General features: G+C 66.1%; 33 protein-coding genes. 9 read left to right on the top strand and 24 right to left on the bottom strand.

Annotation, left to right across the window (positions count from 1 at the left end):
* Positions 1–2 precede the first annotated feature (2 nt).
* Together MTR62_RS08840 and MTR62_RS08835 are read left to right on the top strand one after the other, a co-directional pair.
* Positions 3–2,375 carry a TonB-dependent receptor gene (locus MTR62_RS08840; RefSeq protein WP_407672652.1) on the top strand — a complete coding sequence of 791 codons (2,373 nt, stop codon included), beginning with the start codon at positions 3–5 and terminating at the stop codon, positions 2,373–2,375.
* Positions 2,376–2,425: 50 nt separating this feature from the next.
* Positions 2,426–3,637, top strand: coding sequence for a dipeptidase (locus MTR62_RS08835; RefSeq protein WP_244019212.1), 1,212 nt, complete (start codon positions 2,426–2,428; stop codon positions 3,635–3,637).
* A 36-nt stretch (positions 3,638–3,673) separates the two neighbouring features.
* On the opposite strand, the gene MTR62_RS21605 is transcribed toward MTR62_RS08835, so the two are convergent.
* The 14 genes from MTR62_RS21605 to MTR62_RS08770 form a co-directional block, all read right to left on the bottom strand.
* Positions 3,674–5,431 carry a site-specific integrase gene (locus MTR62_RS21605; RefSeq protein WP_407672651.1) on the bottom strand — a complete coding sequence of 586 codons (1,758 nt, stop codon included), beginning with the start codon at positions 5,429–5,431 and terminating at the stop codon, positions 3,674–3,676.
* Positions 5,425–5,787: a phage integrase N-terminal SAM-like domain-containing protein gene (locus MTR62_RS08830; protein WP_407672650.1), complete on the bottom strand. Its 363-nt coding sequence runs from the start codon at positions 5,785–5,787 to the stop codon at positions 5,425–5,427. Before MTR62_RS08830 ends, MTR62_RS21605 begins: the two co-directional genes overlap by 7 nt.
* A 316-nt stretch (positions 5,788–6,103) precedes the next feature.
* The gene (locus MTR62_RS08825; protein ID WP_244019210.1) at positions 6,104–6,283 is read right to left on the bottom strand and encodes a hypothetical protein; all 180 of its coding nucleotides are present in this window, start codon (positions 6,281–6,283) and stop codon (positions 6,104–6,106) included.
* Positions 6,284–6,482: 199 nt separating this feature from the next.
* On the bottom strand, positions 6,483–8,534 hold the full coding sequence (locus tag MTR62_RS08820; RefSeq protein ID WP_244019208.1) for an MGH1-like glycoside hydrolase domain-containing protein: 2,052 nt from the start codon (positions 8,532–8,534) through the stop codon (positions 6,483–6,485).
* Positions 8,535–8,712: 178 nt separating this feature from the next.
* On the bottom strand, positions 8,713–11,520 hold the full coding sequence (locus MTR62_RS08815) for a TonB-dependent receptor (protein WP_244019206.1): 2,808 nt from the start codon (positions 11,518–11,520) through the stop codon (positions 8,713–8,715).
* Between the two features lie 398 nt (positions 11,521–11,918).
* Entirely contained in the window at positions 11,919–14,561 is a 2,643-nt protein-coding gene (locus tag MTR62_RS08810; RefSeq protein WP_244019204.1) for a TonB-dependent receptor, read from the bottom strand.
* Positions 14,562–14,776: 215 nt separating this feature from the next.
* On the bottom strand, positions 14,777–16,213 hold the full coding sequence (locus tag MTR62_RS08805; protein WP_244019196.1) for a glycoside hydrolase family 43 protein: 1,437 nt from the start codon (positions 16,211–16,213) through the stop codon (positions 14,777–14,779).
* Positions 16,214–16,293: 80 nt separating this feature from the next.
* On the bottom strand, positions 16,294–17,325 hold the full coding sequence (locus MTR62_RS08800) for an arabinan endo-1,5-alpha-L-arabinosidase (protein WP_244019186.1): 1,032 nt from the start codon (positions 17,323–17,325) through the stop codon (positions 16,294–16,296).
* Between the two features lie 5 nt (positions 17,326–17,330).
* A complete protein-coding gene (locus MTR62_RS08795; RefSeq protein WP_244019177.1) occupies positions 17,331–17,963 on the bottom strand; it encodes a 2-dehydro-3-deoxy-6-phosphogalactonate aldolase in 633 nt (210 codons plus the stop codon).
* Entirely contained in the window at positions 17,960–18,844 is an 885-nt protein-coding gene (locus MTR62_RS08790) for a 2-dehydro-3-deoxygalactonokinase (protein WP_244019167.1), read from the bottom strand. The genes MTR62_RS08795 and MTR62_RS08790 overlap by 4 nt, the downstream gene beginning before the upstream one ends.
* Positions 18,841–20,418, bottom strand: coding sequence for an alpha-N-arabinofuranosidase (locus tag MTR62_RS08785; protein WP_244019165.1), 1,578 nt, complete (start codon positions 20,416–20,418; stop codon positions 18,841–18,843). Before MTR62_RS08785 ends, MTR62_RS08790 begins: the two co-directional genes overlap by 4 nt.
* 26 nt (positions 20,419–20,444) lie before the next feature.
* On the bottom strand, positions 20,445–21,371 hold the full coding sequence (locus MTR62_RS08780; RefSeq protein ID WP_244019163.1) for a Gfo/Idh/MocA family protein: 927 nt from the start codon (positions 21,369–21,371) through the stop codon (positions 20,445–20,447).
* 3 nt (positions 21,372–21,374) lie between these two features.
* The gene (gene araD1, locus MTR62_RS08775; protein WP_244019160.1) at positions 21,375–22,370 is read right to left on the bottom strand and encodes an AraD1 family protein; all 996 of its coding nucleotides are present in this window, start codon (positions 22,368–22,370) and stop codon (positions 21,375–21,377) included.
* 81 nt (positions 22,371–22,451) lie between these two features.
* Positions 22,452–23,981, bottom strand: a complete 1,530-nt coding sequence (locus MTR62_RS08770) for an aldehyde dehydrogenase (NADP(+)) (protein ID WP_244019158.1) — start codon at positions 23,979–23,981, stop codon at positions 22,452–22,454.
* A gap of 130 nt (positions 23,982–24,111) precedes the next feature.
* Here MTR62_RS08770 and MTR62_RS08765 point away from each other — a divergent pair, with 130 nt between their 5' ends.
* Positions 24,112–24,897 (top strand): FadR/GntR family transcriptional regulator, encoded by a 786-nt coding sequence (locus MTR62_RS08765; RefSeq protein WP_244019149.1) that lies wholly within the window; start codon positions 24,112–24,114, stop codon positions 24,895–24,897.
* Positions 24,898–25,093: 196 nt separating this feature from the next.
* Here MTR62_RS08765 and MTR62_RS08760 read toward each other — a convergent pair whose 3' ends face one another.
* On the bottom strand, positions 25,094–26,428 hold the full coding sequence (locus MTR62_RS08760; protein WP_244019147.1) for a sugar MFS transporter: 1,335 nt from the start codon (positions 26,426–26,428) through the stop codon (positions 25,094–25,096).
* A 163-nt stretch (positions 26,429–26,591) separates the two neighbouring features.
* Between MTR62_RS08760 and MTR62_RS08755 the strand changes: the two genes are divergently transcribed.
* The gene (locus MTR62_RS08755; protein ID WP_407672649.1) at positions 26,592–27,731 is read left to right on the top strand and encodes an aldose epimerase family protein; all 1,140 of its coding nucleotides are present in this window, start codon (positions 26,592–26,594) and stop codon (positions 27,729–27,731) included.
* A 29-nt stretch (positions 27,732–27,760) separates the two neighbouring features.
* The gene (locus MTR62_RS08750) at positions 27,761–29,557 is read left to right on the top strand and encodes an IlvD/Edd family dehydratase (RefSeq protein ID WP_244019143.1); all 1,797 of its coding nucleotides are present in this window, start codon (positions 27,761–27,763) and stop codon (positions 29,555–29,557) included.
* Positions 29,558–29,682: 125 nt separating this feature from the next.
* Here the strand turns inward: MTR62_RS08750 and MTR62_RS08745 are convergent, their stop codons facing one another.
* Both MTR62_RS08745 and MTR62_RS08740 read right to left on the bottom strand, forming a co-directional pair.
* A complete protein-coding gene (locus tag MTR62_RS08745) occupies positions 29,683–29,997 on the bottom strand; it encodes a hypothetical protein (protein WP_244019141.1) in 315 nt (104 codons plus the stop codon).
* Between the two features lie 82 nt (positions 29,998–30,079).
* Positions 30,080–31,114, bottom strand: coding sequence for a patatin-like phospholipase family protein (locus MTR62_RS08740; protein ID WP_244019138.1), 1,035 nt, complete (start codon positions 31,112–31,114; stop codon positions 30,080–30,082).
* Positions 31,115–31,401: 287 nt separating this feature from the next.
* On the opposite strand from MTR62_RS08740, the gene MTR62_RS08735 reads away from it, so the two are divergent.
* Positions 31,402–33,210: a sensor domain-containing diguanylate cyclase gene (locus MTR62_RS08735; protein WP_244019136.1), complete on the top strand. Its 1,809-nt coding sequence runs from the start codon at positions 31,402–31,404 to the stop codon at positions 33,208–33,210.
* Positions 33,211–33,277: 67 nt separating this feature from the next.
* Here MTR62_RS08735 and MTR62_RS08730 read toward each other — a convergent pair whose 3' ends face one another.
* Positions 33,278–34,321: a Leu/Phe/Val dehydrogenase gene (locus tag MTR62_RS08730; protein WP_244019126.1), complete on the bottom strand. Its 1,044-nt coding sequence runs from the start codon at positions 34,319–34,321 to the stop codon at positions 33,278–33,280.
* 126 nt (positions 34,322–34,447) lie between these two features.
* On the opposite strand from MTR62_RS08730, the gene MTR62_RS08725 reads away from it, so the two are divergent.
* Positions 34,448–34,909, top strand: coding sequence for an Lrp/AsnC family transcriptional regulator (locus tag MTR62_RS08725; protein WP_244019124.1), 462 nt, complete (start codon positions 34,448–34,450; stop codon positions 34,907–34,909).
* 277 nt (positions 34,910–35,186) lie between these two features.
* Here MTR62_RS08725 and MTR62_RS08720 read toward each other — a convergent pair whose 3' ends face one another.
* From MTR62_RS08720 to MTR62_RS08710, 3 genes are all read right to left on the bottom strand, one after another.
* Positions 35,187–36,404 (bottom strand): spinster family MFS transporter, encoded by a 1,218-nt coding sequence (locus MTR62_RS08720; protein ID WP_244019216.1) that lies wholly within the window; start codon positions 36,402–36,404, stop codon positions 35,187–35,189.
* A gap of 104 nt (positions 36,405–36,508) precedes the next feature.
* Positions 36,509–37,378 carry an alpha/beta fold hydrolase gene (locus MTR62_RS08715; RefSeq protein WP_244019122.1) on the bottom strand — a complete coding sequence of 290 codons (870 nt, stop codon included), beginning with the start codon at positions 37,376–37,378 and terminating at the stop codon, positions 36,509–36,511.
* Positions 37,379–37,533: 155 nt separating this feature from the next.
* Complete coding sequence (locus MTR62_RS08710) at positions 37,534–39,885, bottom strand: TonB-dependent receptor (protein WP_244019120.1); 2,352 nt, start codon at positions 39,883–39,885, stop codon at positions 37,534–37,536.
* Between the two features lie 165 nt (positions 39,886–40,050).
* Between MTR62_RS08710 and MTR62_RS08705 the strand changes: the two genes are divergently transcribed.
* Both MTR62_RS08705 and MTR62_RS08700 read left to right on the top strand, forming a co-directional pair.
* Entirely contained in the window at positions 40,051–40,701 is a 651-nt protein-coding gene (locus MTR62_RS08705) for a TetR/AcrR family transcriptional regulator (protein ID WP_244019214.1), read from the top strand.
* Between the two features lie 167 nt (positions 40,702–40,868).
* Positions 40,869–41,546: a L,D-transpeptidase family protein gene (locus tag MTR62_RS08700; protein WP_244019118.1), complete on the top strand. Its 678-nt coding sequence runs from the start codon at positions 40,869–40,871 to the stop codon at positions 41,544–41,546.
* Positions 41,547–41,572: 26 nt separating this feature from the next.
* Here the strand turns inward: MTR62_RS08700 and MTR62_RS08695 are convergent, their stop codons facing one another.
* From MTR62_RS08695 to MTR62_RS08685, 3 genes are all read right to left on the bottom strand, one after another.
* Positions 41,573–42,538 (bottom strand): hypothetical protein, encoded by a 966-nt coding sequence (locus MTR62_RS08695; RefSeq protein WP_244019107.1) that lies wholly within the window; start codon positions 42,536–42,538, stop codon positions 41,573–41,575.
* A gap of 140 nt (positions 42,539–42,678) precedes the next feature.
* Positions 42,679–43,725 carry a tRNA lysidine(34) synthetase TilS gene (gene tilS, locus MTR62_RS08690; RefSeq protein ID WP_407672653.1) on the bottom strand — a complete coding sequence of 349 codons (1,047 nt, stop codon included), beginning with the start codon at positions 43,723–43,725 and terminating at the stop codon, positions 42,679–42,681.
* A partial coding sequence (locus tag MTR62_RS08685) for a tetratricopeptide repeat protein (protein ID WP_244019100.1) occupies positions 43,706–44,171 on the bottom strand: 466 nt, incomplete at its 5' end. The genes MTR62_RS08685 and tilS, both read right to left, overlap by 20 nt.

The raw sequence follows: 44,171 nt of genomic DNA, 5'->3' as shown, positions 1-44,171 counted from the left end.
GCCTGCGCGGCGCCTGCGCGAGCGGCGCCCTGGTCGGCGCGCTGGCGCTGATGCCCGCCGCCGCCCAGGCCCAGAGCAGCGACGACAGCACCGAGACCTCGGCCAAGACCACCGTCGATACCAGCGCGATCATGGTCACCGGCCGCCGCGTCTCCGAGGCCGACGAGGCGATCGGCACCGGCAAGGTAACCAACACCGTCGCGGTCACGCGCGAGGCGCTGCTCTCGGCTCCTTCGGGCATTTCGGGGCTCAAGATGCTCGAGACGCTGCCCGGCTTCAACGTGCAGACCGACGGCGCGCTCGGGCTCTACGAATTCGGCAACTCGGTCCAGACCCGCGCCTTCGCGCTCGACCAGATCGGCTTCGTGGTCGACGGTATCCCGACCGGCCGCTCGGACGCCTTTGGCGGCAGCCCGGTGTTCCGCTATGTCGACAACGAGAACCTCGCGCGCGTCGAAGCCTCGCCGGGTGCGGGCGACGTCTCGATGCCCAGCTACTCCTCGCTCGGGCCGATGGTGCAGTATGTCTCGATCGAGCCGCAGGACGATCCGGGCCTGTTCGTCTCGCAGAGCTTTGGTGATTTCAGCATGAAGCGCACCTTCATCCGCGCCAGCACCGGCAAGGTCGGTCCGTTCAAGGCCTATGTCAGCCGCACCAAGCTCGACAGCGACTTGTGGCGCGGCGCGGGCACGGTCAACCGCGAGCACTGGGAAGGCCAGCTCCACGCCGACCTTGGCGGCGGCAGCTGGGCGCGCTTCAAGTTCGTCTCGAACAAGTTCCACGACTACGATTCGCCCACGGTCTCGCGCGCGACGCTCAACTGCTCGAGCGGGATCACCGACGATGACGGCAACTGCGGGCGCTATTACGGCTATACCGGCACGCTCTACGACTACGCCGAGACGACGTCGGGCGTGAAGTATTCGAACAGCGAATACACCAACTACTATGGCCTGGCGATCAACCACCGCAACGACAAGCTCTACGGCGGCACGCTGCACGGCGAAATCGCCAGCAACGTGTGGGCCGAAGCGACCGGCTACTACGAGGACAAGGCTGGCTACGGCGTCTCGCCCGACAGCTACGACAACAGCTATTCGATCTACTCGGCCGAAGCCGCCGCCGGGCTCGACGTGGTTGCGCCCAAGGGCGTGCAGTACGGCCTGTCCGGTGTGAGCGGCGATCGCTACGGCATCACCGCCAAGATCCACGCCGAACTGGGCGCGCACACGATCGAGGCGGGCATCTGGGCCGAAGAGGACAAGTACCACCGCACCCAGGCGCGCTACAACACCACCGACGGTTCGCCCGCCAGCGCGGCCGACCTGTCCGAGGTGGTCTATTACCGCCGCAACTACCACTCCAAGCGCGAGACCACCCAGCTGTTCATCAAGGACCGCATCGCGCTGTTCGACGACAAGCTCGACGTCGACATCGGCATCAAGTCGCTGTTCCTCGACTACAGCCAGCGCGGCTACCGCAACTACGCCGACTACTACCGCTCGGTGAACGGCAGCTACGTCGCTGGCTGGGGCCCGCAGTTCAACAGCGCGCACTACAAGGACGCCTTCCTGCCGAGCGTGGGCCTGCTCTACCACCTCGACACGCGCACCCAGATCTTCGCCTCCTACGCGGAGAACTACGCGCTGCCCAAGGGCATGGACGACATCTACGCCACCGCTTTTACCGACACGGCCGACACCGTCCCCGCGCCCGATCCCGAAAAGGCCCGCAACTTCGAACTGGGCATCCGTTCGAGCCAGGGACAGTTCTTCGCCTCGCTGGCGGGCTACTACACGATGTTCGACAACCGCATCCAGTCGATCACCTCGATCCTGCCCGGCTCGTCGGGCGCGACCGAGAGCTTTTATACCAACGTCGGTTCGGTCGAGGCCTACGGTGCGGAACTTTCGGGCTCGTACAAGCCCGCCTTCCTCAAGGGGCTGGCTTACTTCAACCTCAACGTGACCTACAACAACGCCACCTTCAAGGATGACCTGGTCACCGCCAGCACCACCTACGCGATTGCCGGCAACAACATTCCCGACAACGCCAAGTGGCTCATCTCGGGCGGCATGACAGTTGAACCGGCGAGCTGGCTGGTCGCCAACATCTCGGGCAAGTACACCGGCAAGCGTTACGCCGACTACACCAACGACTACCCGGTCAAGGCCTACACCGTGTTCAGCGGCTACGTCGACATCGGCGATGGCTGGACGATGGGCCCGCTCAAGACGATCAAGCTGCGCGCCAACCTCGACAATATCTTCGACAAGCAGGCGATCGGCTATATCTACTCTGCGGTGTCCTCGGACGGCTACTTCCGTCCGCTCTCGCCGCGCACGTTCCAGATGACCCTCTCCGCGGAGATCTGAGCCTCATGGCCCTTACACGTTTCCCCAAGTCCCTCCTGGCGGGAGCAGCTATGCTGCTCCCGCTTCTCGCCGCCAGCACCGCAGATCCCGCAAGCGCCGCCGAAAAGGCCACGCTGGCCGAGGCCACCGCGCTGCAAAAGTCGCTCGTCACGCTCGACACCCACCTCGATACCCCGGCCTCGCTCGACCTGCCCGGCTGGTCGATCATGGACGACCACGACGTCCACGCCGACTATACCCAGGTCGACGTGCCGCGCATGGTCAAGGGCGCGCTCGACGGCGGGTTCTGGGCGATCTACACGCCGCAGGGCCCGCTCGATGCGGAACATTTCGAGGAAGCGCGCGACTTTGCGGTCAAGCGCGGGCTCGCCATCCGCACGATGGTCGCCGCCCACCCCGAGACCTTCGGCCTCGCGCTCGAAAGCGGCGATGCGGCCAAAATCAAGGCGGCGGGCAAGCGTATCGTCTTCATGTCGATCGAAAACGCCTATCCACTGGCGCAGGACCCCACGCTCGCCTCGCTGTTCTACGCGATGGGCGTGCGCCTGATGGGCTTTGCGCACTTTCGCAACAACCAGTTCGCGGACAGTTCGACCGATCCCGCTGGCCCGAAATGGCATGGCCTGAGCCCGCTCGGCAAGGACCTGCTGGCGCAGGCCAACAAGCTGGGCATGGTGGTCGACGCCTCGCATTCGAGCGACGACGTGCTCAACCAGCTGATCGACCTGTCGACCACCCCGGTGCTGCTCTCGCACTCGGGCTGCAAGGCCGTCTACGATCACCCGCGCAACGTCTCGGATGACCTGCTGCGCAAGCTCGCCGCACATGGCGGGGTCATCCAGATCAATTCCTTCGGCAGTTACCTGCGCGCGGCCAAGCCCAACCCCGAGCGGCAAAAGGCGATGGGCGCGCTGTTCGCCTCGATGCACGAAGGCGAGGAAATGACCCCCGAGGCCTATCAGGCCCTGCTCGCCAAACGCCGTGCGATCGATGCGCAGTACCCCGATACCGACCGGCCGACCTATGCCGACTTCGAAAAGCACCTGCTCCACGCGCTCGAGGTCGTCGGGCCCGATCACGTGGGCATCGGCATGGACTGGGACGGCGGTGGCGGCGTGGCCGGGCTCGAGGATGCCAGCGGCCTGCCGCGCATCACCCAGACCCTGCTCGACCACGGCTACTCGCGTGAGGACATCGCCAAGATCTGGGGCGGCAACGTGCTGCGCCTGCTGGCCAAGGCCGAAGCCGCGCGCCAGAAGTAAGAGCCTGATCCCCAAGTCGCCGGGCGGCGGTTCCGGTCAGGAGCCGTCGCCCGCCCCCTCCCCCGCGTGGTCCGGGCGCACCGGCGCAGCATCGCGCAGGACATGCGCCGCCCACGAACCTTCGCAGTAACCCGGTACAGACGGATCCGCGCGTGGGCTGTCCGGACACGCGCGATCCCGGGACGACAGGTCGACCCGCCAATCCTCGGGCCAGACCCGCAACGGGTAGTCGCGATCCGAGCGCCAGCGCGCCACTTCGTCCGCCCACTCGGGACCGCGCGCCAACCCCGGCAGGGCAAAGCCAAAAGTCAGCGCTCCGGAGGCAACCATCAGGATCGTCAGCACACGGAACACCCCGGCGCAGCGCGTCCCCGTCCGCTCGGACAGGACCACGATACCGCATCCCATCAACACCAGCGGCACATAGTTGTATCGCTGCGATGCCGCGACGAGAAACGCCGACCCGGGCGCAAGTGGCAACATTCCAAGACCGAACGACACCCCCGCCAGCAGCAGCCCCGATACGATCAGCCAGAACGCCGGATCACGCCGGTCTCGCAACGCCAAGCCAAGGAGAAGCGCAAAGTAGGCGCCGCCGCCCAGCGCCAGCGACCACCACACGATGCCGTGCCCCGCCGCCGCGCGATACGCCGCCGCGCCCAGCACGCTTGCCACCGGAGCCGAGAACAGCGGCATCACGCCCAGGCGCAGGGCCAGCAAATCGAGCAAAGTCACCGGGTCGAGCGAATGACCACGCAGCGGGCTTTGGATGAAGAACAGGCCGAGCTGGAGCGCCGCCCCCACGCTGAGCGCAGCGCTCTGTTCGATCCTGCGCGTCGATTTTTCGACCAGCGCGCGCAGTACGAAAAGGGGCAGCAGGACGATCGTACCAGGGCCGCACAACGGGCCAAGCACGAGCAGCGCGGCGTAAAGCCCCCGCCGCCAGCCACGTTCGGGCGTGTCGAAGGCGAGGATCAGCCCTGCGCACAAGGTCAGGTGAAACTGGATGTGCAGACTGTTGGCAAAGACTTCCTCGGTCATCGGGCTGATCGCCATCAGCAAAAGACACACGATCACCGCGCGCCGTGATTGCAGGCCGCGCCCCTGCGCGCCAAGGAGCAGCGCGGCCGGCAGCACCTGAAACGCCGTGGCGATCGCCATCGTCACGTAAGGCGCCTGCTCGAGCCCGAGCACGCCCCGGCGCACGAACTGGACCGCCAGCAAAGTCGCCGCGTTCGCGCCAAGGTTGAGATAGCCCGCGAACGAGCGCCAGAGCGCCTCGCCCACCGGCCGGTGCCAGCCATAGGCAAAGAAGATCGTGCCTTCCTCGCTCAGGAACCGCCCCCCGCTCCAGGCATGCCGCAGCCGAAAGACGATGAGCGCAAGAAAGACGCCCAGCAACGCCGCGCGGGTCGCTGTGGACAGGACAACGCCGCTCCGATCCCCCGTCGAGCGGCCACCCCCAGGCCGCTCCCAGCCGCGTTGCCGCCAACGCCGCAAAGCCTGCGCCAAGCCCCGGAATACCAACTGCCTTGCCCCCTCATCGATTGCCCAGGCTGCCACGGCGCGGGCGCCTACGCTCCCCCCAAGCCTACCCGCGAACGTCGCAAGGCGATAGCCTCTCCCCGCCGCCACCCGCAGAACTTGGTCTGGCCTATCTCGCGACTTTGCCACCCACATCATCACGGGTTTCCTGCCCTCTCGCCACCACATCCGCAGCAGTTCGAGCAGCTGGGGCGAGAGCATGGCATTGCGATCCTTGCCGCCCTTGCCCTGTTCGACCCGGATCAGCATGCGCGTGCTGTCGATATCGTCGACCTTGAGGTGGGCAACTTCCGACACACGCAGGCCCGCGCCAGATCGCGGCGCCTGAGCGTGACGTCATCCAGGAAGCGCAGCGCCGACACGGCGGAGTTGATGGTGCTCGGCCTGACCCCGCTCTCATGCTGCATGAGCTGGAAGCGGCGAAGATCCTCGTCCGTTGCCGTATCGGGAGGGCGCCTGAGGAGGCGCCTGAGGAAGGCCGCCAGGCGCTTCACATGGCGCACATAATCCTTCTGGGTATGTGGACCGAGCCCCCGCATCATCATGTCGTGCTGCATCCGCTGGCGCAGCGGGCTGATCGGGGCGGTAGTGATCGAGACAGTCATGGCACGTTGCGCTCCGTTAAAGGAACTGCCAGCCTCGCCCCGCTAAAGGCCTGCATATACCACGCCACATCGCCCCACGCGCCCCTCCCGCGCGAGCGGGTTCGTGCAAGGGCGCACGGCAGCATTTCGGCACGCACCCCGTTGCGGGCGGTGTGATACGCCGACCCCGTCCGGCTAGATCCCTTCCGCCAGAAAAGCCGCAGGTCCGGCTTCATCGGCTTTGCGATCAGCTAATCGCATCAAGCGCTCCGGGTTCTGGCCTGAGCGCATGTTCGGGACCGGCCGGTGCGTGCAGATCACGCGGACCTTCTCACGCCTATGCGATCGCCGCAGCGATGCGGATTGTGGTCTTCCGGCAGGCCTGGCTGGCGAGGAAGCCGATCGCCGAGAGCGCGCCTCCGGTGAAACCAGCCACGCTGAAGGCGATGATGACCGGCTGCGCGCCTTGCGCGATGGCGCGGGGATAGCCGCCGATTTGCTTGACGAATTGTGCCATGACCGGTGTCTCCTGTTGCTGGAGAGGCTTTAGGCGCGGTGCGCTATTCCTGGCATTCGGATAAAGTCGTCCCGGCTTTTCCAAAGAATGAAAAAGCCGGGTGTGGCGATGACGCCAGCATCCGCACCGACCAGGCCCCGAACCGGATCTTTCATGCGCGTGAGGCAAGCCGGCGTGCCCCGGTCCATGCCGGAGGCGGCTATCCGCCCGACAAGGCCTTGAGTTCGACCAGCCGGACCGCCTTGCCCCCGGCAGGGGTCATGACCGCGCGCAGCTTTCCGGTGCGCACACCGCCCGCAAGCGCAATGCGCGTCACGCCGTTGGGCAGCGCTCGCGCCTGCCCGGCATCGCTCCAGCCCCCATCGCGCCAGACCTGGATCACCACGCGCCCCGGCGCGCGGATTTGCCCGCCGTTGTCGAAGAAGGCCAGCTCCACACTATCAAGCGCGACCTCCTTTCCAAAGTCGAGCGCGTACCACTGCGCGCCCTTCCCCGGCTCGGACGTCCAGCCGTTGGGCAGTTCGGGATAGAACCAGAGCCGCCCGTCGATCGCGTCGTGCAGGTTCTCCGCCTCGGCCCCGCTCGATGCGCTGGCCTTGGGGTAATCGCCGCGCACCAATTGCACCGCGTGATCGATCGGGCGGGCGATCGGCCCGTCCGCCTTGCGCGCGAGCGGCACGGTGATGCGCCCCAGCGTCTCGCGCCGGGCGACGACCGCGCCGTCGACCGAAACCCTGAGCCCGGCCCCGGCGTGATAATGCGTTCCGTCCGCATCCCAGGTCACCGCGATCTCATGGCCATGGTAGGGAATGCGTTCGGCGTGGAACCAGGCCAGCGCCTGCGGATCACCCGCATCGGGCAGCAGCGGGTTGATCTCCAGCACGTCATCGGCGCGCGCGCGCAGGCCCACCACGTCGCTCAGGATCAGATCGTTGTAGCCCGAGTGGAAATAGTGGTGGCTGCGGGCAAGCCCGACGATCGGCTTGCCGGTGGCGGGATCGTAGTCCTCTTCCAGATCGAGCCGGTCGCCCTGATAATGCAGCTGGGTGTACTGGCGCAGCAGCCGCATGAACGCGCTGCGGGTGACGGGTCCGTGGTCCGTGTAATGGTCGAGCAGGTTGGCCATGCCCATCAGCACCTGCGTGGTCTGGTAGGGCCAGACCGGACCGTTCCACTGACACTCGCGCGCCGTGCCTTCGTAGCGGTACTGGCGCATGTAGTATTCGTAGCCCGGCTCGACCGTGCGCATCCCCGCCTCGCCGCCGAGCGAGGCCGGGTCGAGCAGGTGGCTCCACGCCTGGGCGTAGGACGCGCTGTCGGGCGCGAGATCGAAGGTCCAGGGCAGATAGCCGACCAGTTCACGCGCGCGGATCAGGTCCCAGTAATGAACGTAGGCGTTGTCGACCTTGAAGCGGTCGGTGAAATGACCCAGCTTGGGATTCCACAAGTCCTCGACCATGCGCGCGCGCAAGTCCTTGGCTTTGGACGTGAATTCCGCCGACAGCGCAGCGTCTCCGGCAAGCCCGGCGATCTTCGCGATCGCCTGCGCGTTGGCGACCATGTAGCTGTTGATCGAGGGGCGGAAAGCCTCTCCCCCGGTGAAGCCGTCCTTGCCGCCCGATGCATCGATCGAGGAGACGGTGTACTCGGTCGCATCGAGCAGCGGCTCGACCCAGTAAAGCCCCTTGGACCAGTCGTAGTGGTCCTCCCAGAGCCCGTAGATGTGGCGCATGACCTGGAGGTGGCGTTCCACCGCGGCCTTGTCCCCGTCGACGAGGTAGCGCCCCCAGACCGAGTCCGCCATGTAGTCGGTAAAGTGGCGATCGTTGCCGCCCTCGTACATGAAGTTGATGTAGTCGTCGGCAAAGCGCCGGTCGTTGAGCCAGCGCCCTTCGGCGATGTGAAAGCCGCTCGCATCGTTGAGACTGGCGTAGGGTTCGCGCTGCCAGCCCACATCGTCGGCGAATTCGGTAGTGACATAGCCCTTGTCGCCGAGGTCGCGCTGGTGCGCGCGGTAGATCGACCAGCGGTAGTAATAGACCGCATCGATCCGGGGGTCGGCGCTTTCGAAGTAAGGGATGCGGTCCTGATACCAGGGCGCATCGTTGCCGAAGCGCTGGCGGGCGATGGCGCGGGTGTCGAGATGAACCGGCTCAGCCATGGCGGCGCGCGGCGCGCCACCGCCGGGCGGCGGGGCATCACCGGGCGGTGCGGCGCCGATCAGGGCGAGCGCCACGATCCCCACTGTCACGAGGAGACCCGCTGCCCTGCCTTTGCGCCGTATCATGCCTGCTGCCAACTCCGATAAAAAGCGAGACGGCCGTTTCCCGAAGCGTTCTGGAGAGGAATGCGAACCCCGCGAAAAAACGGCCGTCTCTGGAAGGACCCGCGAGGAGCGCCGAGGCGCCCCTCGCGGGTTGACGAAACGATTACTGGAACGTGAAGCGCGCGCCGATCGCGAAGGTGCGCGGCACCAGCGCGGTTTGCAGATTGTCGGTCTGGGCGCCGCCCGCGCTGCCGTACTTGTAGTAGCTTTGCTGCATTTCCTTGGTGAGGTTGCGCGCATCGAAGGTGAGCGCAATGCCGTCCTTGATGTCGGCGGTCAGCTGGAAGTCGAGATAGCCCGACGACTTGTACCAGACCCCGATCGGGTTGGCGAAGAGCCGGGCCTCGTTGTTGTGCAGGAAGGCCTGGCGCCACACGTAGGAAAGACGCGCGCCGATCGGGCCGCGCTCGTAGGCGAGCGTGGCGTTGTAGGACAGCTTCGAGACGTTGAAGAAGGCCGACTGGGTGTAGCCGGTGATGTTGCCCAGCTCGTCGGTCTCGGGGATCGACTGGTTGGAATCGAGCACCGTCAGGCTGCCCTGGAAGCCCAGGCCATCCAGAACGCTGGGCAGATAGGTCGGGAAGTAGGTCAGGCCCACCTCGACCCCCTTGAGCACGCCGTTCGACGCGTTGGCCGGACGGGTGATCGAGAAGTAATCGGTCGCGCCCGCCGAAATCCCGTTGTTGGGGATGTATTCGTAGCTGCTGATCGGCACGACCAGGCCCGAGATCTCGCGGCGAAAGCCCGTCACGGTGAGCGCGCTGTTGCGCTCGAAATACCACTCCAGCGCGAGGTCGTAGTTCTTCGAATGCGTGGGCTGGAGCGTCGCCGTACCCGCCGAGCCGCTGCCGTAGCCCAGGTTGGTGAGATCCCCCGTCAGCGAATAGGTCGGGTTGATGTCGGTGAAGGCCGGACGGCGCAGCGTCTCGCCGTAGTTGAAGCGCAGGCGCACGCTCGGCGTCACTTCGTAGCGCAGCGTGAAGCTGGGCAGGAACTTGGCCGATCCGGTCGACACGGTGGTCTGCGCGAAGTTGTCGTAACGGTCGTAGAAGTCGTAGTTCGTATCGACATTCACATAGCGAACGCCCGCCTCGATATCGAGCGGATTACCGAAGATCGACACTTGCGCGTCGGCCATCAGGTAAGCCGACATCGTGACTTCCTCGATGTTGAAGGTCTTGCCCAGCGAAAGCTCGTCGCTGGTCGGCAGACCGTAGAGCGAACGCACCGTATCGGCGTTGTTATAGAGCCACGAGCCCTTGACGTTGACCCAGCTGCGCGGAACGTCACCGGCGCCCGAGAAGAAGCTCGAGTTGGTGAAGTAGGCCGCATCGCCCAGCGTGGTCATGTTCTGCCCCAGCGCCACCGCGTCCTGCGTGCGAATGTAGCTCGAGGCCTTGCGGTCATCGACGCGCAGGCCCGCCTTGACCTTGCGGAAGAAGCCGTCGTGGAAATCGTAGTAACCGTCGAGCTGGCCGGTGACGGCGTTACCCTGGTCGCGCCCCGCGTTGTCGTAAAGCTCGCCCACGGTCCACACCGAAGGATCGGTAAGCAGGCTGTCGTCGGAGAAGTGGTAGGAGGGAATGCCGCCACCCGCATTGAAGTCCGCGGTGATCTGGTCGGCCACGCGGAAAGTACGCATGGCGATGAACGCGGTCTTGTAGGTGCTGGTCTGGTAGCTCAGGTCGCCGGTGATCTTGCCGTCGCCATCACCCACGTCCCACTGGCCGTTGAGGTGGTAGATGTAGCTGTCGGTGCTGGTCTTGGTGTAGTCGCCCGAGTTGAAGCCATAGACATCGTCGACGGTGCGGCTCTTGATGATGTTGGTGCCATCATAGACTTCGAAGTCACCGGGGTTGCCCCACCAGTCGACGAAGCTGAACATCAGGCTGTTGTAGGTCGACCCGCGAAAGCCGGTGTAGAACATTTCGGCGGTGTAGACCGAGCTGGAATTGGGCGCCCACTGCAGCGCGACATTGAAGGCCGGGCGCTTGCGTTCGCCATAAAGATCGGACGAGAACACCGCATCGCGCGAAAGATAATAGGGCACGTCAACGCCCTTGATGTTGAGCGTCGAGCCCGATGCCGTCGGCAAGCCAGCATCAAGGCCGGGCTCCCAGTTTTCGTTGTTGTTGCCGGGAAAGATGCGCTCGAGCGGCGAAAAGCCGGAGCCCGTCGGCGGATTTTCGGTCGCAAACGGCACCAGTGCGCCCGCGGTCGCGGATTCGGTGCGGTACTTGGCCTTGGTGTAGCTGGCGTTGACCAGCAGGCCGATCTCGCCGATGCCAGTTTCCCAGCGATCCGAAATCAGCAGCGCGCCGCTCGGGTTGTAGGTCTTGGCGATCTCGTCGTAAGTGCCGCGGATCTGACCCGAAACGGCGAAACCGTCAAAGTCGAACGGACGGCGGGTCCTGACGTCGATCTGGCCGGCAAGACCGGTCTCGAGCTGGTCGGCAGCGCGGGTCTTGTAGACGTTGACCGCCTTGACGAGGTTAGCCGGGATGTCCTGCAGCGCGAACGACTGGCCCGAGGAAGTGAAGACGTTGATGCCGTTGAGCGTGGTCACCGCATCGGGCAGGCCGCGGATGGTGACGGTCTGCGCCTCGCCGCTGGCGCGGTCGGTGATCTGGATGCCGGTGACGCGCTGGAGCGCTTCGACGACGTTGTTGTCGGGCAGCTTGCCGACGTCTTCCGACACGATCGAATCGACGATCTGGACGTTGTTCTTGCGCGTGTTGAGCGCGCCCAGGATCGAGGCGCGAACGCCCGTGACGATGATTTCCTCGGCGCTCGGATCAGCCTTGGGCTTGTCCGCCGTCGCTTCGGGTTGCGTCTGTGCCTGCGCCGCCCCGGCCACGCACAGGGCGATCAAAGACGCAGTTGTAGTGACGAATACCTTAGAGCCCTTCATGTGTCCCTCCCGAATGCAAACCGGCCTTACCGGTCTCTGTCTGGTTCATCACGCCCTCGCATCCGGACCAGGGTTGCGAGAAAGCGCGAAAGCCGCACCGCTGGTTTTGTGACCACCCAGCAAGCTGACTCTGCATCCAGTACTTATTTGTCCTACTAATTACCAGCAAATCCTCGCCCCGCTCCGCAAACAATTTGCCCGCCAGCGCGCCAAAATTGGCTAAATATCTCGATTTGAACACAAAAAAGGCCCCACAAGGGAGCCGATAAACGCCTACAAATACGGTCTTGGAAAGCGCCCCGCAAACCACCCGAGAGCACGCCGCAACCGCGCCGTTCACCCGCAGATGGCGGGCGGCGTGACCGGAACCCCGCAAGGCCCCGGCCACACCGACCCGGTCAGAACTTGAAACGCGCGCCGAACTCGAACGTGCGGTCATAGGTGCGCGTGTCACGCGGGGTGTCGCTGTAGACGCCGTCGCCGTTCAGCCCCTTGAACCGGTCGTGGTAGGTGCGATCGGTGATGTTGGTGGCGTTGAAGGTCAGCGTGAACGCGGGGGTAACGTCGTAGCTTGCCGAGAAGTCGAGCTGGCCGGTCGGATCGGTCATGATCGTCCCTGCCTGATCGCCGCCAGAATTATAGCTGACCACGTAGCTCGAACGCCAGTTGTAGGCGAGACGCGCCGAGATGCCGTACTTCTCGTAGATCGCCACGGCGTTGTACGACCAGTGCGACACGTTGACGATGCGCTGGCGCCCGCCGTTGAGCGGATCGTCGGTCTTGCCGTCGCTGTACGTGCCGTTGAGCTGGACACCAAGGCCGCTGAACGCGCCGGGCAGGAAGTCGAAGAACTGCTGGTAGGCAACTTCGGCCCCGGCCAGGTAGCCGTTATGCGTGTTGCGCGGACGGCTGACGAGATAGTTGTTCCCATCGGTGCCAAGCTCTTCGACCGAGTAGGTCTGGATGTAGCCATCGATGGTCCGGTAATAGCCACCAACCGTGAACGACGTCGACCGGCTCGGGTAGAACTCGAGGCTGGCGTCATAGGCGGTCGAACGGATCGGCGTGAGGTCCGGGTTACCGCCCGAACCGCTGCCGTACACGCCGTTGTCTCCGGTCGCGCCGCTCGGCGAATAGCTGACCAGCGGGTTGAGATCGGCAAACTGCGGACGAGTGAGCGTCTTGCCCCAGGCCAGGCGCAGGAACAGCGTGTCCGACAGGCCCACCTTGGCGTTGATGCTGGGCAGGATGTCGAGATAGTTCTGGTCGCTGCTGACGTCGTAGCCGGTCAGGCTCTCGACCGTGTTGACCACGCGCGCGCCGCCCACACCGGTGACCGGCATCGAACCGATGTCGAAGCCGTATTCGAACGAGCCGTAGAACGCATAGGTGTCTTCCACGTCGGAGAAGGCGTTCGCCGGGTCATAGGCGCGCGCGCCGTCGGCCTGGCCGAACAGTTCGCGGATCGTGTCGGTGTTGTTGAGCAGGTAATTGGTGTCCATCACCAGGAACTGGCCGATCCCGGTCGCGCCCTTGACCAGCCCCGTCGGCGAGGTGGTGTAGGCGTCCGAGGAAAGCTGGTCCATCGTCACCGCATCGGTAATGGCGATGCCGGACGAGGTGGTGGCCTGCGAATCCACCGTGCGGTGGGTGTAGCGCGTGCCGATCTTGATGTTCTTCAGGAACGGACCATCGATGTCGAGACGCATGTCGCCCCGCCACGCCCACTGCTCGCTCACCGCGACCGAGTGGTTGTCGAACAGCGTGCGCAGCGTGTAGTTCGACGGGTCGGTCATGTCGACGCCGGTGATCGAAATGTGCGGCGTGCCACCGTTGTCGTTGTCGATCGTCATCGACGGCGCGTTGAACGAGGTATCGACGATGACGTTGCGGTTCTGAAGCTTGGAGTGGTTGTAGGTCAGCTCGCTCGAGAACACGGCCTTGCCCGTCGTCCACTCACCGCCAGCGTTGATCTGGTAGCTGTCGGTCTGGTCCTCGTAAGCCTGCTTGCTGGTGAGCGTGTAGGCGTTCGTGGTGGTCGTACCCGAGGACAGGAAGTCGTAGTCGTCGTAGCCCGTGGTCGAGGTGACCGTGCCCCCCTTGGGCAGCGCGATGAAGAAGGTGTTGCTGTAGCGGTTCTGGTAGCGGGTATACATCCCGTCGACGTGGAACGAGAGGTCCGCGGACGGGTTCCACTGCAGTGAGGAATTGATGCCCAGACGGCGGCGATCGCCGTCGCTGTAGATGCCCCCGACGGTATCGGGGATGGAGCGGCCGTAATAAGGCGCATCAGTGTTACAATGATCGGCCGTATCTTCTACGCAGTTCGACACGTAATTGAACGCGTCCTGGTCCTGGTACTTGCGGCGGTTGTACGAAGCGGCAAGCAGGAAGCCCACTTCGCCGATGCCGGTTTCCCAGCGATCGCTGACCAGCCCGCTGGCGACGTAGCTCTTCTTGTCCGACTGATCGCTGTAGATGCCGCGCACACCGCCCGCGACGGTCAACCCGTCGAAATCGAACGGACGGCGCAGGCGCACGTCCACCACGCCCGCAACGCCGCCTTCGACGATGTCCGGGGTGCTGGTCTTGTACACGTCGACGCCCGCGACCAGTTCGGCCGGAATATCGGCGAGCGAGACCGAACGCGACGTGCCGGTGAACGCCTCGCGCCCGTTGATGAGCGTGGCAACGTCGGACAGGCCGCGGATCTGGACCGAGCTGGCTTCACCCGCCGCGCGCTGGATCTGCACGCCGGTCACGCGCTGGAGCGCGTCGGACACGGTGTTGTCGGGCAGCTTGCCGATGTCCTCGGCAACGATCGAATCGACGATGTTGACCGAATTCTTCTTGATGCTCTGCGCGCCCATCAGCGAGGCGCGAACGCCGGTCACGATGATTTCAGGGGCGGTGGGCTCGGCGCTGTCGGTGGTCGACGCGGCGGCGGCATCGGCGCCAGTGGTGTCCTGCGCGTGCGCGACGCCGGCAAGGCTCAGAGCGAATACGGATGCGGTGCAAAATGCAAGTGGCTTGAACGCCATACGACCCTCCCAGGTTAAGGCGCAGCCGTTACCGCGCCGGGTTTCGAAGGGCTGATTATTTGTCGGAGTTATTTGTTGCAAGGAAAAAGATGTAACGGAACGTACAGTTTTCTCATGCGCAGGAAAAGCGTGTCCTTTGAGCATCATGCCCGCAGAGGCATGCAACCGATGGCACGCCCTGCGGGCAATCTTGTCTGAGTTTTGGTAAACTTAAATCAATCTACCGACCACACCGTGGCCGACTCACCGACCTTGGCCAGCACGATTCCCCCGGCTTTCGCGGCGAGCGCCATGCCTGGCTGTGCAACCGAAACGAAGCGCACCCGGTCCTGCCCGAGCTCCTGACGCAGGAAGCGGTCGCTCCCCGCACGCCGGGCCCCTTGCGCGATCGCCCCGAGCGAACAAGCGCCCGCGCCATCCGCGACGATGCACTGGTCGCGCAACAGGATCGGCGACAGGCGCACCGAACCATCGCCCGCATCGATCGAGCGGATCTGCGTCTGCGGCAGCGGCTTGCTGCCGCTCAGCAGTTGCGTGCCTTCGTGAGCAAGGTAGCCACCGGCGTTGAAGAGCCGTTCGGGCAGCGCGCCGTTGCCCACCGGAACACCGAAGTCCGGCATCCCCTGCGCGTCGAAGTAAAGCCGCTGGACACGGGTGTGGCGGTCGGGATTGAACAGCGGGTCGCCCTCGATCTCCTTGTAGTCGCGGCCATGGTAGACGAGCATCGGGCGGCCGCGCTCATCGACCGTGAAGTCGTTGTGGCCCGGACCATAGACCGAAGTCGCAACGCAGGTCTGGAACACCGGGTGCTGTGACTTGGTCCAGTTTGCCGCGTCGAGCAGGTCCGCCTCGGCGTCGATCGAAAGCAGGCCGAGGCAATAACGGTCGTCGGTCGCGCTGGCGGAGTAGGTCATGAACAGCTTGCCCGCGTGTTCGATCACCGCCGCGCCCTCGTTGACCTTGAAGCCCCGGATTTCCCAGTCGAGCGTGGGAACCGTGAGGCGCGTGGCGGGGCCCGCCAGCGTCAGCGGCCCGGCCATGCGCGCAAGATAGAGGTTCGAGTTGGTCTCGATCCCCGGCTCGCGCTGCGCCCAGACGAAATAGCGCACGCCGCGGTGCACGAAGACCTTGGAATCGAGGTTGAAGCTGTCCCACGGCGCCTTGAACTCGCCCAGCACCGACCAGCTCCCGGTCATCGGGTCGGCCCCGTCGCACTGCACCGCATAGGTGCGGATGCGGAACACGTCCTCGCCGCCACCCGAGGGGCCGGCCGCGAAATACATCGTCCAGGTGCCGTCGATGAGGTGCAGTTCGGGGGCCCAGATGAAGCCCGAGAGCGGGCCGCTGGCCTCGTGGTGCCACAGCACGCGCTCCTCGGCGGTGGTCAGCCCTGCCAGCGTCTTCGCGCGGCGCAGGACCAGCCGGTCGTACTCGGGCACCGAGCCGGTCATGTAGTACCAGCCATCGGTGTGGCGGAAGATCTGCGCGTCGGCGCGGTTCTTGACCAGCGGGTTGATCGGTCCCTCGAGCGGGTTGGCCGCCGGCTTGGGCGCGCCTCCCTGTGCGAGCATCGGCCCCGGCCCAGTCGTGCAGGCGACCGGCAGCAGGGCCGCGCTTGCGGCGAACGTCCGGCGCGAAACGGCAATCGACATGATGTCCTCTCCAGTACTTTGTAAACAGACCAAAAAATGACACCCCGCCCGCAGCGAGCGGGGTGTCAGTTGGTGGATAGTCAGGTGTGGGGCACCGGCCAGCCGTCCGCATCCCAGGTCAGCGGCGCAAGGCGCAGCGTGGGCGCGCCGTTCGCTTCGCGATCGTAGGCGTGGTAGACGAGCGTGGTGGCGCCCTTGGCATCGGTATAGGCGCCGACATGGCCAGGGCCGCGGAAACGGTGCTTCTCTTCAAGGTCCGCGCGCAGCAGGATCGTCCCCCCACCCTGCATCATCGAACTGCCGTCCTTGCCCAGGTACGGCCCGGTGATCGTCCGCGAGCGGCCCATGACCGTGTAGTAGGTGCTGTTCACGCCCTTGCAGCAGTAGTCGAACGAGGCGAGCAGGAAGTACCAGCCATCGTGCTGGAGGATGAACGGCGCCTCGATCGGATCGGGCGCACCGGCGGGAACCGGGCGCTGCGCAATCGCATAGGGCTCGGCGCCGGGCCAGGGCTTGCCGGTCTTGGGATCGAGCGGGAAGAGCTTGATGCCGCTCCAGAAGCTGCCCAGCGCCAGCCACTGGCGCCCTTGCGCGTCGACCACGAAGTTGGGATCGATCGCGTTGAAGTCATCGCCGGGCATCGACTGCACGACAAGACCGTGGTCGGTCCAGTGATACCCCTTGGCCTTGGGGTCGAGCGTGGGGCTCGTCGCCAGGCCGATCGCCGAGCGGTTCGAGCCGAAGGTCGAGACCGAATAATAGAGCCGGTATTCGCCGTTCACGTAGGAAATATCAGGCGCCCAGATACCCTCGGTGCCGGGGACCGCCTTTTGCGTCCAGGCGGGAAGCTGCGAAAACAGGGGGCTCGCCTGCTCCCAGTGGATCAGGTCCTTCGACGTCTTGACCCCGATGTACTTGCCGATGGTGTTGTAGACGTACCAGGTATCGCCCTCGCGGATCAGCACCGGATCGTGCGCGGGGACGAGCGCGCCGGTCAGCTTGTCGTTGAGCGACAGCGGGTCCGGGCTCTGGGTACCGGCGTGAACGCTCCCGCCCACAGCCACCAAAGCCAGGCCCGCAAGGCACGACAGGGCACAAAGACGACGCGCCATGCCCATCAGCCTTCGCTGGCGGCCCAGGCCGCAACGAGCGCGCGCGCCTTGACACCCACGCCCTGCGCATCGTCACCCGGCTTGTAGAGGCTGCCGCCCACACCGATGCCGAAAACGCCCGCCTGGCGGTATTCGGCGATATTGGCCGGGCCGACCCCGCCCACGGCCCAGACGCGCGTGGTCTTGGGCAGCACGTCCTTGATCGCCTTGATATAGGAGGAGCCAAGCACCGAGCCGGGAAACAGTTTCAGATCGCGCGCGCCTGCGCCGAGCGCGGCGAAGGCCTCGGTCGGCGTCAGGAAGCCGGGCAGCACGTCCATCCCCAGTTCGAGCGAACGCGCGATCACCGCGGGATCGACATTGGGAGAGACCATGAAAGTGCCCCCTGCCCCCGCCAGTTCCTCGGCCAGATCGGTGCGCACAACGGTGCCCCCGCCGATCGCGGCGCGCGCGCCCACCGCCTCGACCAGCGCGGCGATCGAGCCGGCCGGATCGGGCGAATTGAACGGGACTTCGATCAGGCGGATGCCCGCCTCGACCAGCGCCTCGCCGATCGCGGCCACTTCGTGGGTCTCCACGCCGCGCAGGATCGCGACGATGGGCGCCGCTCCGCTTTCAAGGACATCTTCGATTTTCATGCATTTGCTCCGGTTGCCAGGGCCAGGCCCGCCAGCGCGGCGGCCTCGCCGTCTATCCGCCGGACCATCGCCGTGGCCCGCGTCAGCGCCGTTTCATAGAGATCGACAATGCCCTTGTCGCCAATCAGCACGACCGAGGCCGAGAGCCCGGCTTCGGCGGCGACTTCGGTGCCGATCAGGAGGCCCGAAATGTACCCGCGCGACCATTCGCGCGACCGGGCGTCGAGCAGACGCGCCGCGCGCGCCTCGAACAGCGCGCCGCTCAGCGCCTCGCCCGAACGCGACAGGCCGCGCGCAAAACCCTCCTCGAACACGCCCTCGCCCGGCGTATCGGGCCCGAGCAGCGTCGACTGGCTGGTGAGCAGCGCGAACAGCTCGCCGGTCGGATAGGTGCGAAAGCCCTGGAGCACGCCGTCGTTGACTTCGACCCACTTGCAGTGGGTGCCGGGCAACACGATCAGATGGCGCCCCACGGCCAGGTCGCCTTCGAGCGCCATGGCCCCGAAAATCTGCGCTTCCTCGCCGCGCATCACATCGGGTACGCCGCCCTCGGCGTGGGCACAGACCCCCGCCAGGACCGTGACATCGAGCCCACCGACGCGGGTCCGGCTGGGCCTCGCCAGCCACGCGTCGCGGTCCGCCGGGCACGCGACGTAGCCCGCATCGACCAGCGCGCCTCTGGCGCCCGCCATGCCGCACAGCACGACATCGTCGATCGGCCCTTGCGCCTGCCACACCGCGAGCCGCTCGGCGAGGACCTGGGCCGGGACGGCGCAGAGCGCCCCCGGCCCGTCCTGCCGCGCGGTCACGACGCCCCCTTCGACCCGATAGAGCCGAAGGTTGGTCGTGCCCCAGTCACCCAGAACGCGCGCGCCGCTCATCGCAGTGTAAGCGCCACGATCGACTTGGCCGGAAGCGTGACGACAAGCTTGCCGCCCTCGATCTTCGCGCCCTCGAACGCGACCGGCTTGACCGCATCGGGGTTATCGAAGGTGTTGTGCGCGTTGATCGCACCGGCGGTGAGGATGGTCCCCGAAACGCCCTGCCCGTTCACCCCGTCGAGCGCGATGGTCACGGTGTTCGACTGCTCGGGATCGAGGTTGGAAAGCGCGACATGGATCGCCCCGTCCTTGGCCTTGACCGCCGAACCGCTCACCGCGGGAAGCGTGAACTTGCCCTTGGCGTAGTACGGCGCATCGATCGAAAGCGGCAGCACGGTCGCGTCCTGCCAGGGCTTGTACATGTCGTAGACCCAATACGTCGGGGTCTTCACCATCTTCGAACCATCGGTCAGGATCATCGCCTGGAGCACGTTGACCATCTGGGCAATCGCGCTCATGCGCACGCGGTCGGCGTGCTTGGCGAAGATGTCGAGCGTGGTCGATGCGATCATCGCATCGCGCAGCGTGTTCTGCTGGCGCAGGAAGCCCGGATGCGTATCGGGGTCCTGCTTGTACCAGGCGCCCCATTCGTCGACCGCCAGCATGACCCGCTTCTTGGGATCGTACTTGTCCATGATCGCGCTGTGCTTGGTGATCAACTCGTCCATGCGGTTGGCTTCGAACAGCGCGTCGGCCCATTCCTGCTCGCCGAAGTTGACCGGATCGGAATGCGGCGGCCAGCCGCCTTCGGGCAGCACGTAGTAGTGCAAGGAAAGCCCGTCGACCATGTTGCCCGCAATGCGCATCATCGCCTCGGTGAAGGCGTAATCGTCGACATTCGCGCCCGAGGCGATCTTGAGCGTCCGCGTGCCGTCGGGAACCTTGACGAAGGTCGCATAGCGGCGCGTGACGTCGGCGGCGTATTCGGGGCGCATGTTGCCCCCGCAGCCCCACAGCTCGTTGCCGATGCCGAAGAAGGGCAGCGCGTAAGGCGCCTTGTGGCCGTTCCCGGCGCGCTCGTCGGCAAGCGTACCGGCGGGCGCGGTCATGTATTCGACCCATTCGGCCATTTCGCGCGGGGGGGCATCGCCCACGTTGCCCGAGACGTAGGCCTGCGCACCGACAAGGCGCAGCAGGTCGAAGTATTCATCGGTGCCCACCGTGTTGGGCTCGGTCACGCCGCCCCAGTGGGTGTTGACCTTGACCGGACGGTTCTTCTGCGGGCCGATGCCTTCGCGCCAGTGGTACTCGTCGGCAAAGCAGCCGCCCGGCCAGCGGATCACCGGCACGTTGAGCTCGCGCAGCGCCGCGATCACGTCGTTGCGGAAACCGTCGGTGTTGGGGATCTTGCTGGTCTTGCCGACGTAGAGCCCGCCGTAGATGCCATTGCCCAGATGCTCGGCGAACTGGGTGAAGATTTCCTTGTGGTAGACCGGCCCATCGGCGTCCGCCTTGATCGTCGCCGTGGTCGGCTGGCCATCGGTATCGGCATGGGCGGTGCCCGTACCGATACCGGCCAGCGCGGTGGCGCCCAGCAAGGCCGCCACCGCCGCGGTGCGCAAAGTCTTGATCATCTCTCGTATCCCCTCCCTGGGAAAAATCAGTCGTGGAATTCCTCGACGCTCTGGCGCTTGCCACGCAGGAACGCGTCGGCCACCAGCCGCAGCGGGTCGAGATCGACGTCACTGCGCCCGCCCCGGATGAGCGTTGCGAAACGGGCGTAGAGGCCGGGGTATTCCATGTCCTCGTTACGCTCGACCCCGCTCGGCAGGCTGAGCACCGCGCCGCCGTTCGACAGCTTGAGCTGGCCCGCGTCGGTCTCGACGATGATGTCCCACGACTGCGGGCCGACCTGGCGCCAGTCGAGGTCCATGTGGATCGGCGTACCGGCGGTATCGCGGAACTGGATGTCGGCCGCGATGGGCGCGGCGCGGTTGGCCGGAAGGCTCAGCGTCGCGGTGTTGAGAAACACCGGGCTCGGCATGATGTGAGTCAGGATCGAAAGCGCGTTGATGCCCGGATCGAACACCCCCAGGCCGCCCGGCTCCCAGATCCAGTCCTGGCCCGGGTGCCACTCGCGCACGTCTTCGCGCCAGATGATCTTGACGTCCTTGATCACCCGCTCGGACAGCCAGGCGCGCGCGGGGGCGACACCGGCGGCAAAGCGCGAGTGCCACGAGGCGAACAGCGAGGTACCGACCTTGTCCGCCCGCGCGGTGAGCGCGACGACTTCGGAGAGCGTGGCGCCCGGCGGCTTTTCGAGGAAGACGTGCATCCCCGCCCTGAGCGCGCTCACCGCAAGCTCGTAGCGGACCTGCGGCGGCGTGCACAGCGAAACCGCGTCGACCCCGGTGCTGCTTTCGAGCAGTTCGTCGAGCGTCTTGAAATGCGGGATACCCGGCTCGCCGCCATGGTTGGGGCTGACCGTCGCGGCGAGGTTGAAGTTGGGATTGCCCGAAATCGCGGGCAGGTGCTGGTCACGGGCGATCTTGCCCATGCCGACGACGGCAATGCGGATCGGATCCATCGCTCAGAGCGCCTTGACCGCAACGCTGCGCGCCTGAGCGCGGGCCAGCGGGTTGGACACGGGCAGCGCGAAGGGCGCGGCGCTGATCTCGAACACGTCGCCTTCCTCAGTCGTCACCCCGTCCGAGAAGGACAGCGTGGCGGTGCCGAAGAAGTGGACGTGGATGTCGCCCGGACGGCAGAACAGGTCGTACTTGAAGTGGTGATGCTCCAGGTTCGCGAACGAGTGCGACATGTTGCCCTCGCCCGAGAGGAACGGCTTTTCCCACAGGGTCTCGCCGCCGCGTACGATCTTGCTCGTGCCCTCGATCTTTTCGGGAACCTCGCCCAGCAGCAGCTCGGCGCCAAGCGCGGCCTCGCGCAGCTTGGAGTGCGCCAGCCACAGGTAGTTGTGGCGTTCGGTGACGTGGTCGGAAAACTCGTTGGCGAGCGCCAGGCCCAGGCGATAGGGCTGGCCGTCGTTGCCGATGATGTAGATGCCCGCCAGTTCGGGCTCCTCGCCGCCGTCCTTGGCGAAAGCGGGCATGGTAAGCGGATCGCCCGGCCCCACGAGCTGCGAACCGTCGCCCTTGTAGAACCATTCGGGCTGCTGGCCTTCGGCGCCCGGCGCGGGCTTGCCGCCTTCGAGCCCCTCGAGGAACATGCGCATCGAATCGGTGACGTTTTCACCCGAAGCGGCGGCCTGGTGCATCTTGTTGCGCCCCTCGGCCGAGCCGAGGTGGGTGAGACCCGTGCCGGTCAGCAGCACGTGCGCGGCATCGTCGTGATCGATCGGTGCGAGCAGGCGGCCCGCCGCCTGCTCGGCCGCGATGTCTACGCTCGCCCCCAGGCCGCACGCCTTCGCCGCTTCGGCAAGGCTGGTGCCCTGCTCGATCGCCTGGAGCGCAAGCGCGCGCACGCTGGTGGCGCCATTGAGGAAATGCGCAGCGTCCCCTTCGGCAAGAATGACGGAACGGGTGCCATCCTCGGCACGGTGCTGGAGCAGGCGAAGGTAAGTCATGGATCTCTCCCAGGTCCGCAGCGCGCCAATTGTGGGGCGGGCGCGCTGCGGAAAAACGACGATACGGGTTTGGATGCGGGTTTAGTTGGTGGTCAGTTTGCCATCGATCAGGCGCGGCGCGCCGTCACCGAAAGCGGCGTCGCGCAGTTCCGGCGGAAGCAGGCTTTGCGACAGGTTCTGGTAGCTCACCGGGCGCAGGTAGCGATCGATGGCAAGGCTGCCGACAGAGGTCGTGCGCGCGTCGGTGGTCGCCGGGAACGGGCCACCGTGGACCATCGCGTGGCACACTTCGACGCCGGTCGGCCAGCCGTTGACGAGAATGCGGCCGACCTTGCGCTCGAGCGTGGGAAGCACGGCGGCGGCGATGGCCTCGTCAGCATCTTCCATATGGATGGTCGCGGTCAGCTGGCCTTCGATCCCTTCGAGCAGGGTCTTGAGCTCACCCGCATCCTTGCACACCACGATGACCGAGGAGGAGCCGAACACCTCTTCGCCCATCGCCTTGTCGGCGAGGAACTTTTCAGCGGTGGTCTTGAACAGCACCGCGCCGCCGGTGGTCTCGCTGCCCGGCTCGCCGCGCGCGATTTCCTCGACGCCCGCGTTGGCCGCAAGCTTGGCCACGCCATTGGCATAGGCCGCCGCGATGCCCTTGGTCAGCATGGTCTGCGGCTTGGCCGCCGAAACGCCGCCCGAAGCCGCCGCGACGAACGCGTCGAGCCCTTCACCCTCGATCGCGAGGACGAGACCGGGGTTGGTGCAGAACTGGCCCGCACCCATGCACAGCGAACCGACGAAGGCTTCGCCCAACGCAGCACCCTTGGCCTTCATCGCTTCGGGCAGGACGAGCACGGGGTTGATCGCCGACATTTCGGCGTAGACCGGGATCGGCACCTCGCGCGCCTGCGCCAGACGAGTCAGCGCCAGGCCGCCCGCGCGCGAGCCGGTAAAGCCGACCGCCATGATGTTGGGGTCCTGCACCAGCGCGCCGCCCAGCTCGTTCGAAGGGCCGACAAGATGCTGGAACACGCCTTCGGGAAGACCGGCATCGGCCACCGCCTTGGTGATCGCCTGCGCGATCAGGCTGCCGGTGATCGGGTGCGCCGGGTGGCCCTTGACCACCACCGGGCAGCCCGCGGCCAGCGCCGAGGCGGTGTCACCGCCCGCGGTCGAGAAGGCGAGCGGGAAGTTCGAGGCGCCGAACACGGCGACCGGACCGACCGGGATCATGCGCAGGCGCAGGTCCGGACGCGGCAGCGGCGCACGGTCGGGCATCGCGGGGTCGATGCGCAGCTGAAGGAACTGGCCCTTGCGCACGACATCCGCGAACATCCGCAGCTGACCGCAGGTGCGCCCGCGCTCGCCTTCGGCGCGGCCACGCGGCAGGCCGCTCTCGGTGGTGTAGGCTTCGATCAGCGGCTCGCCGAGCGCCATGATCTCATCGGCGATTCGCTCGAGGAACGCAGCGCGCGTCTCGAGGTCGAGGGCACGGTAGGTATCGAACGCGGCCCCCGCCTTGGCGCAGGCAACAGCGACATCCGCGGGCGTGTTCACCGCGAACGCGTCCCCATGCGGCTCGCCCGTAGCAGCGGCAATGGAACGAAATTCGGTCATAGAAAGTCTCCCTATTTACTCCGACATATTCCGTGCGATCGGGAAACGCAATGTTTGTCGTTCCTTCCGATCCACAGGACGTGTAGGCTGCATCTGGGAGGTGACATTTTCTGTGACAATCGGAAAAACTATGAAGCTGGACGAAACGTCCAAAAAGCCAGATGAGACACGCGGCCCCGGACGGCGGCTCCACGGCGCGATCGCCCATCGGCTCGGTACGGATATCTTGTCGGGCAAATATGCGCCCGGCGATGTGCTTTCAGGCGAAGTAGCCTTCGCCGAGGAGCTCAAGGTCTCGCGCAGCGCCTATCGCGAGGCGATCCAGGTGCTGACCGCCAAGGGACTGGTTGCCAGCCGCCCCAAGGCGGGCACGCGGGTCCTGCCCCGCGATCGCTGGAACCTGCTCGATCCCGACGTGCTGGGCTGGGCCTTTGCCGGTGAACCCGACATCGAGTTCGTGCGCTCCTTGTTCGAACTGCGCGCGATCGTCGAACCGGCCGCCGCGCGCTTCGCCGCCGCGCGGCGCGACAAGGACGATCTGAAGGCGATGAAGGAAGCGCTCACCGCGATGCGCCGCCACACGCTCACGACCGACGCCGGGCGCGCGGCCGACCGCGATTTTCACAACGCGATCCTTGCCGCGACACGCAACGACGCGCTCAAGGTGCTGAGCGCCTCGATCGGCGCGGCGGTGAACTGGACCACCCAGTTCAAGCAGCGCTCACGCGCGCTGCCCCGCAACCCGATCCCCGACCACGTGCGCGTCTACGATGCCATCGTGTCGGGCGACGGCGCAGCGGCGGCCGAGGCGATGAACGTGCTCGTCGATCTCGCGCTCGAGGATACGCGCAGCGCCATCGAGGACCGCGACAGCCTCCCCCCCGTGGGCGCCAGCGACGCCCTGACCGGGAGCTGACCGGAGAGGGCTCGGTTCCCCAAGGAAAGGCACGCCGGCACGATTCACGACGAGGGCAAGGGGCACCCGCCTCTTGCCCTCATCTGTTTTACCCGCCCTGCCCGCGCAAGGCCGCACGAAAAAGCCCCAGAAAAGATCGCTCTTTTCCGGGGCAGCATGCTCGAGGATAGATGAGCACGAATTCGGTTCGGGTGGATCAGTCGAACGGGTTCTGGTCGTCCACCACAAGGTCGGGTTCGGCGTGGGTCACCTTCGAGCCCCACAGCGCGTAGAACAGCACGTAAAGCTCGCAGGCCGCGGTCAGCAGGAACGATGTCTGCAACCCGTAGTTGTCCGCGATCCAGCCCTGCACGATCACCAGCGCACCGCCCGCGATCGCCATGACCAGCAGGCCCGAGCCTTCCTCGGTCAGCGGGCCGAGCCCCTTGATGGCAAGCGTGAAGATCGTCGGGAACATGATCGAGTGGAACAGGCCGACCAGGATCAGCGACCACATCGCGGCGGGGCCCGTGGCGAACGTCGTCACCAGCATGACCACGAAGGCGCCGACCGAGAACACCGCCAAGACCTTGCCCGCATCGAAGCGCTGCATGATCGCCGAGCCCGCGAAACGGCCGACCATCATCCCGCCCCACAGCAGCGAGAGGTAATTGCCCGCCGCTTCGTGCGTCATGTTGCCGATGTCGGGGCGCGAGACGAAGTTCACGAAGAGGTTGGCCACGCCGATTTCGGCGATGAGGTAAATGAAGATCGCCGGAATGCCGAAGACCAGGTTGCGGTGCTTGAACAGCTCCGGGTTGATGAGGTGCGAGCGCTTTTCCTTCTGCGCCTCGCCACGGGTAGACTGCATGGCGGGCAGCGGGAACTTGGCGATGATCACCGCCAGCACCACCAGCACGCCCGCGACGAGCGCGTAAGGCAGGATGACCGAATGCGCGTCCGACAGGCGCTCGGCTTCGGTCAGCACCGTACCGGCCGCCGCCGTGCCCGCCTTCGAGCGGCCCAGGATCAGGTAAGCCCCAAAGAGCGGCGCGAGCATCGTACCCGCCGAATTCATCGCCTGCACCAGATTGAGGCGCGAGGAGGCGGTTTCCGGCTTGCCGACGACCGCGACGTAAGGGTTGGCGGCCACTTGCAGCAGCGTGATGCCGCTGGCGATCACGAACAGCATGACCAGCGTGACGCCGTAGGATGGAATGCTGGCCGCCAGCATCATGCCGAGCGCGCCTGCGGCCATGATCAACAGGCCGATCACCAGCGACTTCTTGTAGCCCACCCATTCGATCAGCTTGGCCGAGGGGATCGAAGCGAAGAAGTAGGCGATGAACCACACCGATTCGATCAGCGTCGTCTGCGTGTAGCTGAGGTCAAACACGCTCTTGAGGTGCGGCAGCAGCGTGTTGTTGATGACCGTGATGAAGCCCCACATGAAAAAGAGGCTGGCCAGCAGCGTCAAGGCGGGGCCATAGCGCACGCCCGGCGCCTGCGGCTGCGCCAGCGCGGCGCCTGAAGAAGTTCCAACTGAAGGCATGTCCATCCTCTCGTCACATGCTGCCGGCAACGCGTGCGACGCGATCCGGCTTGCGCTCTTTCTATTTGTCGGACTATATGCAGCCACCGGCCACGTCAATGGCCGACAATATTACACATAGCCAAAATTCAGCAGACGAACGGGAGCCAGGATTGTGAGGAATATGACCAGGACATTCATGTCGACAGCCCTGTTGGCCCTTTGCGCATCCGTCTCCATGCCCGCGCTCGCGGCGGATGCATCCAAGCAGGCGGCCGGCACGCTCAAGGACGGCACCCAGGTCACCGCCGTCACGCTGAGCGCGGGCAACGGCGTTTCCGCCACGATCCTGACCTATGGCGCGACCCTGTGGAAGTTCATGGCCCCCGACCGCGATGGCAAGGTGGCCGACATCACGCTGGGTTATGACGACCTGCAGTCCTACCAGGACAAGCCCAACTACTGGGGCGCGACGATCGGGCGCTACGCCAACCGCATCGGCAACGCGACCTTCACGCTCGACGGCAAGACCTACCACCTGCCCGGCAACGACCACGGCCAGTCGCTCCACGGCGGCGGCAAGGGCTTCGACGTGCAGAACTGGACGCTCGAATCGATCAAGTCGGGCCCTGAGGCGAGCGCCGTCTTCACGCTCACCAGCCCGGACGGCGATTCCGGCTACCCCGGCACCGTCAAGGCGCGCGTGACCTACTCGCTCGACGAGAAGGGCGATCTCAAGATCGAATTCGACGCCTCGACCGACAAGCCCACGATCATCAACATGACCAACCACGCCATCTTCAACATGGCCGGCGAAGGCTCGGTCGATGGCGCGATGGACAACGTGCTGACCGTCCCGGCCAGCCACTACACCCCGGTCAGCGCCACGCTCATCCCCACCGGCGAGCTGCGCGACGTGGCGGGCACCCCGTTCGACTTCCGCGCGGGCAAGGCGCTCAAGCTCGCGGTGCGTGACGGCAAGGACCAGCAGATCGTCTACGGCCGCGGGGTCGATCACAACTTCGCGCTCGACAAGGGCGTGACCAAGACGCCCGAACTGGCAGCCAAGCTGGAAGATCCCGCCTCGGGCCGCGTGCTCGAAGTGCTCACCACCGAGCCCGGCGTCCAGGTCTATTCGGGCAACTTCCTCGATGGCACCTTCATCGGCAAGGAAGGCCACCTCTACCGCATGGGCGACGGCATCGCGCTCGAACCGCAGCTGTTCCCCGACGCGCCCAACCACCCCAACTTCGCATCGGCCCGCGTCGATCCCGGCAAGCCCTACAAGCATGTCATGATCTACCGCGTTTCGGTCGACAAGTAAGCGTCCAGACATCCACAGGGCAAGGCACCATGACTGACGAAACCAAACCCAAGCTGCGTTCGCGCGCCTGGTTCGACAATCCCGAGAACATCGACATGACCGCGCTCTATCTCGAGCGCTACCTCAACTTCGGCATCAGCCTGGAGGAACTGCGTTCGGGCAAGCCGATCATCGGCATCGCCCAGTCGGGCAGCGACCTGTCGCCGTGCAACCGCCACCACCTCGTGCTCGCCGAACGCGTGCGCGAAGGCATTCGCGAAGCCGGCGGCATTCCGATGGAGTTTCCGGTCCACCCAATTCAGGAAACCGGCAAGCGCCCCGGCGCCGCGCTCGACCGCAACCTGACCTATCTCGGCCTCGTCGAGCTGCTCTACGGCTACCCGCTCGACGGCGTGGTGCTGACCGTGGGCTGCGACAAGACCACCCCGGCCGCGCTGATGGCCGCGGCCACCGTCAACATCCCGGCGATCGCGCTGTCGGTCGGCCCGATGCTGAACGGCTGGCACAAGGGCGAGCGCACGGGTTCGGGCACGATCGTGTGGAAGGCGCGCGAAATGCTCGCTGCGGGCAAGATCGACGACGAAGGCTTCATCAAGCTCGTCGCCTCCTCGGCCCCCTCGACCGGCTATTGCAACACCATGGGCACGGCGACGACGATGAACTCGCTGACCGAGGCGCTGGGCATGTCGCTGCCCGGTTCGGCCGCGATCCCGGCCCCCTACCGCGACCGCCAGGAATGCGCCTGGCGCACCGGCAAGCGCATCGTCGACATGGTCCACGAGGATCTCAAGCCCTCCGACATCCTGACCAAGGAGGCGTTCCACAACGCCATCCGCGTCAACTCGGCGATCGGCGGCTCGACCAACGCCCCGATCCACCTCGCCGCGATCGCCCGCCACATCGGCGTCGACCTGCCGCTGACCGACTGGGAAGAGATCGGCCACAAGATCCCGCTGCTGGTCAACCTCCAGCCGGCAGGTGAATACCTCGGCGAAGACTATTACCACGCCGGCGGCGTGCCCGCGGTCGTCGCCCAGCTCATGGGCCAGGGCCTGATCCACGAGGATGCGCTGACCGCCAACGGCAAGTCGATCGGCGACAACTGCCGCGACGCGACGATCGAGGACGACAAGGTCATCAAGCCGTTCGACCAGCCGCTCAAGGAAGAGGCCGGCTTCATCGTCATGACCGGCAACCTGTTCGACCAGGCGATCATGAAGACCAGCGTGATCTCGGACGATTTCCGCGCGCGCTACCTCTCCAACCCCGATGACCCGGAAGCCTTCGAAGGCCCCGCCGTGGTGTTCGACGGCCCCGAGGACTACCACCACCGCATCGACGATCCGGCGCTCGGCATCACCACCGAGACGCTGCTGTTCATGCGCGGCACCGGCCCGATCGGCTATCCCGGTGCGGCCGAAGTCGTCAACATGCGTCCACCCGCCTACCTCATCACCGAAGGCGTGGGCGCCCTGCCCTGCATCGGCGACGGGCGCCAGTCGGGCACCTCGGGCAGCCCCTCGATCCTCAACGCCTCGCCCGAAGCGGCGGCGATGGGCGGCCTCGCGCTGCTCCAGACCGGCGACCGGGTGCGCATGGACCTCAAGAAGGGCCGCGTCGACGTGCTCATTTCGGACGAGGAACTGGCCCAGCGCCGCGCCGATCTCGAAGCGCGCGGCGGCTTCCCCTACCCCGCCTCGCAGACGCCCTGGCAGGAAATCCAGCGTTCGATGGTCGGCCAGCTCAACACCGGCATGATCCTGGAAGGTTCGGAAAAGTTCCAGCGCATCCACCAGACCCTGGGTCTGCCGCGCAACAACCACTGATCGCCCTTGCCCGGCGGCGGCATCGCCGCTGCCGGGACAGGTCGGGAACGAAAAAGGGCGGCTCTGGGGCCGCCCTTTTTTTGGTCATTTCGCCTCCGAAAGTCGCAAGCACCACCCCAAACGGTTCAGGCGTCGATCACCGCGCTGATGCGGTGAAAGAACGGGTGGTGCGGCGAGGCGCCGTGCTCGATGTGGCGAAACATGCCATTCTCCAGGTGGGCCAGTTGCGCCTCGACCGCAGGAACGCGTTCGCCCTCGCGAATGTCGATGTGTGCCCGCAAGGTGCCATCGAAGTCGAGCGTGATGTGCCGCGCATCGGGGAAGGTCCCCTTCAGCGTATCGCGAATCCCGGCAAGGCGCAGGCTCACGCCAGCGTCTTCTCCGCCGTCACGCACCGCACTGCCTGCCGCTGCCGTTTTCGCCCCGGAGGGATCTTCCATGCCTTTTCCTCATTCGATTGCGATAGGGACAACTGCATAACCCAGCTGCGCGCCGTGGCAAAACCGAACCGTGCACGCGCCGCTAGTGCGGGCCGTAACGCTCGGCCAGATAGGCTGTGGTATGGCGGCCCAGATCCTCGCCGTGGCGCCCTACCCAGCCGTCCGCCGCCTCGTATCCCGCCTTGTGGAGCTGCTGCAAAAGCTCCCACAACGGGGTCATCTTCGATCCCGCGGGCATCGCGGCGAGCGTCGCCTCGTCGTGGATCTCGTGGACGCGCAGCTTGCGCAGCCGCGCCAGCAAGCCCTTGCCGAAGGTCAGCAAGCCGACCTCGTTCTGGATCATCACCAGCCCGCGCATGTCCTTGATAAGCGTCTGGTTGAACGACAGCTCGGTCAGCCGGTTGGAGATGTCGGCGGCGACGCGCGGGGTCTCCTCGCGCGACATGGGGTTGATCGTGACCAGCATCAGGTCATCGTTCGGACTGTTCTGGACCAGCGGGAAGATCGGCGGATTGGCGCTGTAGCCGCCATCCCAGTAATCCACCCCGTCGATCGTCACCGGCGGGAACAGCAGCGGCAGACAGGCCGAGGCGAGCAGGACCTCGGGCGCCATCTCGCGGTTCTCGAAGATGCGCGCGCTGCCGGTGCGCACATCGGTCGCGGAAAGGAACAGGCGCGGCGCCGCGTCCGAGCGCAGCGCGGCGAAATCGACGTGCGCCTCGAGCACCTCGCGCAGCAGGTCCTGCGCGCGCGCACCCATTTCGGGCGAGCTGGGCATCGCGACGTTGCCGAACATGTTCGACCACATCGCCGAAATCGCCTCGAAGGCCATCGGAAAGGCTTCCATCATCGGCAGCAGCGGGCCGGCCTCGCGCCCCGAACGGTGGATCGCCTTCCAGAACGCCTCAAGCGCGCGCCCGGCGCCTTCGCGCCCACCCGTCACGAGCCCGCTGGCGAAGACCGCCGCGTTAATCGCCCCCGCGCTCGCCCCGCTCAACGCCGAAATCCAGATCCGCTCCTCCTCGAGCAGACGGTCGAGCACACCCCAGGTAAAGGCCCCATGCGCACCACCGCCCTGCAAGGCGAGGTCGAGCCCGACTTCACGCGATACCGTCATCCATGCACCTCCTGCCTACGCGCGCCGGGCCCCGACGAGTGGGTTGCCTGTTGCACGAGGCGAAACGAAGAGTAACGCGCGCGGTGCCCGCCGACAATCGTGCGCTCTTCTCGGATAGCTTTGTGTATCCTTGAAAACACATCGGTCCTTCAATGTGATAGACAGGCAAATCAGACAACGTAAAGGCACCCCGACGCCCTTGCAAAAGGCGCGCATCAGTAGGATTATCCCGTAGTGGCTCCGCTGCATTTAGGTGAATTTAACCGTCAATGACCCAAACATCTGCGATGCGGAGCGACACGCCACTTTTCAACCACAAGGCCTTGTGGCCGATTCTCGTGGCGTCGACGTATTTCCTGTGCGCGGTTGCCGCGCTTCACCTGACCGACGGCAGCGACGGACTGGCCACGGTCTGGCCGGCAAGCGGGGTCTCGATCGCCGGACTGCTGCTGGCGCGCAAGGCGCAGCGCCCCCTGCTCGTCGGCGCCATCGCGCTAGCCAGCCTGGGCGGCAACTGGCTGAGCGGGATGCCCGCGCTCGACTCACTGTTCTACACCATCGCCAACGTTGCCGAAGCGGTGATCGGGTTCCTGTGCATCCGGCACATCAACCGGCATGGCCAATCGATCTACAACCCGCTCGCGGTGCTCGAATTCGCGGTGGCGGCCATGCTGACCGGGGTGCTGAGCGCGGCCACCGCCGCGCTGCTGACCGGCGCCGGGCTGGGCCTGATGTTTGTCTCCTGGGCCACGACGGTGACGCTCGGGATCATGATAGTGGTCCCTCTCACCCTCAATATCTTTACCGAATTCAAGGGCCTGTCGACCATTCCTCGCAAACAGTGGCTGCTTTCGGGACTGGTCTTGCTCGCGGTTGCGCTGATCAGCCTGGTGGTCTTCAACCAGACGACCTACCCGCTGCTGTTCCTGCCGCTGATGTGCGTGATCGTGGCAACCTACCTGCTTGGTCCGAACGGCGCGATGGTCAGCATCCTGCTCATCGCGGTGATCGGCTCGAGCAAGACGCTGGGCGCGGAAAGCGGGCCGATCCTGCTGATGCGCCACTCCGATCCCGCGCTCGCCACGCTGTTCCTGCAGTTCTACCTGTTCACCCTGCTGCTTTCCGCGCTGCCGCTGGCCGCGCTGCTGGGCGCGCGCGAACGCATCCTGATGCAGGTCACGCGCGCCAAGCGCTGGCTGGAGATGTCCGAGCAATTCGCCCATGTCGGCCACTGGCGGCTCGACCTTGTGAACAACGATCTGTTCTGGTCCGACGAAGTTTTTCGCATCCACGAACTGGATTCCAGCCAATCGCCTCCGCTCGAGGGGGCGCTTGACTTCTACCACCCCGACGACCGCGCGCTGGTCCAGCGCCAGCTCGAGGCGCTGATCGAATCGACCCGCCCGTTCGATTTCGAAGCCCGCCTGATCACCGCGCGGGGCGAGAAACGCTACGTGCGCAGCCAGGGCGAGCTCGAATTCGACGCCAAGGGCAAGCCGATCGCCATCTTCGGCATCTTCCAGGACGTGACCGAGCGCGCGCTCGCCACGCTGCGGCTGGCCGAGGCGCGCCAACTGGCCGAAGAACAGGCCGACTTCGCGATGGTGCTGGCCCAGACCGATCCCCTGACCGGTATCGCCAACCGGCGCAACGCGCTGGGAACGCTCGAAATGGAGCTTAAGAAGGCGCGCGAGAACCAGACCCCGCTCAGCGTCGCGATCCTCGACATCGACCACTTCAAGACCATCAACGACCAGTTCGGCCACGCCATCGGCGACACGGTGATCCGCAAGGTTGCCGAACTGTGCACGCGGATGATCCGCAATTCGGACCTTGCCGGACGGATCGGCGGCGAGGAATTCGTGCTTGTCCTGCCCGGCTCGGATGCCGAAGCGGCCCGGATCGTGGGCGAACGCGTGCGCCAGGCGATCGAAAGCGCGCTCTGGCCCGCGCCCGGCCCCGAACAGGTCACCGCGAGCATCGGCGTCGCCACGCTTGCCGGGGCGACGAACGCACAGGACTTCCTCAGCGAGGCCGACAAGGCGCTCTACCGCGCCAAACGCGAAGGACGCAATCTCCTGCGCGTCGCAGCCTGAAACCAGGCCACGGCGCACAGGAGACCAACAGGGACCTTTGCAAACCCGCCTTTAGCCTAACCGGGGTTCACGCCACGCAGAGCGGACGCATCTTCGCTTCGGCCTCGCGGTCGGCGACGAAGGCACTGGTCAGCCCTTCGGCGCGCGCCATTTCGAGGATGCCCGCAGTACGCGGACCGATCGCGACGACCCGGCCGCGCACGTCGGCTTCGCTTTCGCCCAGGTATTCGGCCGCAACGTTGATGATCCCGCCCGCGTTGACCACGTAATCGGGCGCGTAGAGGATATCGCGCGCGCGCAGCACTTCGGCGATCTCGGGCGTGGCGAGCTGGTTGTTGGCCGCGCCGCACACCAGAGCGGCCTTGAGCACACCCAGCACCGCCTCATCGAGCGCGCCGCCAAGGGCGCAGGGTGCGAACACGTCCGCCGTCACGCCCGCGATGTCCGCGATCGAGGCGACCTCGGCCCCGAGCTCGCTCGCCAGCGCCTGCGCGCGCTGCGTATCGATATCGGCGAGCACCAGCCGCGCGCCTTCGTCGGCAAGCAGACGCGCCAGGCGCCCGCCAACATTGCCCACGCCCTGGACCGCCACCCGCGCCCCGGCGAGCGAGCCGCCGAACCGGATCGCGGCGGCAGCCTTCATCGCCTCGAACACGCCCAGCGCCGTCCAGGGCGAGGGATCACCGCCCGCAAAGCCCGGCCGCGCGGTGCGCCCGGCGACGTGCCGCGTGGCGTGGGCGATGTTCTCCATGTCCTCGAGCCCGGTGCCCACGTCCTCGGCGGTGACGTAGCGCCCATCGAGCCGGGCCACGGCGCGGCCGAACGCTTCGAACAGGCGGCGGCGGTCGAACTCCCCGGCCGGGCGGCGCAGCACGGCCTTGCCACCACCCAGCGGCAGTTCGGCCGAGGCGTTCTTGTAGCTCATCCCCTCGGCCAGACGCATCGCGTCGACCATCGCGGCTTCGGGCGTGTCGTAGCTCCAGAAACGGCAACCGCCCGCCGCCGGGCCGCGCGCGGTGGAGTGAATGACAATGAACCCGTCGAGCCCGGCTTCCTTGTCCTCAAGACGGATGCACTCTTCGGGTACCGAGCGGGTTGTCGCTGCGACCATGACTTCACTCCTTCAGTTCAGAGGCCCTCTAATGCACCTTTCGCCGTGGAAAATCTTTTCGCATTCTGGCCCCTTTGCCCCGATTTTTGGATGCATTGACCTTTATATCGCCCTATTGTGGTCAATATGACCGAGCTTGACGCATACGAGCGAAAAATCCTCCGCGAACTCCAGCGCGACGCGAGCCAGACCACCGCGCAGATCGCCGAAAAGGTCGGGCTATCCTCCTCGCCCTGCTGGCGGCGGATCGACCGGATGGAGCGCGAGGGCATCATCCAGCGCCGGGTCGCGTTGGTCGATCGCGAAAAAGTCGGGCTCAACGCGCACGTCTTCGTGCAGGTCAAGCTCAACGCCCACGGCCGCGCCAACCTCGACGAATTCGCCGCCAAGATCCGCGACTTTCCCGAGGTGCTCGACTGTTACGTGATGATGGGCGCGATCGATTTCATGATCCGCGTCGTCGCCGAGGACATCATGGCCTACGAGCGGTTCTTCTTCGGCAAGCTGTCGCAGCTGCCCGGCGTGCAGGAAGTCAATTCAATCGTCGCGCTTTCACAGATCAAGGCGACGACCGAACTGCCGATCTAGTGGATTGATTTTGCCATTTGCATCCCCTGACGGCTGGGATGGGCCTGCAAATGGCAAAAATCGTAAAATCCAATAGAATCAAATGAATGCTAGTGGTTCGAAGAGATTCTGACATTTCNGATGGGCCTGCAAATGGCAAAAATCGTAAAATCCAATAGAATCAAATGAATGCTAGTGGTTCGAAGAGATTCTGACATTTCAGCGCGCCCTATCCGATAGGGTATCAAATGTCAGAATCGAACCACTAGCATGGCGATGGGGAGAGCCGCGAGCCCCTTCAGGCCGCTTCGGCAACCCATTCGCGGCGCAGATGCGGCCCCGCAATTCCCATCAGCACCGCAGCGACCAGATAGAGGACGAGCGCGAAAAGCATCGACATGCGCAGCGCCTCATGCCCGTAGAGCGGGGTCAGCGCGCTCGACAGCGCGCCCAGCGCGTAGATGCCCCCGCCCAGCCCGATGAGGTTGTTGATCAGCAGGAACAGCGCTGAGGCGGTCGCCCGCGCGGGCGGCTCGACCAGATGCTGGATCGCCGATGTCACCGGGCCGAGCCAGACATAGGCCAGGGCCTGGGGCACGAGGAACAGCGCAAAGGCGATCATCACGTGGGAAGTCCAGATGCCGCCCGCGAACAGCGGCACGGCGACGACGTAGGCGCAGGCCGGAACCCAGCCGTAGAACGCGCGGTCCGCGCCCCCTAGCCGGTCGGCCAGCGCGCCGCCAAGCAGCACCCCCGCGGTCCCGCCGATCAGCAGCACCGCGCCGAAGAACCACGAGGTCTGTTCCAGATCGAGCCCGAAGCTGCGCTGGAGCAGACTGGGCATCCAGAACGCCAGGCCATAGCCCAGCATCGAACTCGACGCCGCGCCGAAGCTGAAGAACCAGAACGCCTTCTTGCGCGCAAGCAGGCGCGCGACGGTGGAGAGCCTGGCCCGTTCGTCCCCGGCGCCGATCGTCGGCGCGCGCGGCCGGTCGCGCACCACGAGCTTGAACAGCGGCGCGATCAGCACCCCGCACAGCCCCACCACGAGGAACGCCGCGCGCCAGTCCACCCGCGCCGCCACCCAGGCCCCCGCAAGCACGCCGGTCGCCGATCCGATCGGGATGCCCAGCGAATAGATCGAAAGCGCAAAAGCCCGCCGGTGGCTGGGGAAATGATCGCCGATCACCGCATAGGACGGCGCCACGCCGCCCGCCTCGCCCACGCCCACGCCCAGACGAGCAAGGAAGATATGCCAGAACCCGCTCGCCAGGCCACAGGCGGCGGTGAACGCGCTCCAGCACACCAGCGAACCGGTAATCACCCAGGAACGGCTGGTGCGGTCCGCCAGCGAAGCCAGCGGCACGCCCAGCACCGAATAGAGGATCGCGAACGAGGTCCCGCCAAGAAGCCCCATCTGCGCGTCCGACAAGCCCAGTTCGGCCTGGATCGGAGCGGCTAGGATCGAGAGAATCTGCCGGTCGACGAAGTTGAAGATGTAGACCAGCAACAGCATCGCCAGCACCCGATTGGGCGAGACGCCCGAAGCAGCCTTGCGCGTGGCATGAGCGGAGGCGGAGGCGGGAGCCGGGGCTGCGGGTTCGGACGAAGTGGCCATGGTCAGCCCAGATGCTCCTTCAGAAAGGCCAGGATGGCGGTCAGCGCCGCCGGTTCGTCCAGGATCGGAGCGTGACCGACGCGCGCGATCTCCACCGCGCTATAGGGCCCCGAATGGCGCTGCGCCATCTGCGCGAGCGTCGCGCGCCCCAGCAGGTCCGACAGCGCACCGCGCACGACCAGTACCGGCAGCGCATCGAGCGCATCCCACAAGGGCCACAGGTCGGACGGCACGACGCTGGGCTCCTCCCCCGCGACGCCTTGCGCGATGGCCGGGTCGTAAGCGAAGGAAACGCTTCCATCGCTGTTCTGCGTGCAGGTGCGCCGCGCGAAGGCCATCCATTGCGCCGCGCCGAAATCGGGAAAGGCCGCCGCGTTGATCGCCCGGCAACGCGCCGCCGCCTCGGTCCAGCCAGTCATTGCGGTGCCGGGCCCGACATAGCCCTGGATGCGCGCCAGCCCTTCCGCTTCGAGCACCGGGCCGATGTCGTTGAACACCATGGCCGAGGCAAAGCCCGGCCGCATCGCCTGCATGACCAGCGCCATGAGCCCGCCCATCGAGGTTCCGACCACCGCGCACGACGCGATGCCGAGCCCGTCGAGCAGCGCGAACATGTCGGCGCAATAGACTTCGGGGCGGTACTGCGCCGGGTCATCGTCCCACTGCGAAAGGCCGCGCCCGCGCTGGTCGGGGACGATGAGGCGATAGTCACCCGCCAGATGCGCGACGAGCGGCTCGAAATCAGCGCTGTTGCGCGTCAGCCCGTGCATCAGCAACAGCACCGGCGCGCCCGTGCGCGTGGCCGGATAGTCGCGCGCGACCAGATCCAGCCGCCCGCAGGCGCTGCGATAACGGTGGAGCGCGTAGTTCATCGGGATCGTTTCCTTCTTGCATGTTTTCCCGGCAACCCAATGGCCGGCCCGACCCGGATCGTCCCCGCCAGGCCGGACCGGCCAGGGCCGCCTTCGCCCCGCCCCAACGCCGCCCCCTCGCGCCGCGTTCCGCGCCGGCGCGAGGGGGCGAGCGATCAGAACGCGAGCGAGGCGGTCACGAAAACCTGGCGCGGGTTGCCGTAGAACGCGGTCAGCGTGCCTTCGGTGCCCAGCGTCGAGGTCAGTGGCTCGACCAGTGTCCCGGTCAGCGCATCGGTCGCCATGAAGGTGTAGCCCGAGGTCTTGTAGCGCTTGTTCGTCAGGTTCTTGCCGTGCAGCCCCACGCTCCAGCGCCCGCCGGGCGCGGTGTAGACGATATTCGCGTCCAGCAGCGCATAGGCGCCCTGATCGAGATAGGGGTTGGGCACTTCGAACTGGTAGGTCTTGCTCTTGAACGAGACCGTACCGCTGAGCGACAGCTCACCCGGCCCCATCGGCGTATCGTAGCCCAGCGTACCGCTGCCGGTCCATTCGGGCGTGTTCTGGATCTTGCGGTACTTCGACACGTCGGTCGGCACGCTGGCGATGTTGGCGATGTATTCGGTGTAGCGCGCGTTGATCCAGCCGAGCGATCCGGCGAAGGTAATGCGATCGCCGGCCCCCGCCACATCGCGCGCGAGCGTCGCGTTGGTTTCCAGTTCGACACCGTCGATCTTGGCCTTGCCCGCGTTGGTGATGATGCCGCAGAAGGTCGGCAGTCCGCCCACGGTGCAGCCCGCCGAGCCGGGAATCTGAACGTCGGTATAGTCCATGTGGAAAGCGGCCAGCGCGACGTAGAGATCGCCGTGCATCAGGTTGCCCTTGTAGCCGATCTCGTAGCTGTTCACGCTTTCAGGCTTGAAGCTGAGGTAATCGGCCACTTCGGCGTCGCTCGGCACGCCGCTCGCGTTGCTCGTCGGCGCGTTGACGCCCACGCCGCGCGGGTCGAACCCGCCGCCCTTGAAGCCCTGGCTGAAGCCGCCGTAGATGTTGTGATCGGGCGTCGGCTTGAACGACAGCGAGACGCGCGGGGTGAACTTCTTGAACACCGCAGAACCGGTGAAGTCGGTGCTGGGCGAACCGTAGGCGATGCCCGCCCCGCCAAACACCGGCGAACCGCCGCCGAGGTAGTTCTGGCGCAGGATCGAGGCGCTGCGCTTGTCCCAGGTATAGCGCCCCCCCGCCGAAAGGCTGAGCCGGTCGGTCAGGGCCAGCGTGAAATCGCCGAACATCGCCCAGGTGTCGGTATCGACGTCGGCCTCGGTGAACGCGGTGAGCCCGGCGTAGACGTTGAAGATGCGCACGTCGAACTGGGTGTCCGCGCTCGCGGTCAGGTAATAGAAGCCGACCAGCGCCTGGAGCGCGCCGCCGTTGTCGTACTGCAGCTGGAATTCCTGGCTGAGCTGTTCGTTCTTGTAATAGGCCGGAACGTCCAGATCGACCGCGGGCAGCGCGTCGAAATCGATCGGCGAGGCGCTCGAATCCTTGCGCCAGGCGCTGATCGACTTGACCGTGAAACTGTCCGACAGGTCCGCGCTGGCGTTGATCGCAAAGCCATAGGCCTCGACGTACTGCTTGGGATCGGTGAGCCCGCCTTGCGTGTTGTAGACGTTCTTGAGCACCGGGGTGTCGGTCGCGAAGCTGGTCACCAGACGGTGGCCGCCGCGCGCGTTCGAATTGTCCTTGGTGTAATCGCCCGAGATCTTGATCAGCACCGGCTCGCCATAGCCGCCCAGTTCCAGGCTCGCCCGGCCCGCCCAGATATCCTTGTTGTAGTTTTCCTCGCCCGTCGTCAGGTTCTTGCCAAAGCCGCCGCGCGACAGCCGGGCAACTGACCCGCCCACGCGAATGAGGTCGGTGAGCGGGGTCGAGGCGGTGACTACAAGGTCCGCCTGCTTGTAGCTGCCGAGCGAACCGCGCATCTTGAACGAAGGTTCGAGCGGCAGGTTCTTGGTTACGTACTTGACCGCGCCACCAATCGTGTTGCGCCCGTAGAGCGTGCCCTGCGGGCCGCGCAGGACCTCGATGCGCTGAACATCGTAGATGTCGAGCACGGCGGCCTGCGGGCGGTTGAGATAGACATCGTCGAGATAGATGCCCACGCCCTGCTCGAAGCCCGAGACCGGATCCTGCTGGCCAATGCCGCGGATGAAGGCCGAAAGCGTCGAATTGGTCCCGCGCGAAGGTTCCAGTGTGACGTTGGGGGCGGCCTGCGCGATTTCGGTGACGTCGAGCGCGCCCGACTTGGCAAGTTCCTCGCCCGAAAAGCTCGACACCGCGATGGGTACGTCGACCAGCCGTTCCTCACGGCGGCGGGCGGTGACGATGATCTCGCCGCCGGTGGCCTCTTTTGCAGCGGGGTCGTCCTCTTCCTGCGCGAAGGCAGGGGCCGAGAACGTAAGGCAGCCAAGCCCGGCCATGAGGGCCAGACCACTCGATTCGAAGCGACGGAAACGCGCCTTGCTCATTGCATTCACTCCCATGAACGTCTTTTTGTTGCCCTCTGCATATTGATAGTTGAACCGAGTTTCAACAACGAAGATTTGCCAAGCGCCACGCGACGCGGTAGCTGTTGCCCGGTGAGCACAGACACCCCGCCGTTTGACGAGCCCCCCTCCCCCGGCGTCCCTGCGATGGCGCCGGCCAGCGCCGATCCGGCCGCCGATCCCGTGGCTGTGACCTCCGACAAGATATCCGATAAGGCGCCGCGCACCGAACGCGGGCGCAAGACGCGCCAGAAACTGCTCGACGCGGCGGCCAGCGAATTCGGCGAGCGCGGCTTTCACGAAGCCTCGATCACCAGCATCACCCAGCGCGCGGGCACGGCTCTGGGCAGTTTCTACACCTATTTCGATTCCAAGGACGAGATCTACCGCGCGCTGGTCGACCACCTCAGCTCACGGGTGCGCGAAGCCGCGCGCGAATCGCGCCGCTCGGACCTCGAAGCGCTCGAAGCCGAACGCGTCGCGCTGACCAACTTTCTCAACTTCGCGGGCACCCACAAGGAAATCTACCGCATCATCGACGAGTGCGAATTCGTCGATCCGGCAACCTTTCGCACGCACTACGAATCGACCGCGCAGCGCATCTTCGAACGGCTCGGCGAAGGCGCCCGCAAGGGCGAGGTGCGCGCCGACATCGAGGAAGCGCACGCCTGGGCGATCATGGGCATGAACGTGTTCCTGGGCCTGCGCTACGCGGTCTGGTCGCAGGAACGCGACCCCGCCGAAGTCGCCGAAATCGCCAATTCGATCCTGCGTGGAGGCCTCCTCCCCAGACCCTGACAACCGCCCCCGGCGCGCGCGGCGTTAACCACCGGGTGCGCACGAATCCCGTGATGGGACAGTAAGATGGCAAGCTCTGGCGTTACGCCGCGATCTTTGCCATCGTGCGCTGTGATGCCCCCGGCGCCGGGGCCGTTACGGCGCGCTGCCAACCAGACCGGACACTCGTGAGTTCTCGCCTTTTCCTGCTTTCGGGCCTCGTCGCGCTGGCGCTGATCGGCGTCGCGATCGTGCTTGCCGCCGCCCCGCGCGGCGAACGCGCCGCCTCGCTGGCACGGGTCGATGCCGCGGGAGCCCAAGCCCGGCTCGACCATGCCGCCAGCGCCGCGCCCAAACCTGCGCCCTCCCCCGCATCCATGGTTCCGGCCGATGCGGGGCCTTTCGTGATCAAGCGGATCCTGCCGATCAAGGGGGCGATCAAATACGGCGAATGGCACTGGGACGAGAGCGGCGCCCCGCAAGGCCCAATCGTCATCACCGTCGACCTCGAGGCGCGCGTGCTATCGGTGTTTCGTGACGGGTACGAAATCGGCGCGAGCGCGGTGCTGCTGGGCACGCAGGACAAGCCCACGCCGCTCGGCGTGTTCCCCATCACCCAGAAGGACAAGGACCACGTCTCCAACATCTACACCGGCGCCCCCATGCCCTACATGCAGCGCCTGACCAACGACGGCATCACCCTGCACGGCTCGGACCATGTCCAGAAAGGCTATGCCAGCCACGGCTGCGTGGGAATGCCGGTGCCCTTTGCCGCCAAACTCTTCGCGGTCACGAAACTGGGCGACAGGGTCTATGTCACGCGCGGCAAGCGCGTGGGCCTGGGCGACGATCTCGAGGGCCGCTGAGACCCGGTCCCTGCGCGAACGGTGCCCTACATCGGCGCGAAGGCTGGTGGCGAACCCCGGATCGCCCCGGCCCAGTACGTACCGTCGTAAGCGTAGCCAGAGCGCGCGCCTGAGACCGGTTCGAGCGAGATGGCTGGCGGCCCTTCTCCTGCGCCCGCTTCTTCGCCGGCGTTTCCAGCGCAGTCATGATCGCCGCACTCGACCTGCTCCGTCGGGATCGGCACGCCCGGAAGCAACGCCACGCCCGCTTTGAGCTGGCAGAACCAGGCCGAACCCGAGGCGTAGCGCATGTCGAGCGCGATCACCGATCCGCTGTTTACCAGATGCATCACCATCGGCTTGTAAGCGATGCCCGGCCGGACGATGGGCTGCCGTGAAGCGTGCACATTGCCGACCAGCACCAGCGTCAGGTCATAATGGCCCCCACGCGCGGCCTCGGCAATGTTGCGGGCCTGCGCCGCCTCATGCGTGGCTTCGGGCGTGCTCTCGCCAAGGCTTGCGCCCTGCGCGGCGTCCTTGACGCCGTTGAACGCGACGACGCGAATAGCGGCTCCTGCGCTTTCCTGCGCATGAAGACGGATCAGCCCGCCAAGCACCGCCTGGCTGATGACACCCTTGCCCGTGCCCTTCCAGTCCGGCCCACCCAGCGCCGCCACGAAGCCGCTCTGGTCGAGCGCCCAGGCCGCCTGCAACCGGGCATCGAGCGCGGCGTCCATCTCGATCGCGACAAGCACCCGCTTGCCCTGCGCGGCCAGCGCACAGGCCGTATTTTCGAGGAATGCAGGCGCCTGAGCCGTGCCGTGCAGTTCACCCAGAACCACGAAATCGGGCCGACGCGCGGCGAGCGCCTCCCAGCCTTCGGGCAGGTGGCAGGCCGAACGGCGGCCATCTTCAGCCCCCCCGTCATGAGTCTCTGGCGCCTCGGCGCCGGCCGCACCGCCCGCCGCAGCGAGCAGGCCCGCAGCGCTCAGGCCCGCGAAGACCAGCCTCATCCGCCATGCCCTGCGCCGCATGGTCCCGAAACGCCCCTGTCTCACACGCACGCGCTCCCGCTGCCCGCAATGCGATCAGGTTAGAGGAAAAAGATCCGGGCTCAACCTTTGGGCTCGGGCCTTGGGCCAACCCCCTGGGTTCAATCCTCGCCCGAAGGCGTATCCAAGCCACGCCGGGCTGCGGGCGCCTTCACGGCGCGGCGCGGGGCCCTGGCAAAGCTCCAGCCGCCCGCGTTGGGGCGCACCACCAGATTGCCGATCGAGGCCGGACGCCCTGCGCAGAGCGTTTCGAACAGGCGCGCGATGGCGCTGCCGCGCGCCTCCTGCCCGTCCAGTTCGGCAACGAGCCGTGCCACCACGCGCAGCGCCACCGCGCGCGGCGCCTGCGGGCGATAGCGCAGCCCCATCGGCTCCTTCTTGATGCACGAGCGCCATTCGAGGTCGGCCATCCAGTCCAGTGCCGCGTCAGCGTCAGCCAGGTTCGCCGCGCTCTGGGCAATTGCCGGAACGTCGAGCCAGTCGGCCCCGGCGAGCGCCTTGCGCAGCCGCACCCGGTCGTAGTGATCGTCGCGGTTCGAAGGGTCCTGCGCTGCGACCACTCCGGCCTCCTCGACCACCTGCGCCAGCTCCGCGCGGCGCCAGCCGAGCAGCGGGCGCAGCAAGGGAATCGAGGTTTCGGGCACGCGCCCCAGCGCGCGCGCACCGGCCAGCCCGGCCACCCCGCTCGCCCGGTTGAGCCGCATGAGCAGGGTTTCGGCCTGATCGTCGGCATGATGCGCCGAAGCCAGCGCGGCCAGATCGCGCGCCTCCACCCAGCCCGCCAGCGCCGCATAACGCGCCTGACGCGCCATCGCCTGGACATTGCCTTCAGGAACCGCCACCGCGAGCACCGCGTGGGGCACGCCGATCCGCGCGCAGAGCGCGGCGACATCGGCCGCCTCGCGCGCGCTTTCCGGGCGCAGGCCATGATCGACCGTGGCGGCCTCGATCCGTCCGGGCAAGGCGGCTGCGGCGAGCAGCAACAGCGCCAGACTGTCCGGCCCGCCCGACACCGCGATCCCCAGCCGCGCACCGGGCTCGGCGATGGCCCAGTCCCACAGCGCGGCGAGATCGGCGTGAAGCCGCTCTACGCGCTGCGGATCGAGCCCGGCCAGCGGGCCTTGCGGGTCAGTTGCAGGTGAGCCCATTGCGCGTGGAGGCATAGAGCGTGCCCAGACGCCCGGCCGCTTCGGCGGCGTACGTCTGGCTGAATTCGGCCAGCGCGATGCAGGCGCGCTTGGTGTCCTTCATCTTCTTCATCGACACCGCGAGATAGAGCAGGCTGTCGGGGGCGCGGGCGCCCTGCTTGTCAGCCTGGTAGTTCTGCAGGAACCACTTGGCCGCCTCGCCCGGATTGCCATCGTCAAGCCAGGCGCGGCCAAGCAGGTTGCGCGCGAACGAGGCCATCTTGTGGTTCGGGTACTTCTCGAGGAAGGTCTTGAGCTGCTGGCGCGCCTCGGGGAAGTAGCCGGCATCCCACAGGCGGAAGCCGTAGCTGTACTCGTCGTCAGCCGGATCGCTGGTCTGCGGCTTGACGATCGCGGCCACCCCCGCGACGCGTTCGCTCGACGCCGGGGCGGGCGCGCTGGTCGCG

It is taken from the genome of Novosphingobium organovorum (genome assembly GCF_022832435.1).
In the GTDB taxonomy this organism is placed as follows: Bacteria; Pseudomonadota; Alphaproteobacteria; order Sphingomonadales; family Sphingomonadaceae; genus Novosphingobium; species Novosphingobium organovorum.
Note: the sequence above shows the minus strand (reverse complement) of the source record. Positions and strands in the feature narration are given on the sequence as shown.

Excerpts from the sequence above, each read along its gene's own strand:
- MTR62_RS08835 (WP_244019212.1), top strand. The coding sequence starts at position 2,426 with ATGCTGCTCCCGCTTCTCGCCGCCAGCACCGCAGATCCCGCAAGCGCC.
- MTR62_RS21605 (WP_407672651.1), bottom strand. The coding sequence starts at position 5,431 with ATGCTGATCCGGGTCGAACAGGGCAAGGGCGGCAAGGATCGCAATGCC.
- MTR62_RS08830 (WP_407672650.1), bottom strand. The coding sequence starts at position 5,787 with ATGACTGTCTCGATCACTACCGCCCCGATCAGCCCGCTGCGCCAGCGG.
- MTR62_RS08825 (WP_244019210.1), bottom strand. The coding sequence starts at position 6,283 with ATGGCACAATTCGTCAAGCAAATCGGCGGCTATCCCCGCGCCATCGCG.
- MTR62_RS08815 (WP_244019206.1), bottom strand. The coding sequence starts at position 11,520 with ATGAAGGGCTCTAAGGTATTCGTCACTACAACTGCGTCTTTGATCGCC.
- MTR62_RS08810 (WP_244019204.1), bottom strand. The coding sequence starts at position 14,561 with ATGGCGTTCAAGCCACTTGCATTTTGCACCGCATCCGTATTCGCTCTG.
- MTR62_RS08805 (WP_244019196.1), bottom strand. The coding sequence starts at position 16,213 with ATGTCGATTGCCGTTTCGCGCCGGACGTTCGCCGCAAGCGCGGCCCTG.
- MTR62_RS08800 (WP_244019186.1), bottom strand. The coding sequence starts at position 17,325 with ATGGCGCGTCGTCTTTGTGCCCTGTCGTGCCTTGCGGGCCTGGCTTTG.
- MTR62_RS08795 (WP_244019177.1), bottom strand. The coding sequence starts at position 17,963 with ATGAAAATCGAAGATGTCCTTGAAAGCGGAGCGGCGCCCATCGTCGCG.
- MTR62_RS08790 (WP_244019167.1), bottom strand. The coding sequence starts at position 18,844 with ATGAGCGGCGCGCGCGTTCTGGGTGACTGGGGCACGACCAACCTTCGG.
- MTR62_RS08785 (WP_244019165.1), bottom strand. The coding sequence starts at position 20,418 with ATGATCAAGACTTTGCGCACCGCGGCGGTGGCGGCCTTGCTGGGCGCC.
- MTR62_RS08780 (WP_244019163.1), bottom strand. The coding sequence starts at position 21,371 with ATGGATCCGATCCGCATTGCCGTCGTCGGCATGGGCAAGATCGCCCGT.
- araD1 (WP_244019160.1), bottom strand. The coding sequence starts at position 22,370 with ATGACTTACCTTCGCCTGCTCCAGCACCGTGCCGAGGATGGCACCCGT.
- MTR62_RS08770 (WP_244019158.1), bottom strand. The coding sequence starts at position 23,981 with ATGACCGAATTTCGTTCCATTGCCGCTGCTACGGGCGAGCCGCATGGG.
- MTR62_RS08765 (WP_244019149.1), top strand. The coding sequence starts at position 24,112 with ATGAAGCTGGACGAAACGTCCAAAAAGCCAGATGAGACACGCGGCCCC.
- MTR62_RS08760 (WP_244019147.1), bottom strand. The coding sequence starts at position 26,428 with ATGCCTTCAGTTGGAACTTCTTCAGGCGCCGCGCTGGCGCAGCCGCAG.
- MTR62_RS08755 (WP_407672649.1), top strand. The coding sequence starts at position 26,592 with ATGACCAGGACATTCATGTCGACAGCCCTGTTGGCCCTTTGCGCATCC.
- MTR62_RS08750 (WP_244019143.1), top strand. The coding sequence starts at position 27,761 with ATGACTGACGAAACCAAACCCAAGCTGCGTTCGCGCGCCTGGTTCGAC.
- MTR62_RS08745 (WP_244019141.1), bottom strand. The coding sequence starts at position 29,997 with ATGGAAGATCCCTCCGGGGCGAAAACGGCAGCGGCAGGCAGTGCGGTG.
- MTR62_RS08740 (WP_244019138.1), bottom strand. The coding sequence starts at position 31,114 with ATGACGGTATCGCGTGAAGTCGGGCTCGACCTCGCCTTGCAGGGCGGT.
- MTR62_RS08735 (WP_244019136.1), top strand. The coding sequence starts at position 31,402 with ATGCGGAGCGACACGCCACTTTTCAACCACAAGGCCTTGTGGCCGATT.
- MTR62_RS08730 (WP_244019126.1), bottom strand. The coding sequence starts at position 34,321 with ATGGTCGCAGCGACAACCCGCTCGGTACCCGAAGAGTGCATCCGTCTT.
- MTR62_RS08725 (WP_244019124.1), top strand. The coding sequence starts at position 34,448 with ATGACCGAGCTTGACGCATACGAGCGAAAAATCCTCCGCGAACTCCAG.
- MTR62_RS08720 (WP_244019216.1), bottom strand. The coding sequence starts at position 36,404 with ATGCTGTTGCTGGTCTACATCTTCAACTTCGTCGACCGGCAGATTCTC.
- MTR62_RS08715 (WP_244019122.1), bottom strand. The coding sequence starts at position 37,378 with ATGAACTACGCGCTCCACCGTTATCGCAGCGCCTGCGGGCGGCTGGAT.
- MTR62_RS08710 (WP_244019120.1), bottom strand. The coding sequence starts at position 39,885 with ATGAGCAAGGCGCGTTTCCGTCGCTTCGAATCGAGTGGTCTGGCCCTC.
- MTR62_RS08705 (WP_244019214.1), top strand. The coding sequence starts at position 40,051 with ATGGCGCCGGCCAGCGCCGATCCGGCCGCCGATCCCGTGGCTGTGACC.
- MTR62_RS08695 (WP_244019107.1), bottom strand. The coding sequence starts at position 42,538 with ATGAGGCTGGTCTTCGCGGGCCTGAGCGCTGCGGGCCTGCTCGCTGCG.
- tilS (WP_407672653.1), bottom strand. The coding sequence starts at position 43,725 with ATGGGCTCACCTGCAACTGACCCGCAAGGCCCGCTGGCCGGGCTCGAT.